Source organism: Massilia sp., from assembly GCF_031995545.1.
GTDB lineage: Bacteria > Pseudomonadota > Gammaproteobacteria > Burkholderiales > Burkholderiaceae_D > Telluria.
Genome location: NZ_DAMAGA010000002.1, coordinates 166,916 through 224,586 on the forward strand (window position 1 = coordinate 166,916; position 57,671 = coordinate 224,586).

Below are 57,671 nucleotides of genomic sequence, written 5' to 3' on the forward strand. Positions count from 1 at the left end.
GCAGGTGCAGGTGCAGTTGCAGGTGCAGTTGCAGCGGCCGGTCCGGGCGCCAGGTCACGTTCAGGACCGGCTTCGGCGCCTCCTGCCCCGACTGCATCGCCAGTGCGAAGCGTTCGCGGTGCCGTCGGGGCAGGAGACGCCAGCGCGAAGCCTTGGCCGTTTCGCCCCGCCCGACACCGATCGTCGCGACTCAGAACAGATCCAGCTGCGCGGTTGCCGCGGCGGATTTCTTGCCGGCCGGCGCAGGCACCACCAGCGGCTTCCTGAACTGGGTCGTGTCGAGCCGCCCGAACCGTCCGCGCAGTTCGCTCAGGCCAAGTCGTTCTTTCGCTTTCTCGAAACGCTGGCGGATCAGGTCGGCCCACACACCCTCGCCATGCATGCGGCGCGAGAAATCGCTGTCGTAGTCCTTGCCTCCGCGCATGTCGCGGATGCGGTTCATGACGCGCGCGGCGCGGTCGGGGAAATGCGCTTGCAACCATTCCTGGAACAGCGGGTTGACCTCGTTCGGCAGGCGCAGCACCGTGTAGTGGGCGCCGACCGCGCCGGCGTCGCGCGCCGCTTCCAGGATGCGCTCGATCTCGGGTTCGGTCACGAACGGGATGATCGGCGCCACGCTGACGCTGACCGGGATGCCGGCGTCGGTCAGGGTGCGGATGGTGCGCAGGCGCCGCATCGGAGCGGCCGCGCGCGGCTCGAGCGTGCGCGCGATCTGGGCGTCGAGCGTGGTCAGGGTGATGGCGGCGCAGGCCAGTCCCTTGGCCGCCATCGGCGCCAGCAGGTCGATGTCGCGCTCGATCAGCGACGACTTGGTGATCAGGCCGGCCGGGTGGCGGCATTCGGACAGCACTTCGAGCACCTGGCGCGTGATGCCGCGCTCGCGTTCGCACGGTTGATAAGCATCGGTGTTGACACCGATGGCGATGTGCTCGGGCACGTAACCGGGCTTGGCCAGTTCGCGCCGCAGCAGTTCAGGCGCGTTGACCTTGGCGAACAGGCGGCTTTCGAAGTCGAGGCCGGGCGACAGGCCGAGGTAGCTGTGGGTCGGGCGCGCGAAGCAATAGATGCAGCCGTGCTCGCAGCCGCGGTAAGGATTGAGCGAGACGTTGAACGGGATGTCGGGCGAGGTGTTGCGGGTCAGGATGGTCTTGGCGACTTCATCGGTGACGACGGTGCGTAACGCGGCGTCTTCGATATGGTGCTCCCAGCCGTCGTCGAAGCGCTCGCGGCCGTTGACTTCATAGCGGCCTTGCAGATTCGATACCGCTCCCCGCCCCTTGCGCGCAACGGGCGCAGGCGCAGCTGTGGCCTGCTCGATCAGGGCTTCGCGGACGACGTGGTGCTGGACGGAATGAGAGATGGCCATGACTGGCGCTCCATACTGTATTTTTATACAGTATATTACGCCGCACCGACATGGAACTCAAGCTGGATTTTTAACGGAACCAAGCGGCTTGTTGCGCCACGAAGCCATCGAATGCGTCCAGCAGCGGCGTGTAGCGCTCGCCCTCGCCTTCGAGCTGGGTCAGTGCCTGGGCTGCCGCTTCGAGCGACGACAGCTGGTGCGCGGCGTGCGCCTTGCGGATGCGGTAATTGGACGGGGCGACGTCGGTCAGGGCCAGGCGCGGCAACTGTTGCAGCGCCCGGTTCAGGTACAGCATCTTGCGGCTCTTGCGCCAGGTGGCATCGAGCACGACCAGGCGCAACGCGGACGCGGGAAGCGCCGGGCACGGCGGTGGCACGGGCAGGCCGGCGTCGCCGGGAGTGTCCGGATACAGCAGCAGCGGCGTGCGGCCGTCGGCGTGCAGCAAGGCGTCGAGTTCCTCGGGAGCGAAGGTTTCTCCGATTGCCATGGCGCTGCCCGTGACGCTCAGGTGCAGCAGGCGCGCGCTGTTCTTGGCATTGCCGACCTCCAGGGGATGCTGGAGGATCAGCAGGGCAGCTTGCGCCTGCACCGGAGCGATCCAGTGGCAGATGCAGGCTGAGGCGGCGCGCAGGCAGGTGCCGCACATGGCGCGCTTGAAAGCGAGGGTCATGCGCAACGTCGATTACCGGGACTGTGCAGCGGATGCTGCCGGTGCCGGAGACACCCCCGTCGCCGGCGCCCACCCTCCCCCCAGCGCCCGGTACAGGTCGACGTGCGCCGCCAGCAGGCTGGCGCGCAGCTGCAGCGCGTTGACGTCGGCGGTGAACGAGGTGCGCTGGGCGTCCAGTTCTTCCAGGTAGGAGGCGTAGCCGTTGGTGTAGCGGTTGCGCGCCACGCGCAGCACTTCCCCGGCCGCCACCCGGCGCGCCTCGGCTTCCACCAGCTGGCGGTGCAGGCCGTCGATCGAGGCCAGCGCATTGTCGGTTTCGGCGAACGCCGTGCGCACCACGGTTTCATAGGCGTACACGGCTCGGTCGCGCACCGTGCCGGCGATCTCGGCCTGGGCGCGCAGGCGGCCGGCGTCGAACAGCGGGGCCAGCACGCTGCCGCCGATGCTCCACAGGTCTTCCGGCGAACTGAGCAGATCAGGCAGGCTGTGCGCGGCGGCACCGATCGAGGCGGTCAGGCGGATCGACGGCAGCAGCTGGCTGCGCGCCACCGCCAGACTGGCGTCGGCCGCGGCCAGCGCGTTTTCGGCCTGGGCGATGTCGGGCCTGCGGCGCAGCAGTTCCGACGGCAGGCCGGGGGTGACGGCCGGTTCGCGCAGCGACAGCAGATCGGTGCCGCGCGCCACCGGGCCCGGGCTGGCGCCCAGCAGCAGGTTCAGCGCCTGCTCCTGCAGCGCGATCTGGCGCTGCAGCTGCGGCACCGCGGCGGCGGTCGCGTGCAGTTCGGCTTCGGCCTGCGACATTTCCAGGCGCGAGCTGTAGCCGACCTCGAACTGGTGGCGCGCCAGTTCGAACGAGCGTTCGCGCGACTCCAGCGTGGCGCGCGCCAGCTCCAGCTGGGCGTCCAGCCCCAGCAGGTTCAGGTAGCCGGAGGCGGTGTTGGCGGCCACTGATAGCGCGGCGGCGTCCAGCGCCGCTTCCTGTGACAGGTTATCGAAGCGCGCGGCCTCGACCGCGCCGGCCACGCGCCCGAACAGGTCGAGCTCGTAGCTGGCCTGCACCGAACCGGCCACCGACGTGCTTTCCACCGGCGTGCCGAACGGGCCGATGGCGCGCGAGCGGGTCGGCCCGACCGATACGTTCAGTGCCGGCAGGCGCGCGCTTTCGGCAACGCGGATGCGTGCCGCGTATTCCTGCAGGCGGGCCCGGGCGACGCGCAGGTCGCCGTTGTTGTCGAGCGCACGGCGCACCAGGGTGTCGAGCGCCGGGTCGCCGAAGCTGCGCCACCAGTCGCGTTCGACGACGCCGGGCGCCGGATTCGAACCGGCATCGCGCGCGGCCACCTCCGGTGCGCCCGCCGCCGGCGCCGGAGTGCGCCAGCCCTGCGGCACGTTCAGGGTCGAGGCGGGCTTGGGCTGCGGCGCCATGGTGCAGGCACCGAGCGCCAGCGGCAGCGCCAGCGCAATCAGGGAAATGCGAGGCCGGTTCACCGCTGCGCCCCCGCTGCCGCCGGCTGCGCCGCCGCTTGCGCGGTATCGATGGTGGTCACCACCGACATCCCGGGACGCAGGCGCCCTGCCAGCGGCTGGTTCGGATCGATGCTGATGCGCACCGGAATGCGCTGGGCGATCTTGACGAAATTGCCGGTGGCGTTGTCCGGCGCGATCACCGAGAACTCGGAACCGGTGGCCGGCGAAATCCGTTCGACCCGGCCGCGCAGGCGCGCGTTGCCGAGGGCGTCCACGGTGAAGGTCACCGGCTGGCCGACCGCCACGTTGCCCATCTGCGTTTCCTTCATGTTGGCGATCACCCACATGGTCTCGGGCACCAGCGCGGTCAGTTGCGCGCCGGCGTTGACGAACGCGCCCTGGCGCACCGTCACCTGCCCCAGCTGGCCGTCGCGTGGCGCGGTGATGTGGGTGTTGGCCAGGTCGATCTCGGCCAGGCGCACGGCGGCTTCGGCATTGGCAACCGCTGCTTCCAGCGCGGCGCGGTTGACGTCGACCGAGCGCAGGTTCTGGCGCGCAATCTCGAGCGTGGCGCGGGCCTGGTCGCGCGCGGCGGCGCTCTGGGCGCCGGTGGCACGGGCGGCGTCCAGTTCGCGCGCCGACAGCGAACCGTCGGCGGCAAGTTCTTCTACCCGGCGCAGGTCGGACTGGGCGCGCACCCGCTGGGCTTCGTTCGAAGCCAGCAGCGCTTCGTTCTGGGAAATGGTGGCGCGCGCGCTGCGCTCGCTCTGGGCAAAGTTGGAGAGCGCGGCCTGGCGGTTGGCCAGCTCGGCGCGCGCCTGGGCCAGGCGCTGGGTCGGGATGCGGTCGTCGATGCGCATCAGGAGTTCGCCCTTGGCCACTTTCTGGAAGTCCTGCACCCGCACCTCGACCACGTAGCCGCTCAGCTGCGGACTGATGATGGTCACCTGCCCGCGCACCAGCGCGTTCTCGGTGGTTTGCAGGGTACTTCGGAACGGCGGCAGGTTCCAGGCATACAGCACCAGCAGCACGCCGGCGATGGCGATGGCACCGAACGCGAGTGCGCTGAACAGGATGCGGCGGGAACGGGATGGGACGGTCGATGGTTCTGACATATCGGTTGCGCTCTATCGAATTTGATTGGCTATCACGTTAATCGGTAACGGGTTCCGGCGGCGGCGGGCCGACCTTGGGCGGCTGCGGCGGCTGGGCCGACGCTTTCGGGAAGTAATGCAGCCACACGGCGTGCAGGAAAATCCAGGTCGCGCTGGCGGCGGCCAGCACCGCCAGCACCAGGAACACGTCGTTGTAGGCCAGGATGTTGGCTTCGCGCGCGGCGCTGCTGGCCAGCGACTGCAGGCCCTGGGCGGTACGCGCGGCCGGATCGGCCACCAGGCGCCCGGCGGCGGCGGCGCCGGACTGGATGCGCGCCGCCACCAGCGGATCCAGGCTCGACAGCCCCTCCACGATCAGCGAGGAATGGTATTTTTCGCGCACCACCTGGAAGGTGCCGACCAGCGCCGAACCGAGCAGGCCGCCCAGGTTCTGGGTCAGGCCGAACAGCACCGAGAAGCTGATCAGGTTCTGCGGATTCGCGATCACCGAGCCCAGCAGCGACACCACCAGCGGTCCCAGGAACAGCGTGCCGCCGAAGGCGAGCAGGCTCTGGCTCAGGTACATTTGCTCGGTGCGGGTCTGGTTGGTGGCGTGGGCATCGATCCAGGCGCCCAGCGCCATCAGCAGCAGCGCGATCACCTGCGGCGCCATCAGGTGCTGGACGTTGATGGTCAGCGCCGACACCACGATCCCGGCCACGGTGGCCGCCAGCACCACCAGGTACAGGGTCTGCAGCTGGTCATTGTCCAGGCCCACCGCGCGCAGGAAGCCGACCGCGCCCACGCTCTGTTCCGACAGCACGATGCGCACCAGCACCATCGACAGCGCCAGGCGCGCGATGTCGCGGCTGGCCAGCCAGCGCAGGTTGAGCAGCGGATTGACGCGGTTGTGCTCGACGCACAGGGCGGCCGCCAGCAGCACGATGCCGCCGGCCAGCGCCATGCCGATCCAGGCGCGCTCGAACCACCATTCGACGCGGCCGAAGCTGATCGCCGCGCACAGCAGCGCCATGCCGGGCGCGAACAGGGCAAAGGTGACGAAGTCGGTCGGGCGGAACGCCTTGATGTGGTCGCCCAGCGGAAGCTTGAGCAGCAGCACCGCGCCCAGCGACACCAGGGCCAGGCCGAGCTCGAACATGTACAGCCCGCGCCACTCGGCGATCTGCAGCAGGTCGTTGGAAAACAGGTAGGCCAGTGGCAGCGCCAGCTGGGCCGCGCCCATCGCCAGCGCCACCCCGCGCAGGCGCCATTCCTTCTTGAAACCCTGCAGCACGTAATACAGGCCGAGCGGCGACACCGCCGCCGCCAGCATGCCGTGGGCGGCGCGCACCGCGATCGCCGAACCGAGGTCGTTGACGAACAGGTGGGCAAAGGTCACCAGCGCGTACAGCACCAGGAAGATCTCGGTGAACAGGCGCAGGCCGAACTGCTGGCGGAACTTCACCAGCAGCAGGTTCATGGAAGCGTTGGCCATCACGTAAGCGGCCGGCAGCCAGGTGGTTTCGGTGGAATACGCGCCCAGCACGCCCTGCAGGTGGACCAGGTTGACGGTGACCAGCGCATTGCCGAGGCCGCCGGTGATGGTGATCAGGATACCGACGAACAGGTAGGCGAAGCGTAGCGGCGTGGGGTGGGCTGGCGTGGACGGCGAGCCGGGCATCATCGGCTTTTCGTCGGGGGCCCACTCGCGCGGCGCGTACTTGCTCATCCGTTATGTCCTGTGGTTATCAGGCTCGCAATCATACTCTCAAGCGCCGAACTGTGTCGGATGATCACTTTGACACGACACGAAAATTTATCACCAGAATTAACAGAAGGGATATTGCTCTCAGGATTTACTCGCCCTAGACTTGAATTATTCCAAGCGGAAATTGTTCCATTCGGAACGGTGTCCGCCCCACTGCCGCATTCACCGTAAAGCGCAGCAAGTCCAGAGTCATCCACGTCGAGAGCAATGTCCATTCGTACCCTGATCTCCACTTCGATCGCCGCGCTGGCCATGCTGCCGGCGCTCGCCGTCCACGCCCAATCCCAGTTGACCTCGACCCAGCCGGTAGCGAGCACGGCTGCGGCCGCCATCGCACCCGCCGCCCGCACCACGCTCGACTACCGCATGAACGAGCGCATCGTGCAGGTACCAGCCGGCGCCAATGGCGAAGCGCTACTGGAAACCACCGTGTTCCAGCCCGACGGCGCCGGTCCGTTCCCGCTGATCGTGATCAACCACGGCAAGGACCCGGGCCGCCCCAGCCTGCAGCAGCGCGACCGCTTCTATCACATGGCCACCGCCTTCGTGAAGCGCGGCTACGCGGTGATGGTGCCGATGCGCCAGGGCTTTTCCAAGTCCGGCGGGCGCTACCGCGACCAGGGCTGCGACATGACCGCCAACGGCTACCTCCAGGCGGAGGACGTGCGCGCCACGCTCGACTTCGCGCGCCGGCAGCCTTGGGTCGATGGCGAGCACATCGTGGTCGCCGGCCAGTCGTACGGCGGCCTGGCCACGATCGCCCTCGGCACCGGCAGCCTGCCGGGCGTGCGCGGCCTGATCAATTTCGCCGGCGGCCTGCGCGACGACAGCGACCGCTGCGCCTGGCGCTCGCAGCTGGTGTCGGCCTTCGCCGAGTATGGCTCCAAGGCCAAGCTGCCGAGCCTGTGGATGTACGGCCAGAACGATTCGCTGTTCGGACCGGAACTGGCGCACCGCATGCATGACGCCTATGCCCAGGCCGGCGGGCGCGGCCGGCTGGTCGAGTTTTCCGCCTTCAAGCGCGATTCGCACGGCATGCTGGCCAGCCGCGACGGCGAGAAGGTGTGGCTGGAAGATACGGAACGTTTCCTGAAAGAGATCGGCATGCCGACCGAGGTCGTGTTCGACGTGGCGCCGATGCCGACCCCGGCGCGCACCGGGTTTGCCAAGGTCGACGACGTCAAGGCGGTGCCGTTCCTGAGCGAGAACGGACGCCGCGCCTACGCCGAATATCTCACCAAGCTGACCCCGCGCGCGTTCGCGGTGTCGCCGAGCGGCGCCTGGACCTGGGCCGAGGAAGGCGAAGACCCGGACGGCCGCGCGCTGGCGACCTGCTCGGCCAAGAGCAAGGAACCGTGCCGCCTGTACTCGGTCGACGACTACGTGGTGTGGAACGACAGCCGCCTGGATCAGGCCGAGAAGGCCTCGGCCACCGCGGCCCTGACGCCGGTGCCGCCGGCTCCGGCCGCACTGACCGCCGCCGCCGCCCCGGCCGCGGCCGCAGGCGCCCCGATCACCTCGGTCGGCAGCACCACGGTTCGATAAACACGGAAATGGCGCGCCACCCTGTCAAGCGTGGCGCGCATGTTTCCCTGAACAAATACGAACTGTCGCGCTCGCAGTCGATCCAGCGCAAACCGCGGCGCCATCCGAACTCCCACAATGTGCCTGACGCATTGAACGGAGAAGCCCGATGGTCCGCACTGTCCATGCCTGCGCCGCCGCCCTCAGGGCGTTCTGCCTCGCCCTTCTGGCCGTGCTGTGCTGCGCGCCCGCGCACGCCGGCAACAACTATCCGGTAGTGCTGGTGCACGGCTTCCTCGGCTTCGGGCCCGAGGAATTCGAGCACAGCGGTTTCAACTACTGGGGCGGCTATGGCGACATCGCCTCGCACATGCAGGTGTATCGCGGACCGCGCGCGATCTTCGCCGCCGTGGTCGGCCCGATCAGCTCCAACTGGGACCGCGCCGCCGACCTATATGCCCAGATCAAGGGCGGCTGCGTCGACTACGGCGCCGCCCACGTGCGCGACTTCGGCATTCCCGGCCAGGTGCAAAAGCCGCCCGGCAAATGCTGGGCCGCCGATCCCAAGAACAATCCGCAGGATTATCCGCTGGCGCTGTATCCGGCCTGGGACCAGGACCACCCGATCCACCTGATCGGCCACAGCCAGGGCGGCACCACCATCCGCGCCCTGATCGAGCTGCTCGAGCACGGTTCCAGCCAGGACGAAGGCGGCGGCGACCTGTACACCGGCGGCAAGATCGGCTGGATCCGCAGCGTGACCACCATCTCGGCCCCGCACAACGGCACCAGCCTGCCGGACGCAGTGCTCAACATCCTGCCCAATCTCGACCTGCCGCTACGCGACCTGCTCGGGCACCGCCTGGCCGGCTGGGAACTCGCGCCCGACGGCGCGCGCGAATTCAATCTATGGGCGCGCACCTCGCCGCATATCTATTACTTTTCAGTGGGCACGGTGGCGACCGAGGGCGGCAGCTGGTGCTGCAACGAGACCGACCGCAGCATTGCGCCGGTCCAGACCGTGCTGTTCCAGTATCCGCGCGCCGACATGATCCCCTACTTCAAGCTGTATTCCGGCGAATGGATCGTGCCGTCGGCGCTGCAGCGCGGCATGGGCAGCTATACCCAGAGCACGCCGGGACGGGTGCGCATCGACGCCGACTGGTTCGCCAACGACGGCGTGGTCAACACCGTCAGCATGCGCGCCCCGGCGGGCCACCCGGCGCGCGACTACGACGGCACCGCGCTGCGCGGCACCTGGAATTTTTTGGGCAATTACAAGGGCTACGACCACTTCGACATATTGAACTGGCCGAACAAGGGACCGTCGGCGGACAAGCTGTACGACCAGATCAGCGACATCATTTTCGATCTGTAAGCGCTTCGCTGCTGAGAACCTCGTCGCGGTGGATGCGCACGATCTTGCCGCCGTCGGGCCGGTCGGTCATCACGCACACCTTGCCGGTACGCTTGCAGTGGTCCTGTACCCGCCAATAGTCGCCATGGCTTAGGCAGCCGGTCTGGCAGATCACCAGGTCGGCGGCGTCGAGCATCACGTCCAGCGCGGCCGGCGCATGCCGCTCGTGCCGCGCCTGCTCCGCCAGCTCGCGCCGGTGCAGTTCTCCCATCAGGTCGCGCACCCGCTCCTGCAGGGTGTCGACCTGGCGCGCCAGCGCCACCCGCTTGCCGAGTCCCGGCAGCGACCGTTCCAGCTCGGCGCGCTCCTCGCGTTCCCAGTTCAATACCGTCTCGCTGCGTACCAGCGCCGCCCGGGTACGCATCAGCTGCGCCTCCATGCGCCGCATCGCCTCGCCCTGCTCGCGCAGCAGTTCGCTGCAGCGCGCTTGGGCCCGGGCATGGGCCGCCATCAGTACGCGGTGCTCGCGCAGCAACTGTTCCACATCGCGGTCACCCTGCATCGGCTTCTCCTTTCGGTCCTCGACGCACGGCGCGCCTGCCGGTCTCCGACAAGGAAGACCCGGCGCCCATTCTAGTTGAGAATGATTCTCATTTCAATCGAAGAGTGCAGGGTCGAAGAATGCAGCGCGAGTCCTAGTGCGCGCTGCGCAGGCTGCGCGCCAGGTCCGACAGGCGGTACGGCTTGCTCACAAACGCGAACTCGCCCAGCTTGCTGCGGTCGAGCCTGAGCGCCGGCTGCGGATAGCCCGAGGCCAGCATCACCTTGATGTTCGGATAGTTCTGGCGCGTGTACGCCGCCAGCTCGACCCCGTTCATCCCGTTCGGCATCACCACGTCGGTGAACAGGATGTCGACCTCGCGGCTGGCCAACAGGCCCAGCGCGTCGTTGCCGCTGGCGGCCGTCATCACGTCGTAGCCCATGCTCAGGAACAGCGACGAGGCCACGTCCAGCAGGTCCGGTTCGTCCTCGACGATCAGCACGGTCTCGGTGTCCGGCTCGTCGAAGTGGGCGACGCCAGACGTCACCGCCGGCAGGTAGATCGCGATGGTGGTGCCCTGCCCGACAACGCTGTCGATCACCACCTCGCCACCCGACTGCTTGATGAAGCCGTACACCTGGGCCAGCCCGAGGCCGGTGCCCTTGCCGATTTCCTTGGTGGTGAAGAACGGTTCGAAGGCGCGCGCAATGGTTTCCGGCGCCATGCCGCTGCCGGTGTCGCTCACGCTCAGGCGCACGTAGGCGCCGGGGGGCAGACCGTGCACCTGGTCCTGCGCCAGGGAGACATTGCCAGTAGCCACTTCCAGCCGGCCGCCGCCCGGCATCGCGTCGCGCGCATTGACCACCAGGTTCAGCACCGCCGACTCCAGGCGCGCGGCGTCGATCACGGCGTTGTCGGTCTTGGGGTCGAGCCTGAACACGAAGTCGATCGACGAATTGGCGGCGCGCCGCAGTACCGATTCGAAGCCGTTCAGGATGCGGTTGACATTGCGCGTTTCGGGTTCCAGCGGCTGCTGGCGCGCGAAGGCCAGCAGTTGCTGCGTCATGTTGGCGCCGCGGTCGATCGCACGCCGCATGCTGTCCAGCGTCTTGGCGTCGGTACCGCCGGCATGGCGCATGGTGAGCACTTCCAGGCCACTCGAGATTACCGACAGCAGGTTGTTGAAGTCGTGCGCGATGCCGCCGGTGAGCTGGCCGATCGACTCCATCTTCTGGGCCTGGAACAGCGCCGCCTGGGCTTTATCCAGCGCCTCGGCCGCCGCCTTCTTTTCGGTCAGGTCGCGCGTGATCTTGGCGTAGCCGAGCAGGCGCCCGTCCTCGCCGCGGATGGCGTCGATCACCACGTTGGCCCAGAACCGGGTGCCGTCCTTGCGCACGCGCCAGCCTTCGGCTTCGTAGCGGCCGACGTCGCCGGCGGTGCCCAGCGCCCGCGCCGGCATGCCGGCCAGGCGGTCTTCGTCGGTATAGAAGCGCGAGAAATGGTGGCCGACGATCTCGTCGTGCGAGTAGCCCTTGATTCTTTCCGCCCCGCTGTTCCAGTTCGACACCGTGCCTTCGGGCGTGAGCATGTACAGCGCGTAGTCGGTCACGCCCTGCACCAAGAGGCGGAAGCGCTGCTCGCTGTCGCGCAGCTTGTCCTCGGCCTGCTTGCGTTCGGTGACGTCGCGCGTGATCTTGGCGAAGCCGAGCAGGCTGCCGGCGCTGTCGTGGATCGGGTCGATCACCACGTGGGCCCAGAAGCGCCCGCCGTCCTTGCGCACGCGCCAGCCCTCGGATTCGTAGCGGCCGTGTTCCAGCGCATGCGCCAGCGCCTGCGCCGGCAGGCCGACGGCGCGGTCTTCGGGCGTATAGAAGCGCGAGAAATGCTGCTGCAGGATCTCCTGCTCGACGTAGCCCTTGAAGCGCTGGGCGCCGGCATTCCAGCTGTTGACGTAGCCCTGCGGATCGAGCATGTAGATCGCGTAATCGCTGATGCCCGAGATCAGGTACTGGAGGCGCTGCTCGTCGGTCAGCGGCTGCTTGACGGGGTGCGAAGTTTCCATGGGCCGTGCTGAATCCTGTCGGAAAGGCAAAAAAGTGTCTTATCTTAACCCTGCCCTGCCACATTTCGCCACGCATCTCGTTGTGCGTTTGCAGCATTGGCACGCTATCCAGCGTGGAGAATCGCCCTCGAAAGAGCTCTTCCGGGCGTTTTCAGGCCCGCATTCACGGTAGAATACCGCACTGTCAGTTGTTCTCCTGCAGTCGCTCTCTTGAATACCGGCTTGCGCCGCTCACCGTGCATGACCCCGAAGGCCCCATGACCCAGGCTCCTCCCGACCACCTCGACATCACCGGCTGCGACATCGAGCCGATCCGCACGCCCGGCAGCATCCAGCCGCATGGCTTCATGCTGACGCTGTCGCCCGCCCTCGAGGTGCTGCAGGCCAGCGCCAACCTGGCCGACTGGACCGGCCGCGCGGCGCAGGAAGCCATTGGCCGCCCGCTGCGCGAGGTGATCGGCGAAGCAGCCGGCGCGCGCATGGAGCAGGAACTGGGCGGCGAACTCGGTTCGCGCCCGCTGTACCTGGGTACCGTCACGGTCTGCAACGGCAAGCACTTCGACGTGCTGGGCCATGTATGGGACAAGCTGGTGATCGCCGAATTCGAAGCGGTCGACCGCCCTCAGCCGGCCGACTTCCGCCACCTGTACACCCTGGTCAGCGACTTCCTGCAGAAGGTCAACGAGCACGCCTCGATCCCGGCCCTGAGCGAGCTGGCGGCGCGCCACGTGCGTTCGGTGACCGGCTACGGCCGGGTGATGGTGTACCAGTTCGACCCCAGCGGCCATGGCCGCGTGGTGGCCGAGTCGCTCGCCCCCGGCTACGATTCCTACCTGGGCCAGTCGTTCCCGGCCAGCGACATCCCGGCCCAGGCGCGCGAGCTGTACACGCTGTCGCCGATCCGCCTGATCCAGGACGCCAACTACACCCCGGCGCCGCTGGTCCCCGAGAACAATCCGCTCACCGGCGCGCGCAACGACCTGTCGTTCGCCGCCCTGCGCAGCGTCTCGCCGATCCACCTGCAATACATGCGCAACATGGGCACGCTGGCCTCGATGTCGGTGTCGCTGATCGTCAAGGGCAAGCTGTGGGGCCTGATCTCGTGCCACAACGCCGGCCCGTGCCCGGTACCGGTCGAGAAGCGCACCGCCTGCGAGCAGCTGGGCCAGATCCTGGCGCTGTGCATCGAAACGCGCGAAGACGCGGGCGAACTGCAGTTCCGCCTCGACGTGCGCCGCGTGATGGTCGACCTGCTCGGCCACCTGACCAAGGGCGCCGACTTCGTCGAGAACCTGAGCGGCGTGTTTCCCGAATTGCTGCGCTTCGCGCGCGCCGGCGCCGTAGCGATCGTGGTCGACGAGCGCATCCTGACCTATGGCGACGCGCCCGACGAAGAAGCGATCCGGGGCCTGGCGACCTGGCTCGCGGTGCACGGGCACACCGAACTGTTCCACACCAATCACCTGGCCGACGTCTATCCGCCGGCCAAGGATTTCATGCGCAACGCCAGCGGCCTGATGGCGCTGCCGATCTCGCGCATCCACCAGCACTACCTGCTGTGGTTCCGCCCGGAGCTGGTGCAGACCGTCGAGTGGGCCGGCAACCCGTATGAAAAACAGGCCCCGGCCGGCGCGCCGACGCAGCTGTCGCCGCGCCAGAGCTTCGCCGCCTGGCGCGAGACCATCCACGGCCACAGCCTGCCATGGCACGCGGCCGAGATCGAACTGGCGATCGAGTTCCGCAGCGCGCTGCTGGGCATCGCCCTCGAACGCGCCGAGCAGATGGCTGAACTGGCCGAGGAACTGAGCCGCTCCAACAAGGAACTCGAAGCGTTCTCGTACTCGGTATCGCACGACCTGCGCGCGCCGCTGCGCCACATCGTCGGCTTCTCCGACCTGTTGATGGAATCGGCCGGCGCCGAGGACGCGATCATGCGCCAGCGCTTCCTGAAGAACATCAAGGAATCGGCGCGCCTGGCCGGCAAACTGGTGGACGACCTGCTGTCGTTCTCGCAGATGGGCCGCGCCGCGCTGCGCCCGGCCGATGTCGACATGGGCGAGCTGGTCTCAGCCTGCATCGACAAGCTCGGCATCGAGATTGGCCAGCGCAATGTCGACTGGCACATCGACGCCCTGCCGACCATCCATGCCGACCCGACCTTCCTGCACTTGGCGCTGTTCAACCTGCTGTCGAATGCGGTCAAGTTCACGAGTGCGCGCGACCCGGCGGTGATCCGCATCTGGTCCGAGCAGGTCAGCAACAACGGTAGCGACGAGACCGTGTTCCACGTGGCCGACAACGGCGCCGGCTTCAACATGGACTACGTGCACAAGCTGTTCGGCGTGTTCCAGCGCCTGCACCGGATGGAAGACTTCCAGGGCACCGGCATCGGCCTGGCCAATGTGCGCCGCATCGTCGAGCGCCATAACGGCCGCGTGTGGGCCGAATCGAAACAAGGAGAAGGCGCGACCTTCTCGTTCAGTATCCCGAAACAACTTACCCCAACCTGAGACCAACCATGCTCAAGCCCATCCTCCTGGTGGAAGACAATCCCCACGACCTGGAACTGACGCTCATCGCCCTGTCGAAGAGCCAGCTGGCCAACGAGGTCGTAGTGGTCCGCGACGGCGCCGAAGCGCTCGACTACCTGAACCGGCGCGGCGAATTCGCCGAACGCGCGGTCGGCAGCCCGGCCGTGATCCTGCTCGACCTGAAATTGCCGAAGATCGACGGCCTCGAAGTATTGAAGGAAATCCGCAACACCGAAGCGCTGAAACCGGTGCCGGTGGTGATGCTGACCTCGTCCAAGGAAGAACAGGACGTGGTGCGCAGCTACCAGCTGGGCGTGAATGCCTATGTGGTGAAACCGGTGGACTTCACCGAGTTCGTGCGCGCGATCGCCGACCTCGGCATCTTCTGGGCGGTGCTCAACGAACCGCCGCCGGGCTCGCGCCGCTACGTCAAACCGAAGTAAGCAGCGTGCCGGCAACGACGCCGGCATCGGCAACACCATTACGCCGGCCGCTTCAGGCCGGCGTTTTCATGTCCGCCTGCGCTCGCGCGCCAGCGTCCAGTCCGGGTTCGCTCAGTTCAGGTTCAGGTAGGCGGCGCTTTTGCCGACACCATTGCCGGCGCTGCTGCTGGTGCGGTGTTTCGCGCGCCGCAGCAGGTGGCGGATGCGCGCGCTCAGCGCGTCCGGGTGATAGGGCTTTTGCAACAGGTGCACCGATGCGTCCAGCTTGCCTTCGTGCGCCAGCACGCCCTCGGCATAGCCCGAGGTGTACAGGATCTGGCAATCCGGCTGGTGGCGCGCCACGATCTCGCCCAGCTGCAGGCTGCTGACCGGCCCCGGCATGATCACGTCGGTGAACACCAGGTCGACCTGGCGCCCGCTTTCGATGATCGCCGCCGCAGCGGCCGCGTCGCCCGCTTCCAGCACGTCGTAGCCGAGCGCCGACAAGATGCCGCAGGTGGATGAGCGCACGTCTTCTTCGTCCTCGACCACCAGGATGGTTTCCAGGCCGCCGGCCAGCGGGCCGTGCTGCTCGGGCTCGGTCACGTGCAGGGCGGCGTTGCTGCGCGGCAGATAGATGCGCACGCTGGTGCCCTGGCCGACTTCGCTGCGCAGGACGATCTCGCCACCGGACTGCTTGACGAAGCCGTAGGCCATCGACAGGCCCAGGCCGGTGCCCTGCCCGGTCGGCTTGGTGGTGAAGAACGGTTCGAAGGCGCGCCGCAGCACGTCCGGCGGCATGCCGCCGCCGGTGTCGGCGATCTCGAGCATGACGTAATCACTCTTCGGCACTTCGGCCGGCAGATCGTCGTCCGGCGCCGCGTTCCTGGCGCGGATGGTCAGCGTGCCGCCACCGCTCATGGCGTCGCGCGCATTGATCGCCAGGTTCAGCAGCACGTTGTTGAGCTGGTTGGGGTCGACATTGGTGCTGCCCAGGCCGGGCGCGATCTCGGTCACCACGCGCGTGTTCGAACCGAGCACGCGGCGCATCATGTCGTCCATCTCGCGCAGCAGGTGGCCGGGGTCGATCACCACCGACTGCAGCGGCTGGCGGCGTGCGAACGCGAGCAGGTGCGAGGCCAGCTTGGCGCCGCGCTCGACGCCCGACAGCGCCATCTCGACCCGGGTGCGCGCCTGTTCGTTGAGGGCGCCGACCAGTTTCAGCAGCTGCAGGTTGCCGCCGATGATCTGCAGCACGTTATTGAAGTCGTGGGCGACGCCGCCGGTGAGCTGGCCGATCGCCTCCATCTTTTGCGCCTGGTGCAATGCCGACTGGCTGGCCGCCAGTTGTTCCTGGCTCAGGCGCAGCGAAGCGAAGGCCTGGTCGCGCTCGCGCCGCGCAATGTAGGCGGCGCTGTGGTAGCGCACCCGCGCCACCAGTTCGCGCGGGTCGGGCCACTTGACCATGTAGTCGTTGGCGCCGACGGCGAAGGCCTTGGCCTTGATGTCGGGGTCGTCTTCGGAAGAAAGCAGGATCACCGGCACGTCGTGCGTGTCGGGGTGGGCGCGCAGCGCCGCGGTGACATCGAAGCCGTCGACTTCGGGCATGCGCAGGTCGACCAGCACGACGGTCGCCTTGACCTCGCGCGCGACGTCGACCGCACGCGCGGCGCTCGACTCGTAGCATAGCTGGTGCCCGGCACAGCCCTTCAGGCCATGCGCGATGATGTCCTGTGCGAAGGATTCATCGTCGATCAACAGCACGGAACAACTGGTGAAGTCGTCTTCGATCATTGCAACTGCGTCGCTTTCAGGGGTGTTGGAAATGTTGCAAAACGGTAAGGTTAAATTTTACACCATTACCCTATAACAAGAGTCCGAACCGCCTTATTGTGATCGCTATTCACGGGTCAACACTTGTGCATCCTGCTTGTGCATCCTGCCTTTAGCACCATATCCCATATGCGTACTGAACACAACAAGGAGTTACCGTGCATGAAGAGCATTGTCCACTCTGCGGCAGACTGCTCGGGACCGTCAATATCGACCGCCATCACCTGATCCCGAAGACCTTCAAGGGCAAGGAACAGTTCCCGATCCACAAGATCTGCCACCGCAAGATCCACTCGGCCTTCACCGAGCGCGAGCTGCTGCAGACCTATCACACCTGGGACGCGCTGCGCACGCATGCCGATATCCGCACCTTCATCGACTGGGTGGCCAAAAAGCCGCCCGAGTTCTATACGCGCACCCATACCTCGAACAAGAAGAAGAACCGGTGACGCGCATGATCGGCGATGCGTACCTGATTTGAACGCGTGGACGGCATAGCCGTCCACCCTGCGTCAGACTACGTCATGCCTGCCTGACGATGGCGGCGATGGCGTCGCCCACCTCCACGGTCGGCGCCGTGCCACCGAGGTCGCCGGTGCGCGGGCCGTCGCGCAGCACCTGCTCGATCGCTGCCACGATGACGTCGTGCGCCTGGCGCAGTTGCGGGCCGGCGCCCGTTGCCGCATCCGGATCGTCAGCAAGGAAGGCCAGCATCATCGCCCCCGACCAGATCATGGCGATCGGATTGGCGACGCCTTTGCCGGCGATGTCCGGCGCCGAACCGTGCACCGGCTCGAACAGCGACGGGAAGTTGCGCTCCGGATTCAGGTTGCCCGACGGCGCCAGGCCGATGGTGCCGGTGCAGGCCGGGCCGAGGTCGGACAGGATGTCGCCGAACAGGTTCGACGCCACCACCACGTCGAAGCGGTTCGGCTGCAGCACGAAGCGCGCGCACAGGATGTCGATGTGCTGCTTGTCGACCGTGACGTCCGGATAGCCCTGGCCGACGGCGTCGGCGCGGCCATCCCACCACGGCATGCTGATGGCGACGCCGTTGGACTTGGTGGCCACCGTCAGGTGCCGCCGCTGGCGCGCATTGGCCAGTTCGAAAGCGTACTTGAGTACGCGGTCGGCGCCGTGGCGCGAGAACACCGACTCCTGGATCACCACTTCGCGCTCGGTGCCGGGGAACATGATGCCACCCAGGTTCGTATATTCGCCCTCGGTGTTTTCGCGCACCACGAAGAAGTCGATGTCGCCCGGCTTCCTGCCGGCCAGCGGGCACGGCACGCCGTCGAACAGGCGCACCGGGCGCAGGTTGATGTACTGGTCGAACTCGCGCCGGAACTTGATCAATGAGCCCCACAGCGAGATATGGTCCGGCACCGTGGCCGGCCAGCCGACCGCGCCGAAGTAGATCGCGTCCATGCTTGAGAGTTGCTCTTTCCAGTCGGGCGGCATCATGTCGCCGTGCTCGAGGTAGTAGTCGCAGCTGGCCCAGGCGAAGTGGGTGTATTCGATCTGCAGGCCGAAGCGCTCGGCGGCCGCCTGCAGCACCTTGATGCCCTCGGGGAGGACTTCCTTGCCAATACCGTCGCCGGCGATCGCGGCGATCCTGAACGTGCGGGTCATGGGGCTCCTTTCGAAAAGAACATCGTAACGCCTTTCACGGTGTTGCGACATCTTTACGCCGCCAGCATTCGAGATCCGCGCGCAAAACAAAAAGGCCGCATCTTGCGATGCGGCCTCTTCACTATTCTGGCTCCCCGACCTGGACTCGAACCAGGGACCTGCGGATTAACAGTCCGTCGCTCTACCGACTGAGCTATCAGGGAATTGAGGCAATATTATAGCCGGGCGATTTCAATTTGACCAGTGCTCGATTGCAATCGAATCGTTCGGGCTGCCATGGCCGCCTGCAGCGCCGGGCCGCGTTTGCTATAGTCGCATCCATTCCGGCGCCTGCGCCCCATGCATTCCCTCACTCTTCACACCAACACCATGACCCATCCCCGCACCCTCGGCACGCCCTTGTCCCCTTCCGCCACCAAAGTCATGCTCCTCGGCTCAGGCGAACTGGGCAAGGAAGTGATCATCGCCCTGCAGCGCCTGGGCGTCGAAGTAATCGCCGTCGACCGCTACCCGAACGCGCCCGGCCATCAGGTGGCGCATCGCGCTCACGTGATCGACATGACCGACGGCGCCGCACTCGAAGCCCTGATCGCGCAGGAGCAGCCCGACCTGGTGGTGCCCGAGATCGAAGCGATCGCCACCGACAAGCTGGCCGAACTCGAAGCCGCGGGCCGCATCACCTGCATCCCGACCGCGCGCGCCGCCCAGCTGACCATGAACCGCGAAGGCATCCGCCGCCTGGCGGCCGAGGAACTCGGCCTGGCGACCTCGCCCTACCGCTTCGCCAGCAGCCTGGCCGAGCTGCAGGAAGCCTGCGCCGCGGTCGGCTTCCCGTGCGTGGTCAAGCCGGTGATGTCGTCGTCGGGCAAGGGCCAGTCGAAGCTCGACGGCGCCGGCGACGTGCAGGCCGCCTGGAACTACGCCGCCGCCGGCGGCCGGGTCGACGCCGGGCGCGTGATCGCGGAAGGCTTCATCGATTTCGATTACGAGATCACGCTGCTGACGGTGCGCTCGTTCGGTGCCGACGGCCAGGTCGAAACCAGTTTCTGCGAGCCGATCGGCCACAAGCAGGTGCAGGGCGATTACGTCGAATCGTGGCAGCCGCATCCGATGCAGCCGCTGGCGCTCGAGCGTGCGCGCGATATCGCGGCCAAGGTCACGGCCAACCTGGGCGGGCTGGGCGTGTTCGGCGTGGAGCTGTTCGTCAAGGGCGATATGGTGTGGTTCTCGGAAGTGAGCCCGCGGCCGCACGATACCGGGATGGTGACGATGGCGAGCCAGGTGCAGAGCGAGTTCGAACTGCATGCGAAGGCGATCCTGGGGTTGCCGACCAATGTGGCGCTGCGTGCGCCGGGAGCGTCTGCCGTGATCTATGGACAGCTGGATAAAGCCGGGATCGCGTTCGAAGGCGTGGCCGAGGCGCTGCGGGTGCCGGGCGCGGACGTGCGGCTGTTCGGCAAGCCCGAGTCGTTTGCGCGCCGGCGCATGGGGGTAGCGCTAGCTATAGCTGACACCACTGAGGCGGCGCGTGAGCGGGCTTTAGAGGCGGCGGCGAAGATCAAGCCAGTGTTGGGGAAACGGTAAGCCGCTCAATAATCAGCAGTACTGTCAATGCAATTTGCACCGCACACTTCCCCCCTCTACCAATACCATCTCCATAAAAGGCGGGGCCTACTAAATCGCATGGCGAGAACACATGCGTTAGTGAGTTATGCGCAAAAATTGGAATTGCACTTTCGTTGGGATAATAGTCTTTAGAGACAGTTTAAAAACTCAGAAGCAACTATGATGTCTACACGGTTCTGACAAGGGGCAGGCCATGTGGACAGAAGAGTAGCGAACGCGGCACAAGGTGGTAGAGCGCAGGGAGCGGCGGGGCTATACGACCGATACTAGCGATCAGGAATGGGAGCTCATCGAGCCGCTTTTGCCTGGTAAGGCAGGTACCGCCGTCTGCGGAGGACAGACCGTCGCGAGATCGTCAACGCATTGCGCTACCTAATCCGTACGGGCTGCGAATGGCGGATACCTCCCAACGACGTCCCGCCCTATCAGAATGTGTAATACTGGTTCTATCGCCTAATGCGATGCTTCCTGTTCCAGACGATCCACGACTTGGCGCTGATGCTGATCAGATGCGCGAGCAGCGCGTAGTGGCGCTCGGACGACATTGTCGATAGCCAGTCGGTGAAAGCGACAGGCGCGCGTGAAAGAGGTTATGACGTGCACAAGAAAGGTCAGCGGGCGCAAACGGCACAGGCCGTGTAAAAACGTGAAATCGGGCAGCGGTACCAGTTACAGCAAGTTTTCGGTTAATTGTGGAGTGCCAGGAAGGGCTGTGGCGCCTCCTGACCTCTGCCCGACACTTTCGGCAGTTCGAGCAAACGAAGCCTCCAGAACAAGCTAAAACGCTGCAGAAAACGGGCACAGGCCCGGATCGCGGCCAGCATGCCAGTGATGCCGAGTACCGCTATCAATCTCCGGAAATTATATGCGAGCACGTGCAGGCTCATCTCGGTTGCAACGCCTTCCAGTCCTTTCGTCAGAAAGTGTGTCGCCCCCATCCAGGATTTGATCGTCCCGTACGGATGCTCGACTGAGGACCGCCGAATTCGCATGGCGTCGGGATTCTGCTCAAGGCGCCTTCGCATCTCATCGAGCACGTTCTGATGCTCCCAGCGGGACACTCGCCGTTGCGCACTCGGCGTGCACTTGTCCTTGAGGTGGCAGCCCTTGCAGTTCGAGCTCCAGTACCGATGCAGCTTCATACCCTTTTCAACGCTTGCGAAACGCCATATCAGGGATTCACCTGCCGGGCAGCGATATTCGTTCTTTTGCGAGTCGTAAATGAAGTCGGCCTTGTCGAATCGGCCATCGGCCTTGGCCCCGGAAGTCTTCGTAGGCGGTACCAGGACTGAGATGCCAGCCTCATGACAGACAAGAATTTCTTCGCCCTTGAAGTAGCCGCGATCGGCAATTGCTGTGAGTTTCGTCGTGCCGATTGCGGCGCGGGCTTTCTTGGCCATACCTGACAGTTGGTCGCGGTCGCTGCCGTTATTAGTGACCTCATGCTCAACGATAAAATGATGCTTGGCGTCGACTGCAGTCTGCACGTTGTAGCCAACAATTCCCGAACCGCGCGTTATCATCGCGCGCGAGTCCGGGTCGGTGAGTGAAATCTGCGTTTCCCCAGTCTCTATCAGCTTCGCTTCAATTTCCCTGAGCGTCGCCATTTGAGATTTCATCGCTGCGATCTTGTCATTGAGACGAGCGCTTTTCGAATGTGCAGTAGCCGGCTCATGCCGATCAGCGGTATCGAGTTCTGCTAAATAGCGACCAATGTTCGCTTCGATCTCCGCTATCCTGCGCTTGAGTTTTGCATCGGTAAAATTCCGGTCGCTGCTGTTAACGGCCTTGAATTTGCTGCCGTCGATAGCGACGACTGCATCCGGAAAAAGATCCAGTTGCTGGCACAGCACGACGAACTGCCGGCAGACTTTACCGATCGCTTTGCCGTTATTTTTTCGGAAGTTCGCAATCGTTTTGAAATCGGGCGCCAGGCGTCCAGTGAGCCACATCAGTTCGACGTTGCGCTGGGCCTCGCGTTCAAGTCGCCGGCTCGATTGGATACGATTGAGGTAGCCGTAAATGTAGAGCTTGAGCAGCACAGCGGGATGGTAAGCCGGTCGTCCAGTCTTGGCCGGGTGTACGCGCTCGAATCCGAGACTGCAAAGATCAAGTTCTTCAACAAATACATCGACTACACGAACCGGATTATCCTGAGTTACGTAGTCGTCCAGAAGCTCAGGAAGCAGCGCCCCCCTTGCCCGCGATGTTCGCCTTCGATAAAGCGCTTCAATTGGCACCCCAGTGATGAGATACTTCCTCAACGTTTACCTGACCGGTTTCGTTTACATCGGCCTACGTTTTTACACAGCCTGGGCATATTGCGGTCGATACCGATGGGCACCCGCTAGCAGTAAACCTGACGCCTGTCGATTTCGTTGACTCGGCTGGCGCCCAGTTGGGCTTGATGCATTGGTCAAGCGCTGGCCTCGGGCCAAACCTCTGTTTGGTGATGCGGCTTATGACCGACGCACACAGCTAGCCAAAGCCGCTTTCCTTGCCTATACGGTGGAGATCGTCCAAGGTTTGCAGGGCCAGACGGGCTTCCTAGTCAGCCGTGCCGCTGGGTCGTCGAGAGAACGTTCACATTGTTAATGCGCTATCGTCGTTCGGTACGCGATTACGAGCAATGCATCGACGTCTCCGAGGTCATGATTTATATCGCCCTTGGCTCGTCCTTACTGCGCCGGATACATTTCTGGTAAGCTTTAAAACCGTCTCTTAGAAAAGCTGCACTGTCAACTGTATGCTTATTTTTATACCCTCACATTAGTAAAAAAGGGGCACATCTATATGCCCCCGCTCTTGCTATAACCCAACTTGGATCTGAACCACGGAGCTGCAGATTATCAGTTTTTAACACCTGCATCCAACGAGAAACGATTCCTTGCAGCAAGCGGCCTGCGCAAATGACCTTCCTTAACGATATAGCGTATGGGCATATCCAATTTTTCAACCGCTTTAATCGCGATGTCAACGAGCGAATTTGGCGTTATCAGCTCATGACGGAGTTGCTCAAGCGCAGAGCGAGCTTCCAATGTATATCGCTGCAGATCCGCAAGAACTGGTGAAGGAATTCTTTCTTCATGTCGATCTTGCAGCAACAGTGACGAAACATAGTCCGGCGGAAGTAGCGACGTCGGGTCTCGAAGAATCTTATGGTTATTTCGAGTAAGTTCCAATAATTCCTCAAGGACGCTCTCAGTTCGAGCCTGCTTAGGCAACTCTTTGGCTTTTTGCTCCACTTTGGGCAACGAAGCCCTAATCTGCTTTAATTCTTCATCGAGTCGTGGCCACCATACTTCAAACGTTTTGGCGAGTCGAACATCATCAAGCCCGTCTTTTTCACAAGCGCTATTGATTGACTGAAGAAGTTTGAATACATCATCTTTCTCCTCAATAGTCGATTGAAACTGAAGAATAGGACCACTAATTTCCGACCGCTTAAGATCAAATAGAAATGGGCTTACCCGGCTTTTCTCAACACTTTTACCAAGCGCCCCCGCCTCAAAATTAATCCATGGAGCAGCGAGGTTATCACGCGTTAAACAAATAATCCCATAACTCGATGCACTTAGCTCCCCAGCGATATCCGTAGACCAACGGGTACCCTTATCAATATCTTCAGACGAAACGTACGGCTCTACAGTCTGGATAACTGAGGGTAACCAATCTCGCAAAACTTTGGCTACACGATGACTAATTTCCCCAGACCAACTTATGAACACTTTCATAGTTATGAATATTATAGTAGTTAATCAAGAAATCAATTCAGTTCAAATTTCGGCGCGAACGCAATTGATTGCAGAGCAATAATTATACCCATGTTCGAGTCTATTGCTAGGGAAATCAGGTATTTACAAGCCTGCTTAACATCAACACCGCCTGTCGAATGTATAATCACGATCTATAAAATTTACATTTCCTAACCATAAAAGTGTGAGTGGCCGATTCAGCCCATGAAAGAAATGCGCAGGCTATAGGAAGTAAGTCCAAAGTACAGGCAAATGCAAAAAGGGCCGCATCTTCCGACGCAGCCCTTCTCTTGTTCTGGCTCCCCGACCTGGACTCGAACCAGGGACCTGCGGATTAACAGTCCGTCGCTCTACCGACTGAGCTATCAGGGAATGGAGGCCGCATTATACCGGTTGTTTTCGATTTCGCAAGGGTTCAATCGCGAAACACGTCAATTGACGCCGCTCAGCCGCGCCGAACGCGCGCGACCAGCCGCCTGAGCGCGTCCAGCACCACCTCCGGCTCCGACGTCTGCGGAAAGTGCGCACTGTGCTGCGCCACCACCCGCTCGCCCAGCGGCGACAGCGCCGCCAGCCCCAGCTGGGTGCGCTCGCGCTCGCGCACCAATGCCTGCGGCACCAGCCAGCGCGGCAGGCGCTTGCCGCCCGACAGCACCGTCACCGGCACCGGCGGGAAGGCCGGCGCCTCGTCGATGTCGCGCAGGGTTTCCATCTGGTTGCGGATCTCGTCGAACTTGTCGCGCGGCGACACCCGGTCGAGCAGGCGAATGAAGGCGCGCTGCCACGGCGCCTGGAACTGCTTCAGACCGGTGACGTCTTCCGGCGCGGTCGCTTCCAGGAACAGCACCCCGGCCACCTCGTCCGCGAATTCGCGCGCGAACAGGTTGGCGTGCAGGCCGCCGAACGAATGCCCGACCAGCACGAACGGCGGCTCGACGCCGGCCGCGCGCAGCAGCAGGCGCAGCTGCGCCACCACGGTCTCGCCGTACTGTGCCTCACGCGGCTTGGCGCTGCCGCCGACGCCGGGGCGGTCGTAGGCGAACACCGTGCCGAGCTGCTCGATCTCGGGATACAGCTTGTACCAGGAATCGAGCGGCCCGCCGGGGCCGGCAAGCAGGACGATCGATGGACTGCCCTGCCCGGACTTGGCAAAGCGGAACATCTGTCCCTCGATCAGGGTGGCATGGCTGTTTGGCAGTTGCTTCATAAAGCTCCCCGTGCGCGTTCGGCGCGCAAACGAAAAAGGCCGCATCCTGAGATGCGGCCTTTTCTAATTCTGGCTCCCCGACCTGGACTCGAACCAGGGACCTGCGGATTAACAGTCCGTCGCTCTACCGACTGAGCTATCAGGGAATTGATGCATGCATTATAGGGTTGGTGAAACGTTTCTGTCAAACTTGCAAACGAATCCGCTGTCGACCTGCCCTGCTTTGCTGCTCTCCGAACCTGCTGCTGCAAGTGCGGAGAGCCGCGATTTTAGAGAACTTTGGCAATCGCGTCAACGACGCGATCGATGTTCTTCGAGTTCAGCGCCGCCACGCAGATACGGCCGGTGTCCACCGCGTAGATCGACTCGTCGCGCAGCTTGCCCACTTGCTCCTTGGTCAGGCCCGAGTACGAGAACATGCCCACCTGCTGGCGCACGAATTCGAAGTCGTGGCCCGGGGCTTTCTCTTTGAGCTTCTCGACCATGGCGCCGCGCATTTCGCGGATACGCACGCGCATGCCGGCCAGTTCCTCTTCCCACAGCTGGCGCAGTTCCGGGGTCGACAGCACGGTGGCGACCACCTTGCCGCCGTGGGTCGGCGGGTTCGAGTAGTTGGTGCGCACCACGCGCTTGAGTTGCGACAGCACGCGCGCCGCTTCTTCGCCGCTGGTGGCGACGATCGACAGCGCGCCGACGCGCTCGCCGTACAGCGAGAACGACTTCGAGAACGAGTTCGACACCAGGAGCGGCATGCCGGTATCGGCAAAGCGGCGCACCACGGCGCCGTCTTCGGCGATGCCGTCGGCGAAGCCCTGATACGCCATGTCCAGGAACGGCAGCAGGCCGCCGGCCTTCACTGCCGCGATGACCTGGTCCCATTGCTCTTGCGACAGGTCGGCGCCGGTCGGGTTGTGGCAGCAGGCGTGCAGCACGACGATCGAGCCGGCCGGCATTGCTTTCAAAGCAGCCAGCATGCCGTCGAAGTTCACGCCGCGGGTAGCCGCGTCGTAGTAGGCGTAGTTGTGCACGGTGAAACCGGCGCTTTCGAACAGCGCGCGGTGGTTTTCCCAGCTCGGGTCGCTGATGTAGACGTCGGCGTGCGGCACGAAGCGCTTGAGGAAATCGGCGCCGATCTTGAGTGCGCCGGTGCCGCCCAGGGCCTGCACGGTGATCGCACGCTTCTCTTGAATTACGGCGCTGTCGGCACCAAATACCAACTCTTGCACCGCCTTGTCGTACGCCGCCAGGCCGTCGATCGGCAGGTAGGTGCGCGGCGCAGGCTGCTCCATCAGTTTCGCTTCCGCTTTCTGCACGCAAGCCAGCAGTGGAACCTTGCCATTGTCGTCGTAGTACACGCCCACGCCGAGGTTGATCTTGGCGGGATTGGTATCGGCATTGAAGGCTTCGGTGATGCCCAGGATCGGGTCGCGCGGGGCCATTTCAATGGCGCCAAATAAGCTGGCAGAGGCAGTGGAAGTCATCGTGATAAACTAAGTTTGTCGGCTGGGTTCGCAGCGGTTGTATAGACAGCGGCCCTTGATATGCAAGGCCGCAAGCGGATTCTCATTCTAGCAAAGGTCTGAAAGTATGGCTGATTTATCCATCGCAACTTCTCCCGAACCGACCGTCATCACCTACCCGGATTCGCCCTTCAAGCTGCATCAGCCCTTCCCGCCCGCCGGCGACCAGCCGACCGCGATCGAAGGCCTGGTCGAGGGCATCGAGGATGGCCTGTCGTACCAGACGCTGCTCGGCGTAACGGGCTCGGGCAAGACCTATACGATGGCCAACGTGATCGCGCGCGCCGGGCGTCCGGCGATCGTGTTCGCGCCGAACAAGACCCTGGCGGCACAGCTGTATTCGGAGTTCCGCGAGTTCTTCCCGCAGAACGCGGTCGAGTATTTCGTCTCCTACTACGATTACTACCAGCCGGAAGCCTATGTGCCGCAGCGCGACCTGTTCATCGAAAAGGACTCGTCGATCAACGAGCACATCGAGCAGATGCGCCTGTCGTGCACCAAGTCGCTGATGGAGCGGCGCGACGTGGTCATCGTGGCCACGGTGTCGGCGATCTACGGTATCGGTAATCCGAACGAATACCACAAGATGATCCTGACGCTGCGCCACAAGGACAAGGTGGCGCAGCGCGACATCATCGCGCGCCTGATCCAGATGCAGTACACCCGCAACGAGATGGATTTCTCGCGCGGCAGTTTCCGCGTGCGCGGCGACACCATCGACATCTTCCCGGCCGAGCACGCCGAACTGGCGATCCGCGTCGAGATGTTCGACGACGAGATCGAATCGCTGCAGCTGTTCGACCCGCTGACCGGCCGCGTGCGCCAGAAGATTCCGCGCTTTACCGTGTATCCGGGCTCGCACTATGTCACGCCGCGCTCGACCGTGTTGCGCGCGGTCGAATCGATCAAGGCCGAGCTGCGCGACCGGCTGGAAGAATTCCGCCAGCAGAACAAGCTGATCGAAGAGCAGCGCCTCGAACAGCGCACCCGCTTCGACCTCGAGATGCTGGCCGAGATCGGCTTCACGAAAGGCATCGAGAACTACTCGCGCCACCTGTCCGGCGCGATGCCGGGCGAACCGCCGCCGACCCTGATCGACTACCTGCCGAAGGACGCGATCATGTTCATGGACGAGTCGCACGTGATGATCGGCCAGCTCAACGCGATGTACAACGGCGACCGTTCGCGCAAGACCAACCTGGTCGACTACGGCTTCCGCCTGCCGTCGGCGCTGGACAACCGGCCGCTGAAATTCCAGGAATTCGAAGGCAAGGCGCGCCAGACCATTTTCGTCTCGGCCACGCCGGCCGAGTACGAACAGGGCAAGGCCGACAATGTGGTCGAGCAGGTGGTGCGCCCGACCGGCCTGGTCGACCCGCAGATCATCGTGCGCCCGGCCCTGTCGCAGGTCGACGACCTGATGAGCGAGATTAACGACCGCATCGCCAAGGACGAGCGCGTGCTGGTGACCACGCTGACCAAGCGCATGGCCGAGCAGCTGACCGAGTACCTGGGCGATCATGGCATCAAGGTGCGCTATCTGCACAGCGATATCGAAACCGTGGAGCGGGTGGAAATCCTGCGCGACCTGCGCCTGGGCACCTTCGACGTGCTGGTCGGCATCAACCTGCTGCGCGAGGGCCTGGACTTGCCGGAAGTGTCGCTGGTGGCGGTGCTGGATGCGGACAAGGAAGGCTTCCTGCGTTCCGAACGTTCGCTGATCCAGACCATCGGCCGCGCGGCGCGTAACCTGAACGGCGTGGCGATCCTGTACGGCGACCAGATCACCGATTCGATGCGCCGCGCGATCGACGAAACCGAACGCCGCCGCGCCAAGCAGATCGCCTTCAACGAAGCCAACGGCATCACGCCGAAGGGTGTGCAGAAGAAGATCAAGGAAATGATCGACGGCGTGTACAGCAACGCCGCGCAGAAGGCCATGGTCGAGGGCATCCACGAAGACGAGGCGACAGCCAAGGTCGAGTCGATGAGCGAGAAGCAGATCAGCAAGGAGATCAAGCGTCTCGAGAAGCTCATGGTCGATCACGCCAAGAACCTCGAGTTCGAGAAGGCGGCGCAGGTGCGCGATCAGCTGCATGTGCTCAAGCAGCAGGCGTTTGGGGCGCCGGGGGCGGACAACGTGGTGTCGATGCTCGGCAAGTAGGCCGCATGATCGCGCGGTCCTCGCGCGGACCGGCAACGCCTTCAGTTACAAGAAGCCCGTCACCCCCGCGAAGGCGGGGGCCCAAGTTCTGCTGGCGTTACCGAAACGCTGACAAACTTGGGCCCCCGCCTTCGCGGGGGTGACGGTTTTTCGGCTAACGAATGCGATTGAGCTGGCGATGATTTCGCCACTGGGCTCATACCGTGGCCAACAACTCCAGCAACTTGGTCAGATCCGCCGGCTTGACCAGGTGATGATCGAACCCCGCCTTGCGCGCCCGCTGCTGGTCTTCCACCTGCCCATACCCCGTTAGCGCCACCAGCATCGCGCCTGACGTCTCCGGCATCCCGCGCAAACGCCGCGCCAGTTCGTGCCCGTCGATATCGGGCAATCCGATGTCGAGCAGACAAACGTCGGGCCGCACGCGCAGCGCGCTGGCCAGTCCATCCTCGCCATTGAAGGCCAGCGTGGTCTGGTAGCCATTCATCTCCAGCAGCGTGCCGAGCATCTCGGCGCCGTCGACGTTGTCGTCCACCACCAGGATGCGCAAACCCTGGCCAGCGCTCGCCGCCACGGCCTCCGATACCTCCTCCTCCACGCCAGACGGCACCAGCCGCGGCAGGTGCACCACGAACTCGCTCCCCGTGCCCGGCCCTTCGCTGCGCGCATCGACCCGTCCGCCATGCAGCGCCACCAGGCTTTTCACCAGCGCCAGTCCCAATCCAAGCCCGCCCTGCGAACGGTCGGGCGTGCGCTCTGCCTGGATGAACAGGTCGAAGATATACGGCAGCACCGGCGGGTCGATCCCCTGCCCGTTGTCGCGCACCGCGATCGTCACGCAGTCGGCCTCGACGCCGGCGCGCAGCACGATGCGTCCGCCCGGCGGCGTGTACTTGGCGGCGTTGTTCAGGATGTTCGACAGCACCTGGATCAGGCGCGTGCGGTCGCCCTCCACGCGCAACGATTCGGGCGCGGTCTCGACCTGCAGCGTGTGGTGGCGGGTGTCGATCAACGGGCGCACCTGCTCTACCGCTTCGCCCACGATCGCCGTCATGTCGAGCGGTTCGCGGCTGAGCGTTACCTGGCCGCGCGTCACGCGCGACACGTCCAGCAAATCGTTCACCAGCGCTGTCATGTGGGCGGCCTGGCGCGCGATGATGTCGCTGGCGCGCTGGATGCCGGGCGGGTCCATCTGGCCGCGCTGCAGCAGCTGCGCCGCGGTGGTGATCGGCGCCAGCGGATTGCGCAGCTCGTGCGCCAGCATCGCCAGGAACTGGTCCTTCTGGCGGTTGGCGGCGCGCAGTTCGTCCTCGATGCGCTTGCGCGCGGTGACGTCGCTGCCTTCGACGAAGATGCCCGACACTTTGCCGTGCGCGTCGTGGATCGGCTGGTAGACGAAGTCAATGAAGCGCTCTTCGAGCGGCGCATTGGGATCGTTCTGGTCGCGCTGCACGCGCAGCGGCACGGCGTGGCCGACGAACGGCTGGCCGCTCTGGTACACGTGGTCGAGCAGCTCGAAGAAGCCCTGCCCCTGCACTTCGGGCAGCGCTTCGCGCGCGGGTTTACCGACCAGGGCGCGGTGGCCGATCAGCGCCAGGTAGGAACGGTTGGTGAGCTCGAACACGTGGTCCGGCCCGCGCAGCACGGCGATGATGCCGGGCGCCTGCTCGAACAGCGTCACCAGGCGCTCGTTCTCTTCGTCCCGGTAGCGCTGGGCCAGCACCTCGCCGGTCATCTCGACGCAGGCGCAGAACATGCCGGCCACGGCGCCGTCGTCGCCACGCACCGGCGAATACGAGAAGCGGAACCAGGTCTGCTCGTCGTAGCCGTGGCGGCGCATGCGCAGCGGCAGCCGGTCCATGTAGCTGGCTTCGCCATTCATGGCGCGATCGATCAGCGGATAGATGTCCTGCCAGATCTCGGCCCAGATGTCGTGGAAGCGCCGGCCCAGCGCGCTCGGATGCTTTTCGCCGAGGATGGCGATGTAGGAATCGTTGTACAAAAAGCCGAGCTCATCGCCCCAGGCCACGAACATCGGGAACTTGGAGTTGAGCATCAGGCCAACCACGGTGCGCAGCGCCTGCGGCCAGGTGCGCGGGTGCCCGAGCGGCGAGGCCGACCAGTCGTGGGCGCGCATCATCGCGCCCATCATGCCGCCGCCGCTCAGGAACGGCAGCGATTCGGACGGGGGTTCTGACTCCCTGCCCTGCTTCCGCCCTTGATCATGGTCCCGATTCATTCCTCCGACAACTCCCTGGTAACACGCCACATGCGTGTCCAGAGTGTGCCAGATTCGTGCGTCGGCACTCGCACGGCTTGCACGAGTTACAAGGTCTGTATGAACTCGCGGATACCGCCGAGCAGCATTTCGATCGACATCGCCGTCAGAATCAGGCCCATCAGGCGCTCGAATGCCGTCATCACCTGTGGACCGAGCTTTTGCTGCAGCTTCTCGGCACTGAGGAACACTGCCAGCCAGACCACGCCGACCGCGGCCAGCGCCGCCACGTGGACCATGGTTTCGGTGAAGCTGGTCGAGGAAAACAGCAGCACGGTGGCCAGTGCCGACGGACCGGCCAGCGCGGGAATCGCCAGCGGCACGATGAACGGCTCGCCGTGTTCGCTCTTGCCCAGCACGCCATCGGGGTGCGGGAAGATCATGCGGATCGCGATCATCAACAGGATCACGGCGCCGCCGATGCGCAGCGCCACCGGGCTCAGGTGCAGCGCTTCGAGGAAGTGCTTGCCGAAGAACATGAACACCAGTAGCAACAGGAAGGCGATCGCGCATTCGCGCACCACGATCTTGCCGCGGCGTTCGATTGGCGTGTCTTTCAGGGCGGCGGCGAACAGGGGGACGTTACCAAAGGGGTCGGTGACGAGGATGAGCAGGATGAAGGTCTGGAAGAAGCTTTGGGTCATGGTTTGTTATTGTTGGCAAACCCGGATGCGGCGAGTGCGGCAAGGGCGTGGCCGCAATCTTAGCAGAGTGCATATGCACATCGGCAGTTTTGCCGATGTGCGAAGGGCTTGCCGGGCCAGCCGGCGCAGCGAGGCTCAGGGCCGTGTGGTGCCCGGATCGCGCGTGATGCGGATCGTGAGGGTCTGCGCTACCGGGGTATTGCCCTGCAGCGCGGGGATATAGCGGCAAGCGGCCTGGGCAGCGAGAACCTGGCGATCGTAGTCGGGCCAGGCGCTGGGCGCCACCAACGCGATCTGGCCCGGCACGCCGCTCGCGTCCACATGCACGCGCAGGCTCAGTGCCAACGGCGCGTCCTTGGCGACCACTTCGGCCGGGAATTCCGGCATCGTGCAGGAACCGCTGACCTGGCGCGCCGGCATCGCCGCCATCGGCCCGCCATCGGGGACCGGTGGCTGCGGCGGCGGCTTGGGCAGCGACACCTCTTTGCCATTGACGCGCAGCTGACCGCCGCGCACCGTGATGGTGGCGCGCAGCACGCCCTTGTCGAGCTTGGCAAAGCCCTCTCCCAGCAACTTGCCGACCACCACATCGGTCATGGTCTGCGCCATCGCCGCCGGGTCCTGGCCGGCATTGCCGGCCGCGGCCAGCTGGCGCTTGGCGGCCGACAGCGCGCCGGCCTTCACCAGCGCCACCGGCACCGCGATGTCGAACCTGGCGTCGACGCGCTTGACCAGCTGCGCCAGGTCGTCGAAATCGCTTTCCTTCGCGCCCTTGAGCGCGACCCGTCCCTGCAGGGTGAAGGTGTGGCCGCCGTAGTCGGCGCTGATGCGCTCGATGGTGAGCGCGGTGCCGGCCTTGCTCGATGCGCGCGCCACGTCCTTGAGCATCGACAGCAGGTCGGCCGCATTGCGCTCGGTGTCCTCGGTCTTGATCTTGCGTTCGCGCGCCGTCATCTCGATCATGTTCTGCTTGTCGATGTTGTCGAGGCGGTAGTTCATGATCAGGTTGCTCACCTGTTCGCCGGCGATGCCGATGCTGCCGATGCGCATGCGCTGCACGATGTCCATCTTGCTGGCGCGCTCGGTGGTGCGGCTGCTGAAACTCAGGCCGTCCAGGGCGATCCTGACCGGTTCGCCCGGCGGGCCGGGCCGCGCACCCTGGCCCGGCTGGGGCAGCTGCAGATCGATGTGCGCGACATCGGCCTGTATCGTGCCGAACCACAGCCGGCCCTTGCCGAGTCGCTGGTCGGTGGCGGTCGTCATGTCGCGCGCGGCGACGCCCATCTCCTTGCCTTGCACGTCGAGCGCCGCCCAGGTGCCGCGCGACGTCAAACGGCGTCCGCTCTTGTCGACCCGCAGCTCGGTCGGCGACTCGCTCCAGCTGATGCGCACGCCATCCTCCAGCGTATGCTCGCGCGCCGGCAGTACCAGGCGGTAGGCGTCCTGGCCGTCGCGCTTGCCGAGGCGCTCGATGCGAATCGGTGACGCGGTGCCGATGGCCTGCTCCAGCAGGCGCGCGGTCTCGGGACTGAATTGATATTCGGCAAGGCGCTCGATATTGCGCCCCAGGTGCGGGCCGGTTTCCAGTACATCCTGTACTTCGATCAGGGCGCGCTCGGCCGCGCGCAGGATGACAGGCTTGGCCGGCGCGACCGGCTTGGCGGCCGGTTCTGCCTTCGAGGGTGCTTCAGGCGCGGACGCTTGTCCCGCGGCGTGGGCTGCCGGCAAGACCGGCAGGGCGAACAGGGCAGCAACAGCGCTGCGGCGCAGGAAAGGAAGAATCACGGTCGACAATCGAAAGTTTCAACCGATCAATTATCTAAGACGGCTGGACAAAAGTCACCGGCCCGGCCATGCCCGGGGCATATTCAAGCGCCGCCGTCTTTACTTTAATCGGCGCGCATAAAAAAACAGGGAAGAGCTCGCGCCCTTCCCTGCTTCATTCATCCCGTAACGACCGGATTACTTCTCGAACTTCTTCAGCCACGCCGACAGCTGGTGCGGACGCAGGCCGTCGTAATCTTCGAACGGCTGGTGAATCCACGGATTGTGCGGCAGGTCCTGCAGGTGGTAATCCGGCTTGAAGGCCGAGGTACCCTTGACCCAGATGACGGCCGATTTGACTTCGCTGACGTCCGGGTAGTTGGTCTGCAGGTGCTCGCGCACGCGCTGCAGGGTCACGCCGGAGTCGGCCAGGTCGTCGACCAGCAGGATGCGGCCAGCCAGCGGGCCCTTGGTCATCGTCATGTACTTGGCGATGTCCAGGTTGCCCTGCTTGGTGCCGGCTTCTTCGCGGTACGAGCTGGTCGACAGGATCGCCAGCGGCACGTCGAAGATGCGCGAGATCACGTCGCCCGGACGCACGCCGCCGCGCGCCAGGCACAGCACCATGTCGAACTTCCAGTTCGATTCATACACTTGCAGCGCCAGGCGCTCGACCAGGCGGTTGTAGTCGTCCCAGGAAACCCACAGGTCCTTGTCGGTCGATACAGGGGTGTTCATCTTTCAGTACTCCAAATCTTCTAAATTATGCTGCGAACGGATGGCGCAGGACGATGGTCTCTTCGCGGTCAGGACCGGTCGACACCATGTCGATCGGTACGCCAACCAGTTCTTCGATGCGCTTGATGTAGGCCTGGGCGTTGGCCGGCAGGTCTGCCATCGACTTGGCGCCGACGGTCGACTCGCTCCAGCCCGGCATCTCTTCGTACACCGGCTCGCACAGGGCGGCTTCTTCGGCGCCGACCGGGAAGATATCGACACTACGGCCGTCGATCTTGTAGCCGGTGCACAGCTTGAGCGACTCCAGGCCGTCCAGCACGTCCAGCTTGGTCAGGCACATGCCCGACACGCCGTTGATCTGCACCGAGCGGCGCAGCAGCGCGGCGTCGAACCAGCCGCAGCGGCGGGCGCGGCCGGTGACGGTGCCGAACTCGTGGCCGACGCGCGACAGGTGCTCGCCGACGCCGGCGTCGGTCGGCAGTTCGGCCGGGAACGGGCCCGAACCGACGCGGGTGGTGTAGGCCTTGGTGATGCCCAGGATGTAGTGCAGCATGTTCGGGCCGACGCCGGCACCGGCGGCGGCATTGCCCGCCACGCAGTTCGACGAGGTGACGAACGGATAAGTGCCGTGGTCGACGTCCAGCAGCGAACCCTGGGCGCCTTCGAACAGCAGCTTGCCGCCCTCTTTGTGCGCGGCGTACAGCAGCGACGAGACGTCGGCGACCATCGGACGCAGGCGCGGCACCAGTGCCATCGCATCGTCGTAGGTGGTCTGGAAGTCGATCGGATCGGCGCCCAGGTAGTTCACCAGCACGTGGTTGTGGTATTCCAGGTTCTCTTTGAGCTTTTCGGCGAAGCGTTCTTCGTTGAGCAGGTCGGCGATACGGATCGCGCGGCGCGCGACCTTGTCTTCGTAGGCCGGGCCGATGCCCTTGCCGGTGGTGCCGATCTTGTTCTCGCCGCGTTTTGCTTCACGGGCTTTGTCGATGGCGACGTGGTAAGGCAGGATGATCGGGCAGGCTTCCGAGATCTTCAGGCGCGACACGACTTCGATGCCGGCCGCTTGCAGCTTGTCGATCTCGCGCATCACGTCCGGCACCGAGACCACCACGCCGTTGCCGATGTAGCAGGCCACGCCTTCGCGCATGATGCCCGACGGGATCAGCTGCAGCGCGGTCTTCTGGCCCTTGATCACCAGGGTATGGCCGGCGTTATGGCCGCCCTGGAAACGCACCACGCCGGCGGCGTGGTCGGTCAGCCAGTCGACGATCTTGCCCTTGCCTTCATCGCCCCACTGGGTACCGATGACGACGACGTTTTTTGCCACGTTAGTATTTGACATCACTTAACCTAAGTTTTTGAGAATCCAATTTCCGTTTTCGAGGACGAGCACGCGGTCGCACTCGAACTCGTCCTGAATATTGTCGTGACCCGGCATGCTCTGGATCACGACTTCGCCTGCCTTGCGCAGGTCAGCGATTTTTTCGCGCAGCTCGGGCGCGTTGCCCCACGGGGCGCGGATCGAATGCTTGCGCTCGGCGATCGGCAGCAGCCGCGCCAGTTCGCGCAGGTCGAGCGAGAAGCCGGTCGCGGGACGCGCACGGCCGAAGGCCTCGCCCACGTGGTCGTAGCGGCCGCCACGCGCGACGGCATTCGGCAGGCCCGGCACGTACAGCGCGAACATGGCGCCGCTTTCGTACTGGTAGCCGCGCAGGTCGGCCAGGTCGATCGCTACATCGGCGCGGCCAATGGCCGAGGCCGCCAGCGCCGCCAGTTCGGCCAGCGCGCGCTGAATGCCCGGCAGCGCCGGCAGCGTTTCGCGCGCTTTCGCCAGCACTTCGACGTCGCCGTACAGGTGCGGCAGCGCGAGCAGCGCCTGGCGCGTCTGCGGGTAGTAGTTGGTCGAGATCTCGTCCAGGCCCGGCGCATCCTTGGCGCGCAGCAGGCTGTAGATCTGGGTCTCGTCGCGCTTGGCGGCCGGGTCTTCGTTCAGCAGTGCACGCAGCACGCCGACGTGGGCCAGGTCCAGGCGCACTTTTTCGAAGCCGGCCAGGGCCAGCGTGCCGAGCGCCAGCTCCTGGATCTCGGCGTCGGCTTCCAGGCCGGCGTGGCCGTAGATCTCGGCGCCGATCTGCACCGGCTCGCGCGTCGCGTGCAGGCCCGACGGACGGGTATGCAGCACGCTGCCGGCGTAGCACAGGCGGGTGATCGATTCGCGATTCAGCAGGTGGGCGTCGATGCGCGCCACCTGCGTGGTCATGTCGGCGCGCAGGCCGAGCAGGCGGCCCGACTGCGGATCGACGACCTTGAAGGTCTTGATATCGGTATCTAGACCGGCGCCGGCCAGCAGCGACTCGGTGTACTCGAGCAGCGGCGGCATGACCAGCTCGTAGCCGTACAGCCGGAAGTTGTCGAGCATCAGGCGGCGCAGCTCTTCGATCTTGCGCGCTTCGGACGGCAAGACATCGGCGATATTCTCAGGCAATAGCCAGTTCGGCATGGGCAACAGCGTAATGGGAGTTGGTGACAGGCGGGCAGCGATGGACGTGCCGACGCGCGGCGCGAACGCCGAATCGGTGATTTTAACCGAAAACAGGTGGGATGAGGCAGCGAATGCTGCCTAGACAAGTCGGCAGGTTAACATTCTGCCACGATTGCAGGGTTGGCGGCTCCCCTGCCAACCCGACGTAAAAAGGGCCCTCGCTGTCGCAAGAGCCCTTTGACAAGCACTGCAGGCTAGCGCTTAGCGCCCTGCCGCCGGCGCCTTCATGTACTTGAAGAACTCCGAGCTCGGATCGACCACCAGCACGTCGCTGCGATCCTTGAAGCTGGCGCGGTACGCTTCGAGCGAACGATAGTACTTGGCGAATTCCGGATTCTTGCCGAACGAATCGGCATAGATCGCCGATGCCTTGGCATCGCCGTCACCCTTGATCTTCTCGGCGTCGCGGAACGCTTCAGCGATGATCACGGTGCGCTGACGATCGGCATCCGCACGGATCTGCTCGGATTCGGCGGCACCGGTCGAACGCAGTTCGTTGGCCACGCGCACGCGCTCGGCGCGCATGCGTTCGTACACCGAGTTGTTGATCTGGTCGATGTAGTCGACGCGCTTGAGGCGCACGTCGACGATGCCGACGCCGATCTCTTTGGCTTCGGCCACGACCTTCTCGCGCACCGCTTCCATCACACGGGCGCGCTCGCCGGAAATCACTTCGCGCACGGTGCGCTTGGTGATCTCGTCGTTGAGCGCCGCCTTGATGATCTGCGACATGCGGTCGCGCGCGCGGCTTTCGTCGCCGGTGAAGCTGACGTAGTACAGGCGCGGATCGGCGATCTGCCATTTGACGAAGGCGTCGACCAGGATGTTCTTCTTCTCGGCCGTGATGAAACGGTCGGCGTCAGGCGTGTCCAGGGTCAGGATGCGCTTGTCCAGGTAGATCACGTTCTGGAACGGCGGCGGCAACTTGAAGTGCAGGCCCGGTTCGGCGATCACTTCCTTGACCTGGCCGAGCGCGAACACGATCGCGTAGCGGCGCTGGTCGACCACGAAGATGGTGGACGACAGCAGCATCAACGCGATGAAGCCCGCCACGAATAAAGTTACAAGGCGGTTCATCAGCGGGTCTCCCGGTCACGTGAAGAATCGCGGCTGCGCGAATCGCGCTCGCGTACCGCATCCATGGCTTGGGTCACTTCGGGGGTCGGCGCCGAGGAAGGTACCCCCCCTTGCACCTGCACCGGACCCGACTTGCCGCCGATCGCGGCGTCGTTGGCCTGGACCTGCTGCATCAGCTTATCCAGCGGCAGGTACAGCATGTTGTTGCCGGCGCGCGAATCGATCATCACCTTGGTGGTGTTGGTGAAGATCTGCTGCATCGTGTCGACATACATGCGGTCGCGCGTCACGGCCGGAGCACGCGAGTAGGCTGCCACCACCTGGTCGAAGCGCGAGGCGTTACCGGTCGCGTTCTCGACCACCATCGAGCGGTACGCTTCGGCGTCCTGCTGCAGGCGGAAGGCCTGGCCGCGCGCGGCCGGGATGATCTGGTTGGCATACGCCTCGCCTTCGTTGCGGGCACGGGCACGGTCCTGGCCGGCGCGCACGGCGTCGTCGAAGGCGCTCTGCACCTGCTCCGGCGGCTGCACGCCCTGCATGGTCACGTTGGTGATCAGGGCGCCCAGCTTGTAGCGGTCGGTGATCTGCTGGATCATCGCCTGGACGTCGGTCGCGACCTTCTCGCGGCCTTCGTACAGCACGAAGTCCATCTTGCTGCGGCCGACGGCTTCGCGGATCGCGGTCTCGGCGACCTGGCGCACGGTGTCGTCCTGGTCGCGGTTGTTGAACAGCCAGGCGACCGGGTCCTTCAGCGTGTACTGCACCGCGAACTGGATGTCGATGATGTTCTCGTCGTCGGTGAGCATCAGCGCTTCCTGCGGCTGCTTGTTGCGCACGTTGGCGCGGTAGCCGATCTCGGCGGTACGGATCTGCGACACGTTGACGGTTTCATGCGCCTGGAACGGGTACGGCCAGCGCCAGTTGAAACCCGGCGTGGTCGAGTGGCTGTACTTGCCGAAGGTGGTGACCACGCCGACATTACCCTCTTGCACGATGAAGGCGCCGCTGGCGAGCCAGATCAGGCCGACGATGACGGCCACCACGCCGGCGCCGATGCCGGCGCCGCGCATGTCGCCGCGGCCCGCGCCGCCGTTGTCGCCGCCGTTATTGCCGCGGCCGCCGAACATGCGGTTCAGGCGCGCATTGAAGTCGCGCCACATCTGGTCGAGGTCGGGCGGTCCGTCGCCGGGGCGGCGGCCTTCCTGCGCCTTGCGGTCGTCGTCCGGGTTGCGTCCCCAGCGTGGATCGTTCAGCGACAGTTTGACGCCGAATCTTTTTAGTATAGAAACAAACATAGGCTAGTGTGGCCCGACGTGGGTAGTAGGGGTGGAAGTTGGCATCTTGTCGTCAGGACCGCCAGAGCGCGCGTCCACCGACGCGTCGTCTTCGTCGAGCCCGAAGGCTGCGTCCTGCTCTTCGTATTCTTCGGCCTCGAAAGGCTGCTGGTACCGGTGATGCTCGCGCTGCACCGACTTGGCCGCCTCGGCGATCGCGTCGCGCAGCAGATCCAGGCCGGCGCCGCTATGGGCGCTGATGAAAACCCGGCTGATCTTATCATACTCATCACGCTCGACCGCGGGCTCCAGCCCGGCGGCGTCGATCTTGTTCCAGACCAGGATCTGGGGCACGTGATCGGCACCGATCTCGCGCAGCACTTCGTTGACCTGCTCGATCTGCTCCATGCGCGCCGGCGAGGCGCCGTCGACCACGTGCAGCAGCAGGTCGGCGTGGATGGTTTCCTCGAGCGTGGCGCGGAAGGCGGCCACCAGCTGGTGCGGCAGTTCGCGGACGAAACCGACGGTGTCCGAGATCACCACACTGCCGGCCTCGTCGCCGAGGTACATGCGGCGGCTGGTGGTGTCCAGGGTCGCGAACAGCTGGTTCGCAACATACACGCCGGCCTTGGTCAGCGTGTTGAACAGGGTCGACTTGCCGGCGTTGGTGTAGCCCACCAGCGACACCGAGAAGGTCTGGTTGCGGCCGCGCTGGCGGCGCTGGGTTTCGTGTTGCTTGCGCAGTTTGCCGAGGCGCGAGCGCAGCATCTTGACCCGTTCGCCGATCAGGCGGCGGTCGGTCTCGAGCTGGGTTTCGCCGGGGCCGCGCAGGCCGATACCGCCCTTCTGGCGTTCAAGGTGGGTCCAGCCGCGGATCAGGCGCGTGGCCAGGTGCTGCAGCTGGGCCAGCTCGACCTGCAATTTACCCTCGTGGCTCTTGGCGCGCTGGGCGAAGATATCGAGGATCAGGCTGGTGCGGTCGATCACGCGCAGCTCGAGACGGCGCTCGAGGTTACGCTGCTGGGCAGGCGACAGGGCGTGATTGAAGATGACGATCTCGGCGCCCTGCGACTTGGCTTCGAGGGCGATTTCGTCGGCCTTGCCGCTGCCGACGAAATGGGCGGCGTCGGGGCTGGAGCGCTTTGCCGTGATCGTGGTGATCGGTTCGGCGCCGGCGGAGCGCGCAAGCAGCGACAGTTCTTCGAGGCTGGCGGCAAAGTCGCCAGTCCCGAAGTCGATGCCGACCAGCGCTGCGCGCAGGGTTGGAGTGCCGGGGGCTTCAGCCATCGGCCTTACTCGGCTTCGTTGGAGTCGAGGTTAAGGTTGACGGCGCGGGCCGGCACGACGGTGGAAATGGCATGCTTGTAGACCATCTGGGTCACGGTATTACGAAGCAAAACGACATATTGGTCGAAGGATTCGATGTGGCCCTGGAGTTTGATACCGTTGACGAGGTAGATCGAGACAGGGACGTGTTCCTTGCGCAAGGCGTTGAGGAATGGGTCTTGTAACAGTTGCCCTTTGTTGCTCATGACAGCTCCGTAATGTTGTTGTAGTTAAAAGTTTGAGGCGATTTGCCTGTTTTCAAGGTCTTGGCCGCATTCTGCAGGAGCGAATGCGAGCGGTGAGCTACTGTAACCTGTTTCGCCAGTTTTTGTCGTACTGCTAAGGCCCACTTAAGACGGAGTTAAGTGGACCTCGGCCTTGACCTCAGCCGTAGCAACACTCAATCTTTTGCGAACGGATTCTTGCCGCTACGCAGTTCGATGCGCAGCGGGGTGCCGACCAGGCTGAACGTCTCACGGAAATGCTTTTCCAGGTAGCGTTTATAGGGTTCGGTGATGCCTTCCAGCGCATTGCCGTGGATGACGATGATCGGCGGATTCTGGCCGCCCTGGTGGGCGTAGCGCATCTTCGGGCGCGAGGTGCCCTTGCGCTTCGGTTCCTGCTTCTCGACTGCCTCCTGCAGCGCGCGGGTCAGGCGCGGGGTCGACAGGTTGGCGGTGGCAGCGGCATAGGCCGACTCGACCGACTTCATCAGCTGGGTGATGCCGGTGCCGCGCAATGCCGACACGAAGTGGGTCTTGGCGAAGCCGAGGAAGTCCAGTTTGCGGTCGAGGTCATTCTTGACCTGGTCGCGCTGGTCCGACTGCAGGCCGTCCCACTTGTTGACCGCCACCACCAGCGCCCTGCCCGACTCCAGGATGAAGCCGGCGATGTGGGCGTCCTGCTCGGAGATGTCCTGCTGGGCGTCGAGCAGCAGGATGACCACGTTGGCATCCGAGATCGACTGCATGGTCTTGACCACCGAGAACTTCTCGATGGCTTCGAAAATCTTGCCGCGGCGGCGGATACCGGCGGTGTCGATCAGGGTGAACTTCTTGCCGTCGCGCTCGAACGGGACTTCGATCGCGTCGCGGGTGGTGCCCGGCATGTCGAACGCGATCACGCGCTGCTCGCCGACCAGGGTGTTGATCAGCGTGGACTTGCCCACGTTCGGGCGGCCGACGATGGCGATCTTGAAGCCGTGGTCGGCCGGTTCCAGCTCTTCCGGTTCGTCCGGGCGGCTGGCGAAGGCGATGTCGAGCGCTTCGTTGACCAGATCGTGCACGCCGTCGCCGTGCGCGGCGGAAATGACGTACGGGTCGCCCATGCCGAGCTCGTAGAAGTCGGCGGTGACCGAGGTGTACTTCATGCCTTCCGACTTGTTGACCACCAGCATGACGTTACGGCCGCTCTTGCGCAGGTAGTCGGTAATGGTCTTGTCGTGCGGGGTCAGGCCCTGGCGGCCGTCCACGATGAACACGACCACGTCGGCCTCGGCCACGGCCTGGCGCGTCTGCAGCGCCATTTCGTGCATGATGCCTTCCTTGGCGACCGGCTCGAAACCGCCCGTGTCGATGACCAGGAACGGCCGTTCGCCGATCCGGCCTTCGCCATAGTGGCGGTCGCGCGTGAGGCCTGGGAGGTCGGCCACCAGCGCGTCACGCGAACGGGTCAGGCGGTTGAATAGGGTCGATTTCCCGACATTGGGACGACCGACGAGTGCGATTACCGGCTTCATGTGTTAATTCATTCGACCGCGATCGCGGTCACTGTTCCGTTTTGTGTTTGAAAAATCAGGTTCGTGCCTGCCACCAGCGGCGTGCCCACGATCGGGCTGCCATCGGTGGCGGCGCGTGCCAGGAAAGTGCCGTCTTCGCGCGACAGGAAGTGCACATAGCCTTCGTAGTCGCCGACCGCGACGGCGCGGCCATAAGAGAGTGGCGTCGACAGGCGGCGGAACGACAGCTTGTCGTTCTTCCAGCTGCTGTTGCCGGTGTCGCGCGTGAACGCATTCAGGCCGCCCTTGTCGTCCGGGGCGAACACGAAGCGCTGGTCGACCGCGACGCCGACATCGGACGACAGTTCACGCGTCCAGCGCGCCGAGCCGGTGGCCAGGTCGAAACAGCCGACGCGGCCCTGGTACGAGACGGCGCAGACGTCCTGCTCGAACAGCACCGGGGCGCCGCCGATATCGGTCACGCGCTCCAGTTCGGTGGCGCCGCGCGCCACGCCGACCTCGACGTCCCAGCGCGGAGCACCGGTGGCCAGGATCAGGGCCGAGAGTTTGCCGCCCGGCTGGGCGACGATCACGTCGCTGCCGGCCACGATCATGCCCGGCGCGGTGCGCAGGGTGAGCGGCGGCACCGCCTTTTGCACGGTCCATTTCTTTTCGCCGGTCCTGGCGTCGAAGCCGACGATGCGGTTATCGATCGAACGCGCCACCACGATGCCTTGCGACACGACCGGGGCCGACAGGATCTCGCTCGAGAGCTGGGTGTCCCACATGGCCTTGCCGTCCATGTCGAAGGCCAGCAGCTTGCCCTTGGCGCCGCCGACCACGATCAGGTTGCCGTCGGTGCCGACGCCCGCGCTCAGCTCGTCGTCAGTCTTGATGCGCCACAGCTGCTTGCCGTCGGCCGCTTCGACGCGCGCGATGGCGCCGGTGCTGCTGGCCACCACCAGGGTGTTGCCGGTCAGCGCCGGCGAGAACTGGTAGCCCTGCGACTTGCCGATGTCGAGTTTCCATGCGGTGCGCACGGCCATCGTGCCCTTCAGCTCGACCAGCTTGGCCGGTTGATCGGCCTTTTCCTTGTCGCCGAAGGGATTGAGCGAACTCAGGGTCGAGCAACCCGTCATCAGGGCCAGCACGCCAACACCAACAAGCTTCCTGCTAATACGCATTTTCTTCTACCTTGTTCCTGGACTAAAAGGACGCAAAGCCCGCGCCGCCTGCGGGAAGCGCTAAAAACCTACTGCGCGTTGCAGCTTCGGTTTGCGATGCTCGCCGTACATTCGTACGACTGCGCTTCTCAACCGAATCTGCTGCCGCTCGCGACGGTTTTTAGCGCTTCCCTTAAAGGCATACGCGGGCCATCTCATGCGGAAATTTTACGCGGCTGCTTTCTGTGCGGCCGCCTTTTGTTCTTCGGCTTTCTTGTCGACCGGCGCAGTGCCGCCGATCGATTCTAGCTTGATGACCACGACCTGGCGGCCCGGGCTGCCCGCATCCATGGCCGCGATCGCCGCCACATAGGCGTCGCGCGCTTCCTTCAGCTTGTTCTGCGCCACCAGCACGTCGCCCTTGCGGTCGTTGGCTTCGGCTTCGAACTGCGGCAGCACCTTGCCGTTCAGGACTTTCAGCGCTTCATCGTAGGCTTTCTCGTCCAGCAGCACGCCGGCCAGGCGGATGCGCGCGATCGACTTGAATTCGTCGTTGCCGTTGTCCACCACCCACTGCAGATGGGTCTTGGCGGTCTTCAGGTCGTTCGCTTCAAACGCACCCTTGGCGGCGCCCATGGCAGCCATCTGGGCGTAGGCGGTGCCGTCGTACTTGCCGCGGATGTCGCCGGCCACGCGCTGCACCTTGGCATTGTCGTTGGCGATCATCGCGCTCTGCAGCTCGTCGTACAGCGCCGACGCTTCGGCCGACTGGTTGCGCTTGTGCGATTTCCAGTAGTTCCAGCCGGCGTAGGAGCCGAGCGCGACGATCAGCACCCAGGTGATGATGCTGCCGTACTTCGCCCAGAACGCCTTGAAGGAATCGAGCTGTTCCTGTTCTTGATGATCGTATGCCATGTGCGTCTTCTTTTAATGAAAGGTTCGGATTGCTGTTTTGGACTGGTGATTACGGATGGTAATGCACGTGGCCGTGGTTGTGATCATGAGCGTGGTCATGATCATGATCATGACCGCCGCCGCTGATGATCTGGTCGACCAGGTAGTCGACCACTTCCAGGAACGGCACGCTGGTCTGCTGCTGCTCGTTCGCTTCGCCGCGCATCGACTTGACTGCCGCCACTTCCTTGGCGACTTCGTCCTCGCCGATGATCACGGCGAACGCCGCGCCGCTGCCATCGGCCTTCTTCATCTGGCTCTTGAAGCTGCCCGCACCGGCCGGCGTGGCGCAATGTAACACAACATCCAGGCCGGCATCCCGAATGCGCTCGGCCAGGATGAAGGCCTGCATGCGCGCCTCGTCGCCCTGATGGACCATGTAGACGTCGCAGGTGTTCGGCTGGGCCGGCTCGCCCATCGCCTTCATCAGCTCGATGATGCGTTCCATGCCCATCGCGAAGCCGACTGCCGGGGTGGCCTTGCCGCCGAAGGTTTCGATCAGCGGATCGTAGCGGCCGCCGGCGCAGATGGTGCCCTGCGATCCCAGCTCGTCGGTGACCCATTCGAACACGGTGCGGTTGTAGTAATCCAGGCCGCGCACCAGGCGCGGATTGACGGTGTACTGGACGGCAGCGCGGTCGAGGATGTTCTTGACGCCGTTGAAGTGCGCCAGCGATTCTTCGCCCAGGTAGTCCAGCAGGCGCGGGGCGCCGTTGACCATTTCCTGCATCGCCGGGTTCTTGGTGTCCAGGATGCGCAGCGGGTTACTGTGCAGGCGGCGCTTGGCTTCGGCATCGAGGATGTCTTCGTGCTTTTCCAGGTATGCGATCAGATCGGTACGGTGACGGGCGCGCTCTTCGGCGTTGCCGATCGAGTTCAGTTCCAGGCGCACGTTCTGGATGCCGAGGTCGTCCCACAGGCGGCGGCACATCATGATCAGCTCGGCGTCGATGTCCGGACCCGAGAACCCGACCGCTTCCGCGCCGAACTGGAAGAACTGGCGGTAGCGGCCGCGCTGCGGACGCTCGTGGCGGAACATCGGGCCCTTGTACCACAGGCGGCGCGGGCCGTCGTAGACCAGGTTATGTTCGAGCACGGCGCGCACCACGCTGGCGGTGCCTTCCGGACGCAGGGTCAATTGATCGCCGTTCATCGAGTCTTCGAAGGAATACATTTCCTTCTCGACGATGTCGGTCACGGCGCCGATGGCGCGCGAGAACAGACGGGTTTCCTCGACGATCGGGGTCACGATCTTCTGGTAGCCGTAGCTTTTCAGGATCGTTTCGGTGGTGTTCTCGAACAGCTCCCACAGCGGTGCGTCTGCGGGGAGGATGTCGTTCATGCCTTTGATGGCGACGATTTTTTCTGGTTTGGACATGTCAGTATGCTGTTGCGCACCTGTGGGGTGCAGAGAGTGTTAGCTCTAAAATTACCGTCATTCCCGAACTGGGCGTTCCCCTTGGCGGGAACCTAAGTTATCCGCACTGCGGTAACGCGTGCAAACTTAGGTTCCCGCCTGCGCGGGAATGACGGAGCAAAGGGTAGTGGCCGTATTTTATTGCGCCACTGCCTCGCGGCTGTAATTCTTTTTGACGTAATCCAGCACGATGGTCTTGAACTCATCGACGATGCGCTCGCCGCGCAGGGTCGCGAATTTCTGGCCGTCGACGAACACCGGCGCGGCCGGCGATTCGCCGGTGCCCGGCAGGCTGATGCCGATATTCGCGTGCTTCGATTCGCCGGGGCCGTTGACGATGCAGCCCATCACGGCCACGTTCATCGCTTCCACACCCGGATAGGTCTTCTTCCACTCCGGCATCTGCTCGCGCAGGAACGACTGGATATTGTCCGCCAGCTCCTGGAACACGGTCGAGGTGGTGCGGCCGCAACCCGGGCAGGCGATCACCATCGGCGTGAACTTGCGCAGGCCCATGGTCTGCAGGATTTCCTGGCCGACCACCACTTCGCGCGTGCGGTCGCCGCCCGGTTCCGGGGTCAGCGAAATGCGGATGGTGTCGCCGATGCCTTCCTGCAGCAGCACCGACAGCGCGGCGGTGGAAGCGACGATGCCCTTGCTGCCCATGCCGGCTTCGGTCAGGCCCAGGTGCAGCGGATAGTCGCAGCGGCGCGCCAGTTCGCGGTACACCGCGATCAGGTCCTGCACGCCCGACACCTTGCACGACAGGATGATCTTGTCGCGTGCCAGGCCGACTTCTTCGGCGCGCACCGCGTTCTCGATCGCCGACGTGATCAGCGCTTCGTACATCACGGCCTGGGCGCTCCACGGATTCGCGCGCGCGGCGTTCTCGTCCATGATGCGTGCCAGCAGCGACTGGTCGAGCGAGCCCCAGTTGACGCCGATGCGCACCGGCTTGTCGTACTTGGCCGCGATCTCGATCATCTGGGCGAACTGGGTGTCGCGCTTGGCGCCCTGCCCCACGTTGCCCGGATTGATGCGGTATTTCGACAGTGCCTGGGCGCATTCCGGATAGTCGCGCAGCAGCAGGTGGCCGTTGTAGTGGAAGTCGCCGACCAGCGGCACGTCCACTTCCATGCGGTCCAGCTGTTCGCGGATCGCCGGCACCGCGGCCGCGGCGGCCGGGGTATCGACCGTGATGCGCACGATCTCGGAACCGGCGCGCGCCAGTTCTTTCACTTGGATCGCGGTACCGATAGCGTCGGCGGTGTCGGTGTTGGTCATCGACTGCACCACCACCGGGGCGTCGCCGCCCACCCATACCGTGCGGGCGCCGTGCGAGACGGCGACCTTGCGGCTGGCGCGGCGCGCCAGCGGGCCGGACGGGATGGCCGCGCTGGTCGGCTGCAGGTCGGAGACTTGATTCGGGGAGATCATCGGACTGGTTCCAGGGTTATTTCAATGCGACGCGCGAGACCGTCTTGCCCGGCTGCTGCGGCAGCGGAACATTATTGCCGCGCAGGGTTGCGGTGACGCCGCCAGGGGCGCCTACGGTCAGGGTCGCCGGGCCGGTGAGATCGACCGATTCGGTGCTGCCGGCTTTCACCAGGCGCGAGATCAGCGGACGGCCGCCGCCAACGGGCGAGACCTGGATCCAGGAATCCTCGCGCACGTTCAGCACCAGGGTGTTGGCGCCGGCGGGAGCGGCGACGGTCGCTGGCGTAGCGGCGGCTGGCGTCGCCACGGCCGGCGCGGTCGCGGTCGCAGCGGTCGGCGCCGTGGTGGCCGGGGTCGGCGTGGTCGTGGTGGCCGGCGCCGCAGGCGGCGTGGTCACCGGCGCTGCGCCGGGCGCGGCGGCCGGAGCCGGGTTCGACGGTGCGGCCTGGCCGCCCGCGCCCGGCACCGAGATCAGCGGCACCGATGGATTGAGCAATTGGTCCTGCTGCGTTGCACCGGCGCCGGCGGCGGCGGCCGGTGCGGCGACCTCGCCCGGCGCGGCAGTGCCGACCGGGTTCTGCAGCACGTGATTGGCTTCGGCGGCTTCATGCTGCGCCGTGCCGGGAATCGCGCCCAGCTGCCAGGCGGCGACGGCGGCGCCGGCGACCACCACTGCAGCGGCGATCCAGCCCAGCGGCACGCGGTTGCGGCGGCCACCGATCGGGAAGCGGGTCTCCGAGAACGCCGCCGGACGCTGTTCGCGCCGCACGCCGGCGGTGTTGACGCTGGCGCCGGCCTGGGCTTCGGGCGGCATGTTCAGTTCGATCATCGACACCAGCGGCGCGGCGTCGATGCGCAGCAGTTTGGCGTAGGCGCGCACGAAGCCGCGCGTCACGGCCGGGCTCGGCAGCGACGCGTAATCGCCGGCTTCCAGCGCCACCACCTGGCGCGGCGCCAGCTTCAGCTGGTCGGCTACCTGCTCCACGGTCCAGCCCATCGCTTCGCGTTGGGACTGCAGGGTCTGGCCAGGGATGCCGGGCTGGTTGCCCGGGGTGGCCGGCTGGTCTGCGTGCTCGTTCATGGTGCTCGTCCTTGTCCTTTTCTCATTCGTCGAATGCCCCGCGCTCGAAGGCGGCGTACTCGGGCGAACCGGGGAAGCGGCGCCGCAGCTGGGCGGCAAGGCTCGCTTCATTGGTCCGGTCGCCCAGCTTGCGCTGTACGCGCATCGCCAGCCATAGCGCGTCGGCCGACAGCGTCTCCAGTTTTGCTGTCTCGATCAGGCGGTTGATGAAAAAACCGGCGCGTGTCAGGTCGCGCCGCTCGTAGTACACCCGCGCCAGGCCGGCGTTGACCGCCTGCAAGTCGGGGGCGAGACGCAGGGCATCGAGCAGGTAGCGCTCGGCCGCGTCGAAATTCCGGTGTTTGATGCTGCACACGCCCGCATTCACCAGCGCGCTGGTCGGCGTCTGGTAGCTCGGGTTCTTGATGGCGGCATCGAAATAGCGCAGCGATTCGCTCGGGCGACCCTGCGACTGGCACAGGAAGGAACCGTAGTTGTTCGACAGTTCCGGATTGCCCGGTGCCAGGCGCAGCGCGCGCTGGTAGTTCTCGTCGGCCAGCGGCAGCTGGCCCATCGCGGTGTAGATCAGGGCGCGCACGCCATACGCGTCGGCATAGTCCGGATCGGCCGCGATCGCCTGCTTGATCTCGTCCAGCGCGATCTCGAGCTTGCCTTCCTGGTAGTAGCCGACCGCCAGTTGCAGGCGGATATTGGCGCGCTTCTCGAGCGCGGTCTGGTCCGAGGCGGTTTTGAGTTCACCGCCTGCGGTCGTGCCAGCACCCGTGCCCGTACCGGCGCAGCCGGCCACCAGGGCCAGCACCAGGATTGGAGCACAGGTGAAGGCGGCGCGACGCATCAGGTCGGGATCTCCACGATGCGGCCGAAGTCGGCGCCGAATTTCTTCTGGTATTCGGCCATCTTTTCCATCCGTTCGGCCACGCGGGTACGATCCTTGACCTCGCCCGCCAGCTGGCCGCAGGCGGCATCGATGTCGTCGCCACGCGTCTTGCGCACGGTGGTCACGATGCCGGCGTTCATCAGCACTTCGCTGAAGGCCTTGATGCGCGGGTTCTTGGAGCGGAACAGGCCCGATTCCGGGAACGGATTGAACGGGATCAGGTTGAACTTGCAGTTGACCCCCACCACCGGATCGTTGACCAGCGCGATCAGTTCGCGCGCATGCTCGTCGCTGTCGTTGAAGCCGTCCAGCATGCAGTATTCGAAGGTGATGAAGTCGCGCGGCGCGAATTCCAGATAGCGCTTGCAGGCGGCCATCAGTTCGCGCAGCGGGTATTTCTTGTTGAGCGGCACCAGAATGTCGCGCAGCGCGTCGTTCGAGGCGTGCAGCGACACCGCCATCGCCACCGGCACGTCCTGCGCCAGCTTGTCGATGTTCGGCACCACGCCCGAGGTCGACAGGGTCACGCGGCGGCGCGACAGGCCGTAGGCGTTATCGTCGAGCATCATCTTGAGCGCGGTGACGGTCGGCTCGTAGTTCAGCAGCGGCTCGCCCATGCCCATCATCACCACGTTGGTGATCTGGCGCTCGCCTTTCGGGCCCGGTTCGATGCCCTTGGTCCGGCGCAGCTCGAACTCGGCCATCCACAGCTGGCCGATGATCTCGGCCACGGTGAGGTTGCGGTTGAAGCCCTGCTTGCCGGTCGAGCAGAAACGGCAGTTGACGGCGCAGCCGGCCTGGGTGGAGATGCACAGCGTGCCGCGGTTTTCTTCCGGAATGAACACGGTCTCGACCGCGTTGCCGTTGCCGACGTCGACCAGCCATTTGCGGGTGCCGTCGCTGGCCGTCTTGTCGCTGACGATGGCCGGGGCACGCACTTCGGCGCGGGTCTTGAGCTTTTCGCGCAGCGATTTGGCCAGGTCGGTCATGCTGTCGAAATCCGACGCGCCGAACTGGTGGATCCAGCGCTGCAGCTGCTTGGCGCGGAACGGTTTCTCACCCAATTCGGCGCAGTAGGCGACGAGTTGCGCGGGATCGAAGTCCAGCAGGTTGGTGAGCGTCGTCATGGCAAAAATCCTTTATTTCAAACCCCGCTCGCGCCAGCCCTTGGCTGCGGGCGAGCGGGTTACTCATTTAAATTAGTCCGGGGGAGAAAACGTCCGGGAAGCGCCCGGACTGCGCTCCCCCTCGACCAATTAACGCGAGTAGACGTTCAGTGCCGGGAAGAAGTAAGCGATTTCCACGGCGGCGGTTTCGGCAGCGTCCGAACCGTGCACGGCGTTGGCGTCGATCGAATCGGCGAAATCAGCGCGGATGGTGCCGGCGTCGGCTTTCTTCGGATCGGTAGCGCCCATCAGGTCGCGGTTTTTCAGGATCGCGCCTTCGCCTTCGAGGACGGTGACCATGACCGGGCCCGAGACCATGAAGCTGACCAGGTCCTTGAAGAACGGACGTGCAGCGTGCACGGCGTAGAAGCCTTCGGCTTCAGCTTGCGACAGTTGCACCATACGGGCAGCGACGACCTTCAGGCCAGCGCCTTCGAAACGGCTGTAGATTTGGCCGATCACGTTTTTTGCAACTGCGTCCGGCTTGATGATGGACAGGGTGCGTTCGATTGCCATGTAAAACTCCGATAAAAGTAAGGTTAAATCTAAGAAATTCGCGAGAACTTCGGGGCTCAATCAACCTTTAATTTTAGCATACCTGCCGCATATAACCGATATTGCGGTAGTGGCAAGCATAGTGGTACAGTGGCGACGAACTGCGTCCTGATTGCGGGCCTTTCTTCCCTGCGCGCCTTCATCTTCGATTAAGGTTGCCGCGCTAGGATGGATTCGACGTCTTGAGCGCATCGTGCAGCACCATTGTGCAACAACTTCCGCAACATTGTGCAGCATCTATTTACTCAACCGGAGGCACTATATGTACCCTAGTACCCAACAGCAAAGTACCATCGACCTGACCAAAGGCGGCCAGGCCACGCGCAACAAGGTCTTGCGCAACACGTATTGGCTGCTGGCGCTGTCGATGATCCCCACCGTGCTGGGCGCCGTCGTCGGCGTATCGCTGCAGGTGCCGATCTTCAGCGGCTTCCTCGGCTTCATCGTCTTCATGGCGATCGCCTTCGGTTTCATGTTCGCGATCGAGAAGTTCAAGGATTCGGGCGTGGGCGTCGCCCTGCTGCTCGGCTTCACCTTCTTCATGGGCCTGATGCTGACCCCGCTGCTGACGATGACGCTGGGCTACTCCAACGGCGCCAGCCTGATCATGACCGCCTTCGGCGGCACCGCGGCCGTATTCGCCGTGATGGCCAGCATCGCCACCACCACCAAGCGCGACTTCTCGGGCATGGGCAGCTGGCTGATGGCCGGCGTGGTGATCCTGATCCTGGCAGCGGTGGCCAACATCTTCCTGCAGATGTCGGCACTGTCGATCGTGATCTCGATCATGGCGATCGGTATCTTCTCGGCCTTCATCCTGTTCGACGTGCAGCGCATCGTCAACGGCGGCGAAACCAATTACATCTCGGCCACGCTGGCGATCTACCTGGACGTCTACAACATCTTCACCAGCCTGCTGCGCCTGCTGGGCATCGTCGGCGGCGACGACTGACCAGCCCGCTCCCCAACAAAAACCGGCTTCGGCCGGTTTTTTTATGGGCGTCATCCCAGCAGCAACATCCCCCCTTCACACCGGGGTCAGATCCGAAAAGTTAACACGAGCTCGACGCTAATCGACATGGGCTCGCTTAAGAGCATCCGCCACTCTCTAGCCCGTGTCCACTTTCCGGACCTGACCCCGGCGCTGGACCGCTTGCTAATCTTCAGTCCGTGCCCACTTTTCGGACCTGACCCCGGCGTTGGCTACCCATCGATAGTGGATGAAAAACGGCCCGGCGGATTGTGCCAGCCGGGCCGTGATGACGTTCAGCAAAGAGCAGTTCAGGCCTCTGCGGACGCCGCCTCGATGCCAGGGACGAAGGCGCCCGGCGCCGGCTTCTCACCCAGCTCGAACACGCCGATCGACTCCACGTGCGAGGTGTGCGGGAACATGTTGACCACGCCGGCCTTCTTCATCACATAGCCAGCCTTGTGCACCAGGATGCCGGCGTCGCGCGCCAGCGTCGATGGGCTGCACGAGACGTAGACGATGCGTTGCGGCATCAAGTCTTCGTGGGTTTCGCGCAGCTCGGCCAGGGCCAGTGCCAGCGCCATGGCGCCGTCGCGCGGCGGGTCGATCAGCATGCGATCGAATTTGCCCAGTGCGACCAGGTCATCCTTGGTGACTTCGAACAGGTTGCGGGTCGAGAACGAGGTCTTGGCGTCCAGGCCGTTGGCCTTGGCGTTGTCCAGCGCGCGCGTGGTGAGCGCGGTGCTGCCCTCGATGCCGACCACTTCGCGCGCCTGGGTCGCCAGTGGCAGCGTGAAGTTGCCCAGGCCGCAGAACAGGTCGGCCACGCGGTCTTGCGGCTGCACTTCCAGCAGGCGCAGCGCTTTCGCCACCAGCACGCGGTTGATGTGGTGGTTCACCTGGGTGAAGTCGGTCGGCTTGAACGGCATGCGGATGCCGAATTCCGGCAGCGTGTAGTACAGCTCTTTGCCCAACGGGTAGAACGGATAGGCGGTGTCCGGGCCCTTCGGCTGCAGCCACCACTGGATCTCCCACTTGTCGGCGAAGGCCTTGACCAGCGCTTCGTCGGCCTGCGTCAGCGGCGCCATGATGCGCAGCACCAGTACCGTGGTCTCTTCGCCGATCGCCACCTCGATCTGCGGCATCTGGTTGTAGATCGACAGCGCACCGATCAGCTCGCGCAGCGGCATCAACAGGCGTGCGACGTGGTCCGGCAGGATCTCGCAGGTGGTGATGTCGGCCACGTAGGACGAGCTGCGCTCGTGGAAGCCGACCAGGATGCCGCCCTTCTTCGCCACGTGGCGCACCGACAGACGCGCGCGGTAGCGGTAGTCCCAGGTCGGGCCGTACATCGGACGCATGATGGTTTCGGCTTTTACTTTACCGAGGTGCCACAGGTTGTCTTCCAGCACGCGGCCCTTCATCGCCACCTGAGCCGACGGTTCCAGGTGCTGCATCGAGCAGCCGCCGCAATAGCCGAAGTGCTGGCATTTCGGCTCGACGCGCATCGACGAAGCACGCTGCAGGGTGACCATGCGGCCCGATTCCCAGTTCTTTTTCTTGCGCAGCGTTTCGAAGCTGACCCGCTCACCGGGCAATGCGCCCTCGACAAAAATCACCTTGCCTGGCGTGCCGTCCTCGTTCTCGAGATGGCCGACGCCGCGGGCGTCCGAGTCGAGGGATTTGATGTCGATGAATGTTTCTTGCATGGCGAGAGAATATGGAAGTGGACCACGGGCCGGACCGCCGAAAGGGACGTGCGGTCGGACGGCGCAAACAAAAAATGGGCGTTTCAAGCCCGGCGGGCATGATAGCAAGGAATCGGGGTGGGCGCTACCTTGGAGGCCCGTGGCCGCCCGCGCATGCGCTTGCGGTTCGCCGCCGTTCTGCTTCGTCTGGAAGGTGCGAGTCGCCTGGAACCCGGGCCCCTGACTTCCCGGAATTCACAGTTGGTTAGTTACTTTTTTGGGTTTGTGACAGGACGCTGAAGACGTGCTCGACAGGCTACAGCAGCGAATCGCGCACCACCCCGCGCGCCGCCATCGCCCGCTTGAGCTTGACCAGCGCCTCCTGCTGGATCTGGCGCACGCGCTCGCGCGTCACGCCCATCTGTTCGGCCAGCACTTCCAGCGTGGCCGGATCGTCGTTGTCCAGCCCGAAGCGCCGCGTGACCACCAGCCGCTGCTTGTCGGGCAGCCGCGTCAGCCAGTCGCGCAGCAGCAGCGCCAGCTCGTGCTGTTCGGCGCGCGCGTCGGGGCTGTCGCCGGCGTCGTCCGGCAGCATGTCTATCAGGCTCGACTGCGGATCGTTGTCGAGCGGCGCGTCGAGCGAGGTGGCGTGCTCGGACAGCGCCAGGATGTCCTGCACCTCTTCCACCGGCCGGTCGAGCAGGCTGGCGATGTCCTCGCTCGAGGCTTCCTTGCCGTCGTGGTGCTGGGCTTCGAGGTGGTACTTGGCGCGCAGCACGCTGTTGAGTTCGCGCACCATGTGCACCGGCAGGCGCACCGTGCGCGCCTGGTTCATGATGGCGCGCTCGATGCTCTGGCGGATCCACCAGGTGGCGTAGGTAGAAAAACGGAAACCGCGCTCGGGCTCGAACTTGTCGATCGCGCGCATCAGGCCGATGTTGCCCTCCTCGATCAGGTCGAGCAGGACCACGCCGCGGTTGATGTAATGCTTGGCGATCGAGACGACCAGGCGCAGGTTATGCTCGATCATCTTCTGGCGTGCGCCGAAGTCGCCGGCCTTGGCCAGGGTGGCGAAATGCACCTCTTCGGGCGCCGTGAGCAGGGCCCGGGCGCCGATCTGGTTCAGGTAGTGCTGGGTGGTGTCGGTGGCCAGTTCGGACTGCAGCACCTTGCGCAGCTCGTCCACCGTTTCGATGCCGGCCGAGCCGGGCAGCAAGGCGGCGCCGTTGGCCCCATCGGCCCCGTCGGCGCCGGCCTCGTCCGCAGCATGCACGCTCTCGCTTTCCGGATCGTCCGGAAAATCGTCCGAATCGTCGATGTCCAGCGAGTGCGGCGGCTGCGTCATGTGCTTCCTATCGGCCGGGCAGGAACCTCGTCGGGTCGACCGGCTTGCCTTGTTGACGGATCTCGAAATGCAATTTGACCAGGTCCGCGTCGGAATCGCCCATCTCGGCGATCATCTGGCCCTTGGCCACGTTGTCGCCTTCCTTGACCACGATCTTGCGGTTGTGGGCATAGGCGGACAGCAGGCTGTTGCTGTGCTTGACGATGACGAGGTTACCATAACCGCGAATCCCGCTGCCAGCGTACATTACCTTGCCGGCGCCGGCCGCGACCACCTGCTGGCCCATCTTGCCGGCGATGTCGATGCCCTTGTTGCGGCCCTCGTCGAAGGTGGCGATGATGCGTCCGTCCGACGGCCACATCCAGCTCAGCTTCTCGTCGTCGGTGGCGGTGACGGTGCTGCCGGCGGCGACCGAACCCGCAGCCGAGGTCGGCGCAGCGGTGACGGCGTCGGTGCGCGCGCCCGACGGCGGCGCGGTGTCCTTGCGCGTGTCGGCGACGGCGGTCTCGCTGTATGGCTTCTTGTCGGCGCGCGGCTCGGTCTTGCGCGGCGTGCCGCCGGCGCTCGGCGGCATCGGCACCGGCTGGGTGGTGACGGCGGCGCTGGCGCGCTCCGGACCATTCACGCGCAGCACCTGGCCGACCTTGATGTCGTCCGGGTTGGCCAGGTTGTTCCAGGTGACCAGGTCGCGGTAGTTCTGGCCGAAGTCGAGCGCGATGCGCAGCAGGGTGTCGCCCTTGCGCACGGTGTACATGCCGCGCTCGTCGTGCTTGGGCGCTTCTTCGACGCGCGCCGGCGCCGGACGGACATGGGATTGGGCCTGGGTGGCAGGACGCTCGACGATCGGCGCCTGGCGGGTGGTGGTGGAGCAGCCGGCAACGAGGCCGAGGAAGATCGTCAGGAGGGCTAAACGCGGTGCTTGTTTCATTGGCATTCTAATTAGTCTATCGGCGTACGGCGGAGCTTTGGAGGCTCCTTTCCTGGTTAGATGGTGCCCGGACGCAGCGGCACGAAGTGGCAGGCTTCCAGCGTTTCGCTGGTCCACTCGGATTTGCCGATGCGGGTGATGCGATGCAGATGCTGCACCTGGGCGCCGACGGGCGCAACGAGATGCGCACCGATGGCCAGCTGTTCGAGCAAGGCTTGCGGCACCTCGAGTCCGGCGGCCGCGAGGATGATGCCATCGAATGGCGCCACCTGCGGCAAGCCTAGCATACCATCGCCGTACTGCAAACGAAGGTTGGAAATCCGCAGCGGCCGCAAATTGGTCTTCGCGAGCTCGTGCAGGGGCTTGATGCGCTCGATGGAATACACCTCCTTCGCGACGAAGGACAGAACCGCGGCCTGGTAGCCGCAGCCGGTGCCGATCTCGAGCACGCGTCCCAGCGCCTTGCCGGCGCACATGACCTCAATCATGCGGGCGACGATATACGGCTGGGAAATCGTTTGATGATGGCCGATCGGCAGCGAGGCGTCGATGTACGCCTGGCTCGACAGGGCCGGTTCGATGAACAGGTGGCGCGGCACGATCTCCATCGCGCCCAGCACTTTGCTGTCGGACACGCCCTGGCGCGCGACCCGTGCCACCATCGCACGGCGCACCGCCTCGGTCGCCATCAGGTCGGAACGCTGGGCCGCCGGGGCGCTGCTGGCCTTCGGCGCGTAGCCCGGCGGACGCGGCGCCGGTCCGGGCGCCTGCGGCGCCTTGGCTGGTCCGCCCTGGGCGGTGCTGCTGGCGGCGCTGCTTGCCGCATTCCGGGTAGCGGTCTGCGGCGTCGCCACCGGACCGCGCGCGGCCGGCTTGACGCTGCCGCCGGTGATCGACGACAGGGGCAAGGGGAAATTGCTGCGCTGGCCGCTCATGCCAGTCTTTTCGCCAGCAAGTCGAGCTGGGTCTTGTGGGTGAGGTCGATCTGCAGCGGCGTGATCGAGACCTGGCCCTGGCTGGTGGCGTGGAAGTCGGTGCCCTCGCCCGCGTCGCGGCAGGCGCCGACCGCGCCGATCCAGAAGATCTCGCGGCCGCGCGGATCCTGCGAGCGCACCACCGGCTCGGACTGGTGGCGGCGGCCGAGACGGGTTGGCGTCAAGGCGCCGATCTCGTCGTAGGGCAGGTTCGGGATGTTCACGTTCAGCAGGAACGGCGACGGCAGCATGGCGAAGCCGCCATCCATGTAGCGCTGCACGATGTCGCGCGCCACGCGGGCGGCGGAATCGACGTGGGCCCAGCCGGCGTTCACCTGCGAAAAGGCGATCGCGGGCAGGCCGAACAGATAGGCTTCGGTGGCGGCGGCAACGGTGCCCGAATACAGGGTGTCGTCGCCCATGTTCTGGCCGTTGTTGATGCCGGAGACGACCAGGTCGGGCGGGCTGTCGGACATGCCGGTCAGGGCGATGTGCACGCAGTCGGTGGGGGTGCCGTTGCTGAAGTAGAAACCGTTGGCAGCCTTGTAGACGGACAGCGGGCGGTCCAATGTCAACGAGTTCGACGCGCCCGAGCGGTTGCTGTCAGGCGCGACGACCACGATCTCCGCTATCGCGGCGAGCGCGTCGGCCAGCGCGTTGATACCAGGCGCCAGATATCCGTCGTCGTTACTGATAAGAATTCGCATGTCGAAGATTTTACCCGAAGCAACGCCTGTATCGACGTTTGCGCAGCGAAATTCGCGCCCGGATTTCACAATCCGGGAAGGCGACGCGCAGCCCCGGCATCCGCACTGGGAGCGCGGTTGCGAAAGCTGAACAGGCTGACAACGCCGGATCGGGCATGAAAACAACGGTCGCCGCCGCTTTTTGCGTGAGCTTGTCTTGCGGTCAAGCAGGTGGCGGACCGTTTGTGATGTTTATTGTAAGCCGCCGGGACGTGGGTGGGAACGGCGCGCGTGCAGCCGACGGGGGACGGCCGGGAAATCTGGCGGCCGCGAGGTGCGCGTGGCAGTGCGCGGCGGGCAAGGCCGGCGCCGATCGCGGCGGTCGGGTCCCAGCGCCAGAGCGCATGCGGCGGACATGGCCACCGCATGCGATCAATCGCCGGCTCCCACGGTCAGCGCATGACCATGGGATTGTCGCGCGCCGCTTCGATCAGCGCGCCCTCCAGCAGCGACACCTCGTCTTGCGTGAAC

At 64.7% G+C, this 57,671-nt stretch carries 46 protein-coding genes, 3 tRNA genes and 1 pseudogene (1 of these 50 cut by a window edge); 9 read left to right on the forward strand and 41 right to left on the reverse strand.

Annotated elements, in window-relative coordinates:
• Nucleotides 1-190: 190 nt before the first annotated feature.
• The 5 genes from RTQ83_RS02660 to RTQ83_RS02680 form a co-directional block, all read right to left on the reverse strand.
• A complete protein-coding gene (locus RTQ83_RS02660; protein WP_312511074.1) occupies nt 191-1,366 on the reverse strand; it encodes a PA0069 family radical SAM protein in 1,176 nt (391 codons plus the stop codon).
• A 70-nt stretch (nt 1,367-1,436) separates the two neighbouring features.
• Nucleotides 1,437-2,036, reverse strand: a complete 600-nt coding sequence (locus RTQ83_RS02665) for a tRNA-uridine aminocarboxypropyltransferase (protein ID WP_312511075.1) — start codon at nt 2,034-2,036, stop codon at nt 1,437-1,439.
• 12 nt (nt 2,037-2,048) lie between these two features.
• A complete protein-coding gene (locus tag RTQ83_RS02670) occupies nt 2,049-3,524 on the reverse strand; it encodes an efflux transporter outer membrane subunit (protein ID WP_312511076.1) in 1,476 nt (491 codons plus the stop codon).
• Nucleotides 3,521-4,618, reverse strand: a complete 1,098-nt coding sequence (locus tag RTQ83_RS02675; protein WP_312511077.1) for an HlyD family secretion protein — start codon at nt 4,616-4,618, stop codon at nt 3,521-3,523. The genes RTQ83_RS02670 and RTQ83_RS02675 overlap by 4 nt, the downstream gene beginning before the upstream one ends.
• Before the next feature lie 37 nt (nt 4,619-4,655).
• A complete protein-coding gene (locus tag RTQ83_RS02680) occupies nt 4,656-6,326 on the reverse strand; it encodes an MFS transporter (RefSeq protein ID WP_312511078.1) in 1,671 nt (556 codons plus the stop codon).
• A 246-nt stretch (nt 6,327-6,572) separates the two neighbouring features.
• Between RTQ83_RS02680 and RTQ83_RS02685 the strand changes: the two genes are divergently transcribed.
• Together RTQ83_RS02685 and RTQ83_RS02690 are read left to right on the forward strand one after the other, a co-directional pair.
• A complete protein-coding gene (locus tag RTQ83_RS02685) occupies nt 6,573-7,910 on the forward strand; it encodes a CocE/NonD family hydrolase (RefSeq protein ID WP_312511079.1) in 1,338 nt (445 codons plus the stop codon).
• Nucleotides 7,911-8,058: 148 nt separating this feature from the next.
• The gene (locus tag RTQ83_RS02690; protein WP_312511080.1) at nt 8,059-9,267 is read left to right on the forward strand and encodes a hypothetical protein; all 1,209 of its coding nucleotides are present in this window, start codon (nt 8,059-8,061) and stop codon (nt 9,265-9,267) included.
• Here RTQ83_RS02690 and RTQ83_RS02695 read toward each other — a convergent pair.
• Together RTQ83_RS02695 and RTQ83_RS02700 are read right to left on the reverse strand one after the other, a co-directional pair.
• Nucleotides 9,251-9,808 carry a DUF2325 domain-containing protein gene (locus RTQ83_RS02695; RefSeq protein ID WP_312511082.1) on the reverse strand — a complete coding sequence of 186 codons (558 nt, stop codon included), beginning with the start codon at nt 9,806-9,808 and terminating at the stop codon, nt 9,251-9,253. The two genes, RTQ83_RS02690 and RTQ83_RS02695, sit on opposite strands and share 17 nt — an antisense overlap.
• A gap of 133 nt (nt 9,809-9,941) precedes the next feature.
• Nucleotides 9,942-11,849 carry a PAS domain S-box protein gene (locus tag RTQ83_RS02700; RefSeq protein ID WP_312511084.1) on the reverse strand — a complete coding sequence of 636 codons (1,908 nt, stop codon included), beginning with the start codon at nt 11,847-11,849 and terminating at the stop codon, nt 9,942-9,944.
• Nucleotides 11,850-12,106: 257 nt separating this feature from the next.
• Between RTQ83_RS02700 and RTQ83_RS02705 the strand changes: the two genes are divergently transcribed.
• A complete protein-coding gene (locus RTQ83_RS02705) occupies nt 12,107-14,359 on the forward strand; it encodes an ATP-binding protein (RefSeq protein WP_312511086.1) in 2,253 nt (750 codons plus the stop codon).
• A gap of 8 nt (nt 14,360-14,367) precedes the next feature.
• A complete protein-coding gene (locus tag RTQ83_RS02710; RefSeq protein ID WP_312511087.1) occupies nt 14,368-14,823 on the forward strand; it encodes a response regulator in 456 nt (151 codons plus the stop codon).
• A 111-nt stretch (nt 14,824-14,934) separates the two neighbouring features.
• On the opposite strand, the gene RTQ83_RS02715 is transcribed toward RTQ83_RS02710, so the two are convergent.
• Nucleotides 14,935-16,596 carry a response regulator gene (locus RTQ83_RS02715; RefSeq protein ID WP_312511088.1) on the reverse strand — a complete coding sequence of 554 codons (1,662 nt, stop codon included), beginning with the start codon at nt 16,594-16,596 and terminating at the stop codon, nt 14,935-14,937.
• 197 nt (nt 16,597-16,793) lie between these two features.
• Between RTQ83_RS02715 and RTQ83_RS02720 the strand changes: the two genes are divergently transcribed.
• Complete coding sequence (locus tag RTQ83_RS02720; protein ID WP_312511089.1) at nt 16,794-17,084, forward strand: hypothetical protein; 291 nt, start codon at nt 16,794-16,796, stop codon at nt 17,082-17,084.
• Nucleotides 17,085-17,157: 73 nt separating this feature from the next.
• On the opposite strand, the gene RTQ83_RS02725 is transcribed toward RTQ83_RS02720, so the two are convergent.
• Both RTQ83_RS02725 and RTQ83_RS02730 read right to left on the reverse strand, forming a co-directional pair.
• On the reverse strand, nt 17,158-18,267 hold the full coding sequence (locus RTQ83_RS02725) for a tartrate dehydrogenase (RefSeq protein ID WP_312511090.1): 1,110 nt from the start codon (nt 18,265-18,267) through the stop codon (nt 17,158-17,160).
• A gap of 127 nt (nt 18,268-18,394) precedes the next feature.
• Nucleotides 18,395-18,470 (reverse strand) — tRNA-Asn (locus RTQ83_RS02730).
• A 166-nt stretch (nt 18,471-18,636) separates the two neighbouring features.
• On the opposite strand from RTQ83_RS02730, the gene purT reads away from it, so the two are divergent.
• Nucleotides 18,637-19,851 carry a formate-dependent phosphoribosylglycinamide formyltransferase gene (gene purT, locus RTQ83_RS02735; RefSeq protein WP_312511247.1) on the forward strand — a complete coding sequence of 405 codons (1,215 nt, stop codon included), beginning with the start codon at nt 18,637-18,639 and terminating at the stop codon, nt 19,849-19,851.
• Between the two features lie 369 nt (nt 19,852-20,220).
• Nucleotides 20,221-20,331 (forward strand): transposase, encoded by a 111-nt coding sequence (locus RTQ83_RS24265; RefSeq protein WP_409456073.1) that lies wholly within the window; start codon nt 20,221-20,223, stop codon nt 20,329-20,331.
• A gap of 365 nt (nt 20,332-20,696) precedes the next feature.
• On the opposite strand, the pseudogene RTQ83_RS02740 reads toward RTQ83_RS24265, so the two are convergent.
• The 6 genes and pseudogenes from RTQ83_RS02740 to RTQ83_RS02765 form a co-directional block, all read right to left on the reverse strand.
• Nucleotides 20,697-22,126: pseudogene (locus RTQ83_RS02740) on the reverse strand (IS1182 family transposase); the annotation flags it as partial.
• Between the two features lie 616 nt (nt 22,127-22,742).
• Nucleotides 22,743-23,627, reverse strand: a complete 885-nt coding sequence (locus RTQ83_RS02745; protein ID WP_312511091.1) for a TIR domain-containing protein — start codon at nt 23,625-23,627, stop codon at nt 22,743-22,745.
• A 317-nt stretch (nt 23,628-23,944) separates the two neighbouring features.
• Nucleotides 23,945-24,020, reverse strand: a tRNA-Asn gene (locus RTQ83_RS02750).
• A gap of 73 nt (nt 24,021-24,093) precedes the next feature.
• Nucleotides 24,094-24,855 carry an alpha/beta fold hydrolase gene (locus tag RTQ83_RS02755; RefSeq protein ID WP_312511092.1) on the reverse strand — a complete coding sequence of 254 codons (762 nt, stop codon included), beginning with the start codon at nt 24,853-24,855 and terminating at the stop codon, nt 24,094-24,096.
• A gap of 70 nt (nt 24,856-24,925) precedes the next feature.
• A tRNA-Asn gene (locus RTQ83_RS02760) sits at nt 24,926-25,001 on the reverse strand.
• 123 nt (nt 25,002-25,124) lie between these two features.
• Nucleotides 25,125-26,336, reverse strand: coding sequence for an amino acid aminotransferase (locus RTQ83_RS02765; protein WP_312511093.1), 1,212 nt, complete (start codon nt 26,334-26,336; stop codon nt 25,125-25,127).
• A gap of 106 nt (nt 26,337-26,442) precedes the next feature.
• Here RTQ83_RS02765 and uvrB point away from each other — a divergent pair, with 106 nt between their 5' ends.
• The gene (uvrB, locus tag RTQ83_RS02770) at nt 26,443-28,539 is read left to right on the forward strand and encodes an excinuclease ABC subunit UvrB (RefSeq protein WP_312511094.1); all 2,097 of its coding nucleotides are present in this window, start codon (nt 26,443-26,445) and stop codon (nt 28,537-28,539) included.
• A 196-nt stretch (nt 28,540-28,735) separates the two neighbouring features.
• Here the strand turns inward: uvrB and RTQ83_RS02775 are convergent, their stop codons facing one another.
• From RTQ83_RS02775 to ndk, 19 genes are all read right to left on the reverse strand, one after another.
• On the reverse strand, nt 28,736-30,778 hold the full coding sequence (locus RTQ83_RS02775) for an ATP-binding protein (protein ID WP_312511095.1): 2,043 nt from the start codon (nt 30,776-30,778) through the stop codon (nt 28,736-28,738).
• A gap of 86 nt (nt 30,779-30,864) precedes the next feature.
• A complete protein-coding gene (locus RTQ83_RS02780; protein ID WP_312511096.1) occupies nt 30,865-31,461 on the reverse strand; it encodes a MarC family protein in 597 nt (198 codons plus the stop codon).
• 135 nt (nt 31,462-31,596) lie between these two features.
• On the reverse strand, nt 31,597-33,246 hold the full coding sequence (locus RTQ83_RS02785; protein ID WP_312511098.1) for a DUF945 family protein: 1,650 nt from the start codon (nt 33,244-33,246) through the stop codon (nt 31,597-31,599).
• Between the two features lie 177 nt (nt 33,247-33,423).
• Nucleotides 33,424-33,963 carry a phosphoribosyltransferase gene (locus RTQ83_RS02790; RefSeq protein ID WP_312511099.1) on the reverse strand — a complete coding sequence of 180 codons (540 nt, stop codon included), beginning with the start codon at nt 33,961-33,963 and terminating at the stop codon, nt 33,424-33,426.
• Between the two features lie 25 nt (nt 33,964-33,988).
• The gene (locus tag RTQ83_RS02795) at nt 33,989-35,305 is read right to left on the reverse strand and encodes an adenylosuccinate synthase (RefSeq protein ID WP_312511100.1); all 1,317 of its coding nucleotides are present in this window, start codon (nt 35,303-35,305) and stop codon (nt 33,989-33,991) included.
• Nucleotides 35,306-35,308: 3 nt separating this feature from the next.
• Nucleotides 35,309-36,463: an ATP phosphoribosyltransferase regulatory subunit gene (locus tag RTQ83_RS02800; RefSeq protein WP_312511101.1), complete on the reverse strand. Its 1,155-nt coding sequence runs from the start codon at nt 36,461-36,463 to the stop codon at nt 35,309-35,311.
• A 243-nt stretch (nt 36,464-36,706) separates the two neighbouring features.
• Nucleotides 36,707-37,582, reverse strand: coding sequence for a protease modulator HflC (gene hflC / locus RTQ83_RS02805; protein WP_312511102.1), 876 nt, complete (start codon nt 37,580-37,582; stop codon nt 36,707-36,709).
• Nucleotides 37,582-38,877: an FtsH protease activity modulator HflK gene (hflK, locus tag RTQ83_RS02810; protein ID WP_312511103.1), complete on the reverse strand. Its 1,296-nt coding sequence runs from the start codon at nt 38,875-38,877 to the stop codon at nt 37,582-37,584. Before hflK ends, hflC begins: the two co-directional genes overlap by 1 nt.
• A gap of 3 nt (nt 38,878-38,880) precedes the next feature.
• On the reverse strand, nt 38,881-40,143 hold the full coding sequence (hflX, locus tag RTQ83_RS02815; protein WP_312511104.1) for a GTPase HflX: 1,263 nt from the start codon (nt 40,141-40,143) through the stop codon (nt 38,881-38,883).
• 5 nt (nt 40,144-40,148) lie between these two features.
• Nucleotides 40,149-40,388, reverse strand: a complete 240-nt coding sequence (hfq, locus tag RTQ83_RS02820) for an RNA chaperone Hfq (protein WP_005666255.1) — start codon at nt 40,386-40,388, stop codon at nt 40,149-40,151.
• Nucleotides 40,389-40,582: 194 nt separating this feature from the next.
• Nucleotides 40,583-41,920 carry a ribosome biogenesis GTPase Der gene (gene der / locus RTQ83_RS02825; RefSeq protein WP_312511106.1) on the reverse strand — a complete coding sequence of 446 codons (1,338 nt, stop codon included), beginning with the start codon at nt 41,918-41,920 and terminating at the stop codon, nt 40,583-40,585.
• Nucleotides 41,921-41,928: 8 nt separating this feature from the next.
• Entirely contained in the window at nt 41,929-43,083 is a 1,155-nt protein-coding gene (bamB, locus tag RTQ83_RS02830; RefSeq protein WP_312511108.1) for an outer membrane protein assembly factor BamB, read from the reverse strand.
• A gap of 207 nt (nt 43,084-43,290) precedes the next feature.
• The gene (locus tag RTQ83_RS02835) at nt 43,291-43,977 is read right to left on the reverse strand and encodes a tetratricopeptide repeat protein (RefSeq protein ID WP_312511110.1); all 687 of its coding nucleotides are present in this window, start codon (nt 43,975-43,977) and stop codon (nt 43,291-43,293) included.
• Nucleotides 43,978-44,026: 49 nt separating this feature from the next.
• Entirely contained in the window at nt 44,027-45,394 is a 1,368-nt protein-coding gene (gene hisS / locus RTQ83_RS02840; RefSeq protein ID WP_312511112.1) for a histidine--tRNA ligase, read from the reverse strand.
• Between the two features lie 177 nt (nt 45,395-45,571).
• Nucleotides 45,572-46,870 (reverse strand): flavodoxin-dependent (E)-4-hydroxy-3-methylbut-2-enyl-diphosphate synthase, encoded by a 1,299-nt coding sequence (gene ispG, locus RTQ83_RS02845; RefSeq protein ID WP_312511114.1) that lies wholly within the window; start codon nt 46,868-46,870, stop codon nt 45,572-45,574.
• 16 nt (nt 46,871-46,886) lie between these two features.
• Nucleotides 46,887-47,951 carry a helix-turn-helix domain-containing protein gene (locus tag RTQ83_RS02850; protein WP_312511116.1) on the reverse strand — a complete coding sequence of 355 codons (1,065 nt, stop codon included), beginning with the start codon at nt 47,949-47,951 and terminating at the stop codon, nt 46,887-46,889.
• A gap of 22 nt (nt 47,952-47,973) precedes the next feature.
• Nucleotides 47,974-48,786 carry a type IV pilus biogenesis/stability protein PilW gene (pilW, locus tag RTQ83_RS02855; protein ID WP_312511118.1) on the reverse strand — a complete coding sequence of 271 codons (813 nt, stop codon included), beginning with the start codon at nt 48,784-48,786 and terminating at the stop codon, nt 47,974-47,976.
• A complete protein-coding gene (gene rlmN, locus RTQ83_RS02860; protein ID WP_290417074.1) occupies nt 48,786-49,955 on the reverse strand; it encodes a 23S rRNA (adenine(2503)-C(2))-methyltransferase RlmN in 1,170 nt (389 codons plus the stop codon). The genes pilW and rlmN overlap by 1 nt, the downstream gene beginning before the upstream one ends.
• A 129-nt stretch (nt 49,956-50,084) precedes the next feature.
• Complete coding sequence (gene ndk / locus RTQ83_RS02865) at nt 50,085-50,510, reverse strand: nucleoside-diphosphate kinase (RefSeq protein WP_290417073.1); 426 nt, start codon at nt 50,508-50,510, stop codon at nt 50,085-50,087.
• Between the two features lie 301 nt (nt 50,511-50,811).
• On the opposite strand from ndk, the gene RTQ83_RS02870 reads away from it, so the two are divergent.
• On the forward strand, nt 50,812-51,501 hold the full coding sequence (locus RTQ83_RS02870) for a Bax inhibitor-1/YccA family protein (RefSeq protein WP_312511119.1): 690 nt from the start codon (nt 50,812-50,814) through the stop codon (nt 51,499-51,501).
• A gap of 329 nt (nt 51,502-51,830) precedes the next feature.
• Here the strand turns inward: RTQ83_RS02870 and rlmD are convergent, their stop codons facing one another.
• The 6 genes from rlmD to RTQ83_RS02900 all read right to left on the reverse strand — a co-directional run.
• Complete coding sequence (gene rlmD / locus RTQ83_RS02875; RefSeq protein WP_312511120.1) at nt 51,831-53,228, reverse strand: 23S rRNA (uracil(1939)-C(5))-methyltransferase RlmD; 1,398 nt, start codon at nt 53,226-53,228, stop codon at nt 51,831-51,833.
• Between the two features lie 295 nt (nt 53,229-53,523).
• Nucleotides 53,524-54,552, reverse strand: a complete 1,029-nt coding sequence (gene rpoS / locus RTQ83_RS02880; RefSeq protein ID WP_312511121.1) for an RNA polymerase sigma factor RpoS — start codon at nt 54,550-54,552, stop codon at nt 53,524-53,526.
• A gap of 7 nt (nt 54,553-54,559) precedes the next feature.
• Nucleotides 54,560-55,480, reverse strand: coding sequence for a peptidoglycan DD-metalloendopeptidase family protein (locus RTQ83_RS02885; RefSeq protein ID WP_312511122.1), 921 nt, complete (start codon nt 55,478-55,480; stop codon nt 54,560-54,562).
• Between the two features lie 56 nt (nt 55,481-55,536).
• The gene (locus tag RTQ83_RS02890) at nt 55,537-56,415 is read right to left on the reverse strand and encodes a protein-L-isoaspartate(D-aspartate) O-methyltransferase (RefSeq protein ID WP_312511123.1); all 879 of its coding nucleotides are present in this window, start codon (nt 56,413-56,415) and stop codon (nt 55,537-55,539) included.
• Nucleotides 56,412-57,161, reverse strand: coding sequence for a 5'/3'-nucleotidase SurE (gene surE, locus RTQ83_RS02895; protein ID WP_312511124.1), 750 nt, complete (start codon nt 57,159-57,161; stop codon nt 56,412-56,414). Before surE ends, RTQ83_RS02890 begins: the two co-directional genes overlap by 4 nt.
• 431 nt (nt 57,162-57,592) lie before the next feature.
• Nucleotides 57,593-57,671: the 3' portion of a tetratricopeptide repeat protein gene (locus RTQ83_RS02900; RefSeq protein WP_312511125.1), read on the reverse strand. It continues 2,465 nt past the right edge of the window; the window shows 79 of its 2,544 coding nt (coding positions 2,466-2,544); its start codon lies off the right edge, out of view; its stop codon occupies nt 57,593-57,595.

Excerpts from the sequence above, each read along its gene's own strand:
- RTQ83_RS02660 (WP_312511074.1), bottom strand. The coding sequence starts at position 1,366 with ATGGCCATCTCTCATTCCGTCCAGCACCACGTCGTCCGCGAAGCCCTG.
- RTQ83_RS02665 (WP_312511075.1), bottom strand. The coding sequence starts at position 2,036 with ATGACCCTCGCTTTCAAGCGCGCCATGTGCGGCACCTGCCTGCGCGCC.
- RTQ83_RS02675 (WP_312511077.1), bottom strand. The coding sequence starts at position 4,618 with ATGTCAGAACCATCGACCGTCCCATCCCGTTCCCGCCGCATCCTGTTC.
- RTQ83_RS02680 (WP_312511078.1), bottom strand. The coding sequence starts at position 6,326 with ATGAGCAAGTACGCGCCGCGCGAGTGGGCCCCCGACGAAAAGCCGATG.
- RTQ83_RS02685 (WP_312511079.1), top strand. The coding sequence starts at position 6,573 with ATGTCCATTCGTACCCTGATCTCCACTTCGATCGCCGCGCTGGCCATG.
- RTQ83_RS02690 (WP_312511080.1), top strand. The coding sequence starts at position 8,059 with ATGGTCCGCACTGTCCATGCCTGCGCCGCCGCCCTCAGGGCGTTCTGC.
- RTQ83_RS02695 (WP_312511082.1), bottom strand. The coding sequence starts at position 9,808 with ATGCAGGGTGACCGCGATGTGGAACAGTTGCTGCGCGAGCACCGCGTA.
- RTQ83_RS02700 (WP_312511084.1), bottom strand. The coding sequence starts at position 11,849 with ATGGAAACTTCGCACCCCGTCAAGCAGCCGCTGACCGACGAGCAGCGC.
- RTQ83_RS02705 (WP_312511086.1), top strand. The coding sequence starts at position 12,107 with ATGACCCAGGCTCCTCCCGACCACCTCGACATCACCGGCTGCGACATC.
- RTQ83_RS02710 (WP_312511087.1), top strand. The coding sequence starts at position 14,368 with ATGCTCAAGCCCATCCTCCTGGTGGAAGACAATCCCCACGACCTGGAA.
- RTQ83_RS02715 (WP_312511088.1), bottom strand. The coding sequence starts at position 16,596 with ATGATCGAAGACGACTTCACCAGTTGTTCCGTGCTGTTGATCGACGAT.
- RTQ83_RS02725 (WP_312511090.1), bottom strand. The coding sequence starts at position 18,267 with ATGACCCGCACGTTCAGGATCGCCGCGATCGCCGGCGACGGTATTGGC.
- purT (WP_312511247.1), top strand. The coding sequence starts at position 18,637 with ATGACCCATCCCCGCACCCTCGGCACGCCCTTGTCCCCTTCCGCCACC.
- RTQ83_RS02745 (WP_312511091.1), bottom strand. The coding sequence starts at position 23,627 with ATGAAAGTGTTCATAAGTTGGTCTGGGGAAATTAGTCATCGTGTAGCC.
- RTQ83_RS02755 (WP_312511092.1), bottom strand. The coding sequence starts at position 24,855 with ATGAAGCAACTGCCAAACAGCCATGCCACCCTGATCGAGGGACAGATG.
- RTQ83_RS02765 (WP_312511093.1), bottom strand. The coding sequence starts at position 26,336 with ATGACTTCCACTGCCTCTGCCAGCTTATTTGGCGCCATTGAAATGGCC.
- uvrB (WP_312511094.1), top strand. The coding sequence starts at position 26,443 with ATGGCTGATTTATCCATCGCAACTTCTCCCGAACCGACCGTCATCACC.
- RTQ83_RS02775 (WP_312511095.1), bottom strand. The coding sequence starts at position 30,778 with ATGAATCGGGACCATGATCAAGGGCGGAAGCAGGGCAGGGAGTCAGAA.
- RTQ83_RS02780 (WP_312511096.1), bottom strand. The coding sequence starts at position 31,461 with ATGACCCAAAGCTTCTTCCAGACCTTCATCCTGCTCATCCTCGTCACC.
- RTQ83_RS02790 (WP_312511099.1), bottom strand. The coding sequence starts at position 33,963 with ATGAACACCCCTGTATCGACCGACAAGGACCTGTGGGTTTCCTGGGAC.
- RTQ83_RS02795 (WP_312511100.1), bottom strand. The coding sequence starts at position 35,305 with ATGTCAAATACTAACGTGGCAAAAAACGTCGTCGTCATCGGTACCCAG.
- RTQ83_RS02800 (WP_312511101.1), bottom strand. The coding sequence starts at position 36,463 with ATGCCGAACTGGCTATTGCCTGAGAATATCGCCGATGTCTTGCCGTCC.
- hflC (WP_312511102.1), bottom strand. The coding sequence starts at position 37,582 with ATGAACCGCCTTGTAACTTTATTCGTGGCGGGCTTCATCGCGTTGATG.
- hflK (WP_312511103.1), bottom strand. The coding sequence starts at position 38,877 with ATGTTTGTTTCTATACTAAAAAGATTCGGCGTCAAACTGTCGCTGAAC.
- hflX (WP_312511104.1), bottom strand. The coding sequence starts at position 40,143 with ATGGCTGAAGCCCCCGGCACTCCAACCCTGCGCGCAGCGCTGGTCGGC.
- hfq (WP_005666255.1), bottom strand. The coding sequence starts at position 40,388 with ATGAGCAACAAAGGGCAACTGTTACAAGACCCATTCCTCAACGCCTTG.
- der (WP_312511106.1), bottom strand. The coding sequence starts at position 41,920 with ATGAAGCCGGTAATCGCACTCGTCGGTCGTCCCAATGTCGGGAAATCG.
- bamB (WP_312511108.1), bottom strand. The coding sequence starts at position 43,083 with ATGCGTATTAGCAGGAAGCTTGTTGGTGTTGGCGTGCTGGCCCTGATG.
- RTQ83_RS02835 (WP_312511110.1), bottom strand. The coding sequence starts at position 43,977 with ATGGCATACGATCATCAAGAACAGGAACAGCTCGATTCCTTCAAGGCG.
- hisS (WP_312511112.1), bottom strand. The coding sequence starts at position 45,394 with ATGTCCAAACCAGAAAAAATCGTCGCCATCAAAGGCATGAACGACATC.
- ispG (WP_312511114.1), bottom strand. The coding sequence starts at position 46,870 with ATGATCTCCCCGAATCAAGTCTCCGACCTGCAGCCGACCAGCGCGGCC.
- RTQ83_RS02850 (WP_312511116.1), bottom strand. The coding sequence starts at position 47,951 with ATGAACGAGCACGCAGACCAGCCGGCCACCCCGGGCAACCAGCCCGGC.
- pilW (WP_312511118.1), bottom strand. The coding sequence starts at position 48,786 with ATGCGTCGCGCCGCCTTCACCTGTGCTCCAATCCTGGTGCTGGCCCTG.
- rlmN (WP_290417074.1), bottom strand. The coding sequence starts at position 49,955 with ATGACGACGCTCACCAACCTGCTGGACTTCGATCCCGCGCAACTCGTC.
- ndk (WP_290417073.1), bottom strand. The coding sequence starts at position 50,510 with ATGGCAATCGAACGCACCCTGTCCATCATCAAGCCGGACGCAGTTGCA.
- RTQ83_RS02870 (WP_312511119.1), top strand. The coding sequence starts at position 50,812 with ATGTACCCTAGTACCCAACAGCAAAGTACCATCGACCTGACCAAAGGC.
- rlmD (WP_312511120.1), bottom strand. The coding sequence starts at position 53,228 with ATGCAAGAAACATTCATCGACATCAAATCCCTCGACTCGGACGCCCGC.
- rpoS (WP_312511121.1), bottom strand. The coding sequence starts at position 54,552 with ATGACGCAGCCGCCGCACTCGCTGGACATCGACGATTCGGACGATTTT.
- RTQ83_RS02885 (WP_312511122.1), bottom strand. The coding sequence starts at position 55,480 with ATGAAACAAGCACCGCGTTTAGCCCTCCTGACGATCTTCCTCGGCCTC.
- RTQ83_RS02890 (WP_312511123.1), bottom strand. The coding sequence starts at position 56,415 with ATGAGCGGCCAGCGCAGCAATTTCCCCTTGCCCCTGTCGTCGATCACC.
- surE (WP_312511124.1), bottom strand. The coding sequence starts at position 57,161 with ATGCGAATTCTTATCAGTAACGACGACGGATATCTGGCGCCTGGTATC.